The sequence below is a fragment of the Pseudomonas sp. URIL14HWK12:I5 genome (assembly GCF_900176445.1).
GTDB classification, from domain to species: domain Bacteria; phylum Pseudomonadota; class Gammaproteobacteria; order Pseudomonadales; family Pseudomonadaceae; genus Aquipseudomonas; species Aquipseudomonas monteilii.
Genome location: NZ_FWXQ01000016.1, coordinates 1 through 51072 on the forward strand (window position 1 = coordinate 1; position 51072 = coordinate 51072).

Consider the following 51072-nt stretch of genomic DNA (forward strand, 5'->3'; position numbering starts at 1 on the left):
TTGAATTCTTCAGGGTAACGCTGACGACTCATGGCACCTCCTATTTGGGCCTCATTATGAGGCTTGGAGGTGTCTACGAAACCAGGGGCGATTCAGAACGGTTCAGACCGATGATCAGGTCACCCTCCCAATGCCCGGGCACAGCCCGATCTTCTACCTCAGCTGGGCGACTGGAGATCATGACGTCCTCGCTGACGTGTGCCCACACTTTGGCCTGCGCTCTGGCTCTCGGCACGCGCAATGCTCGTCCTGAGCGCAGGCAGCTCACCAGTCCGCGCTTGAGAGCTCCTCTACCCTGAATGTAGAGCGCCTGGTATATCGCTTCATGAGAAATGCGCATGGATTCATCATCCGGAAAATCGAGCTGGAGCCGGTTGGCAATCTGTTCAGGCGACCAGCCATTGACCCATTTACGGTCACTGCGATGCGGTTTATTTCGGCCCTTGAAGGGTGCTTGCCGAGGCCCAGAAATCTCACGACCATCGGCGTCTTGAACCTTGCCCTCAAGGCGGTCGTGTACGTACTGGTGCAGTCGCGGGTTAGTGACCAGTTTCGCTGGTTTCGGCCTCTTGGCCACCAGTTCTGCCTTCCATTGCGCTACTGACGCTCGATATTCAAGCCGACCGCAACGGGTAGCAGCATTGCGTGTCAGCTCCCGTGAAATTGTCGATGGGCTTCTTCCAAGGCGACGGGCGATCTCACGAACGCCAACACTTTGCGCTCGAAGCAGCCCAATCTCTTCTCGCTCTGCAAACGATAAGTATCGTCCTGATATGTGATTCGACATGAATAATGGCATCCCGCCTCGATGACGGAACCAGCGTGTACCTACCGCTGTTGATACGCCAACGGTATGTGCTGCCTTTTCGCTTGTGATGCCTGTTGCAATCTGCACCCCAAATAGCCGTTCGATCTCATTACGAAGTGAGGGTGCACCTGGAGAACGCATCGCTCCCCGCCCAGTCAATTTTTGCATCCATCCTGCGGGTCGCCCCATAAACACCTCGATCAAGGTGTTGCGACGACCGGTTGAATCCGCCCAGTACGCGAGCAGCAAATTTCGTTTCGCTTTGGCCAAGAAGGGCTTCGCGCAGAGCATGAGCCGGAGAGGAAACTGCTGGGATAACGCTGTAGCTGAAAGCTTCTTCGCTACATTGAAGAGGGAGGAAGCCTGCACGGTCTACCCCACCAAGAAACAGGCTCACCTGGCAATTGCCAGCTACTTCCATGGGTTTTACAACAGCAGTCGGCTGCATTCGGCACTGGGCTATCGTTCACCGAAACGAATACGCAAAAGGCGTAAGGCAGTTGGCTCAGTAACCAGCTTCTTGGCGTCCGCTGCCACAGGACAGGCCCAAAGATATCCGGGCGCTACACCCCATGCAGCAGAAACAAGCGGCCACTTTAGCACTGCTGCATCTCGAAAAAGCAGTGGCGCACCTCGAATGTGAGGCTGCTCAAGCAAGAGCGGCCGGCAACATGGCCGCCCTCCTCAAGTCGACCCGCGACATCGCTCTGCTCACCATTGGTTTTTGGAGGGGGTTCCGCGGAGATGAGCTGGCCAGGCTCACGATCGAGAACACGCATGCGGAGCGGTACGTCGGGAACAAGTTCTATCTGGGGTCTTCCAAAGGAGATCGGCAGAACATTGGCCGTGAGTACAAGACACCATCTTTGAGTAAGCTGAGTCCGGTCGAGGCGTACCTGAATTGGGTTTCTGCATGCTGCGCTTGGCCATGGTCCTGCTCCTTGGTTGCCTTAGAAGTTGGCGCCCACGCTGAACGCCACATAATCGCGGTCACCGCGGGTGCCGTAATCGCCGTCGAGGTAATCGGTATAGGCCAGGCTGGCCCAGTACTGGCTGGCCAGGCTGACGTCCACGCCCAGGCTGATCGAGCGAGAGCCTTCGTTGAAGGCCGAGCTGTCCGCCGGTGAGTAACCCTTGACGTCATGGGCCCAGGCCAGGCCTGGGCGAATGTCCATGCCTTGGATCAGGTTGGGGTAGCTCCAGGTCGCGCGCAGGCGGTACCCCCAGGAAAAGGGCGTTACAAAACCTTCGCCGTTGCAGTCACCCGGGCTTTTCGAGATCGCCAGGCACAGGTCGTTGTCGGCCAGTTCGCCGTTGCCATAGGCACCGGAGCGCCCATAACGCGCCCCGAAACGTCCCTCCAGCCCGCCCACATAGGTGGCGCCCACCTCGCCCATCAGCAGCAGCTGGTGGGCGCCCATGACTTGGCTGAACGCCTGCACGACCGATACCTGGGCCTGGCTCACCTCCTTGCGCCGGTAACCATCGAATGGCGTTTCGTCTGTTGCAGGACGCAGGCCATCGACGTTCAGCGGGCTGCGTCCGGGCGCATTGAGCAATGACTGCAACAGATCATTGCCATTGAGCTGCACCGGCATGTTCGGCCGGTAACTCACTTCCCCTTGCACAGCAGCGCCGCTGCGCAGGGTGGTGGCGAAGGTGAGGCCGTACAGGCGGATGTCTTCGGGGTATTGCGCCCGGTACTGCGAAGTGCCCATGCGCAGCGCGCCGGCCAGGGTCTGCCCGTTGCTGGATGCCAGAAAGGCGCCGCAGTTGCCCAGTGCCACACCGACATTGGCGCACAGCTCCCTGGCGAAGCCCGTATTGGCGTAGTACCGGCTGCTGACCGTGCCCAGGTAGGGAGAGCGGCTGTGGTAATTGGCGGCGAACAGGCCGAACTCGGTATCCAGTGGCTCAACATACCAGTGCAGCGAAAAACCCCATTGGCCAGCATTGCGCGCATCCTGGTCGGCGCCGCGAGGCACGCGCACGCCCTCCTCCGTCAGCGTCACACCGAATGGTGCAAGGGCCTGCGAAACGGCGGGGTTGGTCACCATCTGCCCGCCGACATCCAGGCCCTGGCAACCCTCGGGCATGAAGTCGTTGCCGGAGAAGAACGTTGCGCAGTTGTCCAGTCGGGTCTGTTCCCAGTCCAGCTGGTAAAAGGCGTCGAAAGACAGGGCCTGGTTGAGGTTTTGCGTGACATACACCAGGTTGACCGGCGCCAGGGCGTCTTTCACCTCTGAACCGGGCCGGCGCAGCGCGGCTTGGTTGAAGGGGTTGACCACATTCAGCCCGCCCTGGATGAACAGGCTTTCCCCCCAATTGACTACCTGTTTGCCCAGGCGCAGCGAACCGGGCTCACCGTCGATGTCGTAAAGGGCGTATGCAAACGCATCGAGCAGCTCCGCTCCGGCTGTTTTCGCCGAGACCTGGCGGTTGCGGTCGTCGATGTCGACTGCCCGCTGGTTGTGGTCGCGCTGCGCGGTGTCATACCAGTAAGTGCCACGCAGGAATACACCGACATTATCGCGGCGCAATTCCAGATCGTGGGTGCCTTTAAGGAGAGCCGAAAACACATCACCCGCGCGGTAGTTGCGCCGCCCGTCGTTACCGTTGGCAGTCTGTAACTGCTGTTTGTCGGGGTTGGCAGTGCTGACGGCAGTACTGAACGACAAGGCCGTGTCGAAGCGCCCTTGCAGCGAGCCAACGTCGAATTGAACGCCCGCCACCGGGGTAGCGAGCAGGCAGCACAGGGCCGCCAGCGGCGCCCGGCGCCGGCAGAATAGAAAGGTTGCGCTCACTCTTAACCTCTTGTTGTTTTATTAGAGAGCGAAATGATGGGTTCAGCGCGGACGCGCCGGCCGCCCAGGCCGGCGGTGTCGGTGACGAGAAGTATCAGGTAGGGTTGACGACGCCCACAAATAGCGTCTTCGGATCAATGCCATGCCGGTTCGTTATGGCCCGATGGCGGTGGCTCAGAGCACCTCGAACAAGCCCGCCGCGCCCATGCCACCGCCGACGCACATGCTTACCACCACATAGCGCACCTTGCGCCGGCGGCCTTCGAGCAGGGCGTGCCCAACCATGCGCGCACCGCTCATGCCATAGGGGTGGCCGATGGCAATGGCACCACCGTTGACGTTGAGCCGCTCCGGGTCGATGCCCAGGTATTCGGCGCAATAGAGCACCTGGCAGGCGAACGCCTCGTTGATCTCCCACAAGCCGATGTCCTCAACCCGCAGCGCGTGGCGCGCCAACAGGCGTGGTATCGCCAGCACCGGGCCGATGCCCATTTCCTCCGGGGCCAGGCCGACCACCGCCATGCCCCGGTACAGCCCCAGCGGTTGACAACCCACGCGTGCCGCCCTTGCCCCACTCATCAGCACACAGGCGCTGGCGCCATCGGACAACTGACTGGCGTTGCCTGCGGTCACGCAACCGCCCTCGATCACCGGTTGCAATGCCTCGAGGTCCGCCAGCAGGGTATGCGGGCGGTTACCTTCGTCCTGGCTCAGGTGCACGCGTTCGTAGGACTGGATGCCTGTGGCCTTGTCGACGACCTTGCGCTGCGTGGTGACCGGCACGATTTCATCAGCGAACAGGCCGGCCTCCTGCGCGGCCGCCGTTCGCTGCTGCGACGCCAAGGCGTAACGGTCCTGGTTGTGGCGATCGATGCCATAACGTTTGGCGACGTGCTCGGCCGTGTGCAGCATTGGCATGTAGGCGTGCTCGCACAGGCGCCGCACCGTGGCGTCCTGGGCGGCATTGGCGGCCTGCATGTGCGCCTGTTGCACCAGGCTGATCTGCTCCTGCCCGGCCCCGATCACCACCTGCATGCCCTCGCCGCGGATCTGCTGGGCACCGATGGCGATGGCCATCAGCCCCGAGGCGCATTGGCGGTCGATGGTCTGCCCGGCCACCGACAGCGGCAGGCCGGCCGCCAGGGCCGACAAGCGCGCCGGGTTGATGGCGGCGGTCCCGCTCTGCATGGCGGTGCCCAGCACCAGGTCCTCGATTTCGCCAGGCTCCACGCCGGCGCGCTCGACGGCGGCGCGGATGGCAATGGCGCTCATGCTGGGCGTGGTGAGGTCGTTCAACGCGCCGCGCCAGGCCTTGGCGATGGGCGTGCGCGCGGTGGATACGATGACAGCGTCTTGCATGAAACGGCTCTCCTTGGGCAATTACACCGGCAGCAGGCGTTCGTAGGCGCTGCGCAGTTTGGCGGGAATAGTGACCGGGCGGTTGTCCCGGCGATCGACGAACACATGGGTGAAACGGCCGGCCGCGCAGGCCTCGGGCTCGCCCTCGACGAACACGGCCAGGGCGTAGTGCACCGAACTGTTGCCCAACCGCTCGACAGCGATGCCCACCTCGATGCGTTGAGGGAAAGCAATGGCAGCGAAGTAGTCGCAGGCGGACCCGGCCACATAGGCCACCACCGGGTCATGGTGGATATCCAGGTCGGCGTGCTCGATCAGCCAGCTGTTCACGGCACTGTCGAAAAACCCGTAATAGACGACATTGTTCACATGCCCATACACGTCGTTGTCGTGCCAGCGCGTGGTGATCGGTTGGAAGTGACGGTAGGCGCCGCGCAGCGGACGTTCCCTGGCCATGTTCAGAACGCCGCCTGGTAGAGCGCCAGGGCGTCGTCAAGGGTGACCTTGCGCGGGTTGTTGACCAGCAACCGTTGCTGTTGCAGGGCGTCCTCGGCCAACAGCGGCAAGCTGTGCCGCGGTACGCCGACATCACGTAGCCGGCTGGGCAGGCCGCAGCGTGGCGCCAGTTGCGCCAGCTCATCGATGAACTGGTTGCACAGCTCATGGGAATCACCAGGGACCAGCCGCTCGCCCAGCAGTGCCGGGGCCAGCGCCGCATAGTCGGCGAACGCCTCGCGACGGTTGAAGCGCATCACGTGGGGCAACACCAGGGCGTTGGCCAGCCCATGCGGCACGTGATAACGCGCCCCCAACGGGTAGGCCAGCGCATGTACCGCCGCCACCGGTGCGTTGGCAAACGCCTGCCCAGCCAGGCAGGCGCCCAGCAGCATGGCCTGGCGCGCGGCCAGATCGCCGCCGTTGTGCACCGCCTGGTCGAGGTTGCCGGCCAGCAACGCCAGCGCTTCGCGGGCCAACAGGCTGGACAGCGGGTTACGCTTGAACTGGCTGGTGGTGGCTTCGATGGCATGGACCATGGCATCGATACCCGTGGCCGCGGTGATCGCCGGTGGCAGGCCCAGCGTACGCTCCGCATCGAGCAGCGCCAGGTCGGGCAGCAGCAGCGGTGAGATCACCGCCATCTTGGCCGCCTCGCCGGTAGTGATCACGGCGACGGGGGTGACCTCCGACCCGGTCCCGGCGGTGGTCGGCACCTGGATCAGCGGCAGGCGCTGGCCCTTGGCCTGGTCGATGCCATAGACCGCCTCCAGGGTCTGGTCACAGGTGGGGTGTGCCAGCAGCGCCACCAGCTTGGCGACATCCATGGAGCTGCCGCCACCGAAACCGACGATCAGCTCAGCGCCGATATGCCGCGCCCGGCCCACCGCCGCCAGCACGCAGGCGTGGCTGGGGTCGGCGCTGACCTCGCTGAAGATTGCCACGCTCAGGTGCGCTTGGGTGAACCCAGGCAGCAAGTCATCAAGCATACCCAGGTTGACGATACCCGGGTCGGTCACGATCAGCACACGGCGCACGCCGCGTTGCTGGCACAGCTGCGCCAGGCGCCCGGCGGCGCCGGGTTCGCACAGCAGATGGGGGGTGGTGGCAAAACTGAAGGGCTGCATGCTCATGTTCCTCTTGTTCTTGTGGGTGAACAACGGTGCCAGGTCAAAAGGCGAAGTGCGCTTCATCCAGGCTCATCAGGCACTGTGCGCCGCCGCGCAAGGCCTCGCAGTGGGCACTGGCGCGCGGCAACACCCGCCGCCAGTAAAAGGCTGCAGCCTGCAACTTGGCCTGGTAGAAGGCGCTGTCCTGGCTGCCGGCGGCCAATGCGGCGCTAGCGGTTTCAGCCGCCCGAAGCCACAGTGCGGCCAGCAGCACGTAGCCCGAATAGGCGAGAAAATCCACCGACACCGCGCCGATTTCCTGCGGGTCGCAGCGGCAGGCGTCGAGCACCTCGGCGCTCAGGTTGCGCCATTCCTGCAGGCGCTGGGCAACCGCCTGGGCCATCCCGGCCAGCGCGTCTGCGCGGCAGTTGCGTGCCGCTTCAAGCAACTCATCGATCAACAGGCGCAACTGCTCGCCACCATCGCCAAGCAGCTTGCGGCGAATCAGGTCCAATGCCTGAATGCCGTTGGTGCCCTCGTACAGCTGGGTGATGCGGCTGTCGCGCATCAGTTGCTCCATGCCCCATTCGCGGATGTAGCCATGCCCGCCGTACAGCTGCACGCCCAGGCTGGCAGTCTCCTGCCCGACATCGGTGAGGAAGGCCTTGACGATCGGTATCAGCAATGCAGCCCGGCGCCCGGCGGCCGCCTGCACTTCAGGCTGCGCGGCGCCGTGCTCCAGGTCCAGCGCTTGCGCCGCGAAGGCCGCCAGCATGCGGCAGCCCTCGCTGAGGGTCTTCTGGGTCAGCAGCATGCGCCGCACGTCAGGGTGGCAGATTATCGGGTCGGCATTGCGCTCGGGCGCCACCGCGCCTGCCAGGCTGCGCGACTGCAGGCGCTCGCGGGCATAGGCCAGGCCACCCTGGAAAGCCGCCTCGGCGATGCCCAGCCCCTGCAAACCAACCTGGAAGCGCGCATCGTTCATCATGGTGAACATGCAGGCCAACCCCTGATTGGCCTCCCCGATCAGCCAGCCACGGGCGCCATCGAAATTCATCACGCAGGTCGCCGCGCCCTTGATGCCCATCTTGTGCTCGAGCGCGCCGCATTCGACCGCGTTGCGCGCTCCGATCCCACCGCCCTCGGTACATTCGAACTTGGGCACCAGGAACAGGCTGATGCCACGCACACCGGCCGGCGCATCCGGCAGGCGCGCCAGCACCAGGTGGACGATGTTGTCGGTCAGGTCCTGGTCGCCGCCGCTGATGAAGATCTTGCTGCCGCGGATGCGGTAGCTGCCATCGCCCTGCGGCTCGGCACGGGTGCGCAGCAGCGCCAGGTCGGTGCCGGCCTGGGGCTCGGTCAGGCACATGGTGCCGGCCCATTCGCCGCTGACCAGCTTGCCCAGGTAATCGCGCTTGAGCGCAGCGCTGCCATGCCGATGCAAGGCCAGCACGGCACCCTCGGTCAGGCCGGAATAGATACGAAACGACAGCGACGCGCCCATCAGCATCTCGTGAAAACAGGCCGCGACCATTTGTGGCAGGCCCTGGCCATCGTATTCCAGTGGGCCGGTCATCCCCCCCCAGCCCTGCTCCACATACTGCTGGTAAGCGTGGCGGAAGCCATCGGGGGTACGCACGCGGCCTTCCTCCAGGCGGCAACCCTGCTCATCGCCTGGGCGGTTGAGCGGCGCAACCACCTCCCCGGCAAAGCGTGCACCCTGTTCAAGAATGCCATCGAGGGTTTCGCGGTCCAGCTCGTTGCCCAGGCGGGCACAGTGCGCCGTCACATCGAACAGTTCGTGCAGCACGAAGTGCATGTCACGCAGGGGGGCTCGGTAGTTCATGCGCGGCCCTCGCGGACATCGGCCAGCTGCTTGCCTTCGGCCACCAGGCGCATCAGCAGCCCGGTCGGGCGCCAGTGCTCGCCGAACAGGCCCTGCAGCCGTTCCAGCCTCGCCAGCAGCAAGCCCAGCCCCTGCTGGTCGGCCCAGCGCATGGGGCCGCCGACCTCTGCCGGGAAACCATAGCCATACAGGTAGACCCGGTCGATATCAGCGCTGCAGCTGGCCATCGACGCCTCGAGAATCTTCGCCCCTTCGTTGACCAGCGCCAGCAGGCAGCGCTCTCGGATTTCCTCGTCGTCGATGACGCGCCGGTGCACCCCAAGGTCCTGGGCGATCTTCAGCACCAGCGCATCGACCTCGGGGTCGTGCAGCGCTTCGCGGCTGCCGGGCGCATAACGGTAGTAACCCTGGCCCGTTTTCTGCCCGAACCGCCCCAGCGCGCACAGGGCATTGTCGACCTGCACCAGCGGCGCATCCATGCCCTTGCCGGCCAGCTGACGCGCGCGCCATTCCAGGTCGATGCCCACCACGTCATACATGCGCAACGGGCCCATGGCCATGCCGAATGCCTGCAGCGCCTCATCCACTTGCCGCGGCGTGGCACCTTCCAGCAGCAGCTTGCGCGCCTCGGCCACATAGGTGGCGAGCATGCGGTTGCCGATGAAGCCCGGGCAGTTGCCAGCCACCACCACTTGCTTGCCCATGCGCTGCCCGAGGGCCTGGGCTGCATGGAGCACCGCAGGTGAGGTACGAGCGCCCCGCACGACTTCCAACAGCTTCATCACATGGGCCGGGCTGAAGAAATGCAGCCCCAGCACCTGTTCGGGCCGACGGGTCACGGCAGCGATGGCGTCGATGTCCAGGGCCGAGGTGTTGCTGGCCAGGATGGCGTGCGCCTGGAGCGTGCTGTCCAGGGTGCGGAAAATGTCCTGCTTGAGCGCCAGGTTCTCGTACACCGCTTCAATCACCAGGTCGACTTCGGCAAGGTCGGCATAGGCCGTCACCTGGCGCACCCGCGCCAGGCAAGCATCGGCCTCGGCCTTGTCGATGCGGCCCTTGGCCACCTGCTGTGCCCAGGTTTGCGCAATCATCGCCAGGCCGGCTTCGGTGGCGCTGGGATCGTTGTCCAGCCACAGTACCGCAAAACCTGCACGGGCCAGGCTGATGACGATACCGCGGCCCATGGTGCCGGCGCCGATCACCGCCGTCTGCTGAACGTTATAGGGAGTAATCACCGGTGACGCTCCTGATTCGAGGTATGAAGGCATTGCCCTCACCCTAGTCAGGCGCCTACTATTTTTGAAATTCTCATTTTCCATCCCATGTATTTTTTGCATGAATATCGCAAACTTCGACCTCAACCTGCTGCGCGTTCTGGACATGCTGCTGCGTGAACAGAACGTCTCCCGCGCCGCCGAGCGCTTGTCGCTGACCCAGCCGACGGTGAGCAATGCCCTGGCGCGCCTGCGCGACCTGCTGGGCGACCCGTTGCTGGTGCGCGTGGGCCGGCGCATGCGCCCCACCCCGCGTGCCTTGGCCCTGGAAGGCCCGATTCGTGCGGCGCTGCAACAGATCGAGCAGACCCTTGGCGCCGGCGACAGCTTCGATCCGCGCCTGAGCCACCGGCAGCTGCGAATCGCCCTCACCGACTTTGCCGAACAGCTATGCATGCCCAGGTTGCTGAACACACTGCAAACAGAGGCCCCCCATCTGCGCGTGGACGTGCTGCACCTGACGCCCAACCTGCCGGCCGAAGCGCTGGACCGAGGCGAACTCGACCTGGTGCTGGGGCGTTTCGATGACGTACCCGCGCGCTACGAGCGGCGCCACTGGCGCAGCGAAACCCTGCACGTGGCGGTACGCCAGGGCCACCCCGAAGTGGACGGCGCGCTCGACCTGCAGGCCTTCCTCGGCCTTCGCCACTTGTGGGTGCACGGCGGCCAGACCCGCGGCATGGTCGACCAATGGCTGGCCGAACAGGGCCTGGCTCGGCGCATTGCCTACACCACGCCCAACTACCTGCAGGCGGCACACCTGGCGGCTAGCTCCGATCTGTGCGTGGTGCTGCCCACCGCACTGGCCCGCCATTTCGCCACGCTGCTGCCATTGCAGGTATTCGACCTGCCGTTCGCCCTGGAGCCGTTCCAGCTGGAGCTGGTCTACCTTGCCCATCGCCAGCACGACCCGGCACTGGCGTGGCTGGTGGCGCGCATCATGGACATTGGCGCCGGCTAAGCCATCGCGTACCGGCATGGGTAGCCATGCAAGAGTGGTATTGGTTCGGCGGCAAGCTCTGTCCTTAGAGTATTCGCCCTCAGAACAACAAGGACCACCTCCATGCGCCTACGCACACTGCCTTGCCTGCTGGCCCTGGCCCTGCCCTTCGCGGCGCTGGCCGACGGGCCGGCCAAGGATGCCACCGACCTCACCCGCCAGATCAATCAGCAATGGTTGCAGCGCCTGCCCTTCGCTGACCGCAGCGACTTCGACAATGCGCGCCGCGGGCTGCTCGAGGCCGTCGACAAGGCTGTGGTCAATGCCGACGGTAAAACCGTCTGGGACCTGCAGCGCTACGCCTTCCTGAAGGGTGAGGCACCGGCCACGGTCAACCCGAGCCTGTGGCGCATCGCCCAGCTCAACACCCTTGCCGGGTTGTTCAAGGTGACCGACCGCATCTACCAGGTGCGCGGCCTGGACCTGGCCAACATGACCTTGATCGAAGGCGAGCACGGCCTGATCGTGATGGACCCGCTGCTGTCGGTGGAAACCGCCAGAGCCGGATTGGCGATGTATTTCCGTCATCGCCCGCAGCGGCCGGTAGTGGCGGTGATCTATACCCACCCCCACGTCGATCACTTCGGCGGGGTGCGTGGGGTGATTGACGAGGCCGAGGTCAAGGCCGGCAAGGTCCAGGTCATCGCCCCGCAGGGCTTTTTCGAACATGCCATCAGCGAGAACGTGTTGGCCGGGCCGGCAATGAAGCGCCGGGCGCAATACATGTACGGCGCGCCGCTGCCACGCGGCCCACGCGGCCAGGTGGATGCCGGCCTGGGCAAGGGTGTGCCGGCCAATGCCACGGTAAGCCTGATCGCCCCCACCCGGCTGATCGAACAGCCCTTCGAGACCCTGCGCATCGACGGCATCGATATCGAGTTCCAGCTCACCCCTGGCACCGAAGCGCCCGCTGAAATGAACCTGTGGTTCCCCCAGTTCAAGGCCCTGTGCATGGCCGAGAACGCCTCCCACGTGCAGCACAACGTGCTGACCCTGCGCGGCGCCCAGGTGCGCGATGCCAAGGTGTGGGCGCACTACCTGGACCAGTCGCTGTTGCGCTATGGCGAGCAGGCCGAAGTGGTGTCCGCCCAGCATCACTGGCCGACCTGGGGCGGCGCGGCGATCCGTGACTACCTGGCCGATCAGCGCGACATGTACGCGTTCATCGACAGCCAGACCCTGCGCCTGATCAACCGCGGCCTCGGCCCCACCGAGATCGCCGCCGAGCTGACCACGTTGCCGCCAAGACTGGCCAGCAAATGGTACAGCCGCGACTACTACGGCTCGCTCAGCCACAACGTGCGCGCGGTGTATCAGCGCTACATGGGCTTTTACGATGGCAACCCGGCAACTCTCAACCCCTTGCCGCCGAGCGAGGCAGGGGCACATTACGTCAAGGCCATGGGCGGCGCCGAGCGGGTGCTGACACTGGCGCGTGAGGCCTATGCCAGCGGCGACTACCGCTGGGTTGCCGAACTCACCCGGCACCTGGTGTTCGCCCAGCCCGACAACGGCGCGGCACGTGAGCTGCAGGCCGACGCCCTGGAGCAATTGGGCTACCAGAGCGAGAACGCCACCTGGCGCAACGCGTACCTGGCCGGCGCGCAAGAGCTGCGCAATGGTGTGGCGCCGGCCGCCAGCGAAGGCGGCAGCGCGGACGACCTGGTACGCGCCCTGACCCCGACGCTGTTCTTCGATTACCTGGGCGTACGCGTAGATGCCGCCAAGGCCGCCGAGCAGGACCTGACCATCAACTGGCGCTTCACCGACCTGAACGAAGACTACGCCCTGACCCTGCGCAACGGTGTGCTCACTCACCGCGACCACACCCGCCATAGGCAGGCGGATGTCGAGGTGAACATGAGCAAGGCTACCCTGGACCGCATCGCCCTGAAGCAGACAGGCTTTCTCAAGGAAGCGACCGTAGGTGATATCGATATCAGTGGCGAGCGCATGAAGTTCATGCGCTTCATGGCTGGCCTGGACGAGCCGGATGGGCGCTTCAATATCGTCACACCCTGAATCACCAATAGCGCCGCCCTAAAGCGAGCGGCGCAACCACACGCCCAGCACCAGGCCCGCCACCCCGAAGGCACAGAGCAGCACGCTCCAGGCGGCCGCCTGGCCCTGCTCGTGGTGCAGCATGCCCAGGCCACGGCGGTACACACCGCGTTCGCGCGCCCGGCCAAGCAGCGCCAACAGCGCCGCCAGGCCGGCCACAATCCACATTTCGCCACGCCAGGCAAGGCACGCTACCAACAGCAACGACACCTGCGTGCGCCGCCAGGCCAGCACCGTACGTTCGGCCTGCAGCCCGCTGTCGCCGGCGCTATCCGCCATGCCAACGCGCCCATAGCACGCCGACCAGCGCAACGCAGGCAAGCCCGCACGCCACGCTCAGCAGGGGCACCAGGCGCGGCAAGGGCAGCGGCGCCTCGCGGCGCAGCGCACGCTCCACCGCCAACCAGCGCCAGCCGGCGCCCAGGCTCACCAGCAAGCTGGTAGCCAGCAACGCCAGCTCCATTGCCAGGCGCCCGGACGTATCCCAGGCATGGGCGGCGAAGGTCTCGATGGCGATGGCGCCGCCGAGCAAGGCCAGGGCGGTGCGGATCCAGGCCAGAAACGTACGCTCATTGGCCAGGGTGAAACGCGGGTCGGGCGCCTTGCCTTGCCCAAGCAACCAGCGCTCCCAAAGGGTTTGACGGTGATCGGAATTCATAGGAGCCCTGTGTCAACGCAGGCCTTGGCTGCGCAATGCGCCGGGTGAGAAGTAGGAAGCACTGGTACGCACGTCGAAAGCGTACGGCCTTGGCTGCTCGTTGGTCAGGCCCGACAGCTGGTAACGGCCACTGCGCAGGTCGTAGATCGCCTCCATGGCGTTGACCAACGCCTGACCGGTGACGTGGTAGTAGCTGTGGGCCTGGGCGGTGCGCCACAGCTTGCCCTGGTGATCGAAGAAATCCGCCTCGACGATGGCCCAGCTGTCCTCGTCAAGGTAGTAGCGGCGACTGGCGTAGATATGCTTCGCCCCAGGCTTGAGGGTACCCACCACCTCCCACACCCGGTGCAGCTCGTAGCGGGTGGATTGCGGGTTGACGTGGCCGGGCCCGACCAGCGCGGAGTAACCTAGCAGGGGCGACGCCAGGCGATAGCTGTTGTAGGGCACGTGCAAGGCCTTCTTGCCCACCAGGGTCCACTGGTAGAGATCCGGGGCCCCGTTGAACATGTCGCGGCTGTCGGCCGTGCGCAGGCCCGCCGTGCCCGGGGTGATGCTGTCATAGGCCAGCGCCGGGGCACGCCGTACCCGCCGCTGACTGCTGCTGTACAGCCACGAAAGGCGCGGCTGCGCCACCTGATCGAGAGTTTCGTGAAGCACCACGGCATCGCCCGCCAGGCGCGAGGGGGCGGTCATGCGGTAGCTCAGGTAATACAGCACGTTGCCCGTCTGGCCATCTCCCAGTACGTCGGGGCGGGCGAAGTTCTGTTGCAGGCTCATCATCATGAAGCGCCCATCACCACGCGGGGTGATGCTGTCCGAGGCCAGGCTGTAGCTGCCGTTGCGTGGCCGGGTGAGGTGGTTCCACAGCACCTGCAGGCCATTGTCGGGCCTGGGGAATGCGACCACGCCGGCAAATCCCTCCACACCGTTGCCGTCATTGACCAGCCGGGCACTGGTCGCATTGTGCCGGGCCCACTCGCCTACTTGGGCTGGCACCGCGACACTGCGGTGCGAGGGGTATACCGGCAGACGAAACGACTTCGGGTAGCGCTGGAGCAAGGCCACCTGCCCCGCCGTCAGCTGCTCTCGGTACTGGCTGTAGTTGCTGGCAGTGATCACATACAGCGGCTGCTCATCGGCGTACGGGTCCAGGGGTGTGCCATTGATTGCCAGCGACACCTGCCCCGCCTGCAGGCCACCGTTCCATGTCGGAATGCGGCCGTCGCCGCTGGGCCCGCGGTCGGCCCCCACCGGCGTCAGGTCTTGAAGCAGCGGCTTGGCTTCCACGTGTGCTGCCAGCAGGCTGGCGGTGACGAGCAGGATGCTGCGTAGCAGGGCGACAGGTTTCATCGGGCTTGGCCTCTTGTTGTTGTGTTGTCCTGGCCGGGCTTGCCTTGGCCCGCCCTTTCGGGGTGATACTAGGAGCCGCGCTTCGGACCCCACAAATAACGTGTTCGGATACGTGCCATAACAGTTCGGCATACCCTTGGAACCGCTCCAATGACCCTGAAACAGCTCCGCTACCTGATCGCCATCGTCGAAGCCGGCAGCTTCTCTTCGGCGTCTCGCCGCGCCTACATTGCTCAACCGGCACTGAGCAGGCAGATCAGCCTGCTGGAAAGTGAACTGGAAATGCAGTTACTGGACCGCCAGCACGATGGCATTGCCCTGACCGATGCCGGGCGCCAGCTCTACGAGGTGGCCCGGCAGGTGGTGCAGAAACTCGACTCGGTGAAGGACGAGCTGAAATCCAGCCGCGGCGACCCCAAGGGCCACGTGGCCATTTCCATCCCGGCCACCGCGGCCGACCTGCTGCTGCCGGAAATCGTCAGGCGCGCCGAACAGCGTTTCCCGGGCGTGACCCTGACGGTGTGGGACGGCCTCAGCCGCGAAGGAGGCCAGGCCATCGAGCTGGGTAAGGTGGACTTCGGCGTGGTACCCAATGCCGAGGAACTCGACCATGTCGAGGCCGAGCCGATCTTCACCGAGGCGCTGTACTGGGTCGGCGCATCAGCCCCTGGCACCCCCGACACCATCACCCTCGCAGAAGCCGCCGCCACCCGCCTGGTGCTACCGCCCAGGGCGCTGCACCTGCGCCGGCGCATCGAGCAAGCCGCCATGGAAGCCGCCGTCCCACTGACCGCAGCCTACGAACAGCAATCAGCGCCCGGCATCGCCAGCCTGGTGCGCGCCGGCCTGGCGGCGACCATCAGCAACTGGCCGCCGCTGAGCGTACTGCTCGAACCCACGGCGGCGCGGCGCATCGTCGAACCGCGCATCAGCCGCACCATCGCCTTGGCGCACTCCCAGCACAAACCCCTGTCGTTCGCTGCCGGTTGCCTGCGCGACCTGGTGCGCAGCGTGCTGATCGACCTGGTCAACAGCGGCCGCTGGCGGGGCGAGCTGATCGGCAAGGAGGCCGAGCCTCTGGAGTCGGTGCTCGGCGTTCAGCTGGCGGTCTGAGCGCGCGCCTGCCCGCCAGCTGCAGCCGACTCGCGCAGGCGCTGCTGGGTGCGCTGCGGGTTCATGGTGGCCAGGCCCACCAGCCCGGCTACCACCAGCACCGCGCCGCACACCAGGAAGCCCTGGGCATACCCCGCCGGGTGTTCGCTACCCGCACCTTGTACCAGCAAGCCGGTCACCACCGGCGCTGCCAGCCCGGCCAGCGAGGCGATGCCGTTGCCCATGGCGAGGATGCCGCCGCGCTGGGCCGCCGGGGTGAACTCGGCGAGCATTGCCGGGCCCACGGAATACATGACCAAGGCCATGCCACCACTGAAGGTCAGCGCGGTAACCCTTGCGGCCGTGCTCAGGCCAGGCAGCATCAGCGACGCCGACAACAGCCCGCCCAGTATCAAACAGATTGAAACGAATACGCCGCGAGCCACCCGTGACGGCAGGCCACGACGCATCAGGCGCTGGGAGAACCACGCCAGCAGCAAGCTCAGCGGCGTGGTCACGACGACGAACATGACGAAGATCCGCCCGGTCTGCAGCGGGTCGATACCCAGGCCCACTTGCAGGTAACTGGGCACCCAGGTCAGGGTAAGGGCCAGCGACCAGTTGGCGGCGAAGTGGCACAGGTAGTTGCCCAGCACGCTGGGGTCACCCAGCAGCCTGCGATAGGGAATAGCCGGCTCATCGGCCTTGAGCTGGCTGGCACGCAGGCGCTCGAGGGTGCCCTCCTGGCCCAGCCGCCACCACAACAGGCACCAGACCAGGCCGATCAGCGCAAGGATGATGAAATTGGTGCGCCAGCCGTAATGCAGGCTGACCCAGGGGATCATCGCCCCCGCCACCAGCAGGCCCATGGCACTGCCGGCATGCAGCAGGGCCACCGGCAGGTTGCGCCGGTCGTTGGGGAACCACTTGTACAGCGCATGGGTGGCGACCGGCGATGCCGGCCCCTCACCGATGCCCAGCAGAACCCGGCAGGCGACGATGGCCCACAGTGAGGTGGCAAACAACATCGGCAGCTGGATCAGCGCCCAGAACAGGCCCATGCCCAGCAGCAAAGTGCGGGTGGGGCGCCGGTTGGCCATGAATCCACCGACCACGGCGGAGATCGCGAAAAACCAATGCAAGGCGCCGCCGATCAGGCCGAACTCGGTGGCCGTCAGGCCCAGTTCGGCGCTCATCGGCACCGCTACCAGGCCGATCACCACCTTGTCGAGAAAGTTGACCAGCATCAGCAGGGCCAGCAGCGCGGCCACCAGCCAGGCGGTACGGGGGTTGGGCAGGGAAGAATCCGCAGTCATGGCGAGTACTCTTGTTATTGTTGTGGGGTGTTGCAAAAAGGCCGCCGCAAGGGCGGCCCGTCCTTCAGGCAGGCATCAGTACGCCTTTGGCGATGGTGTTGCGCTGGATCTCGCTGGTGCCGGTAAGGATACGCATCATCCGCGTGGCGCGGAAAATCCACTCCACCGGGTGGCCCTGCAGCAACCCGGCGCCGCCGTGCACCTGCACCGCTTTGTCGGCGATGCGGAAGGCAGCCTCGGAGACGAACAGCTTGCACATCGGCGCCTGGGTGCGGATATCGCCCCCTGCGTCGTTCACCTGGGCCGTGGCGTAGACCATGCTGCGCGCAGCGTGCAGCTCGGTGGCCATGTCGGCGATCATGTGGTTGACCGCCTGGAACATGGCGATCGGCTGGCCGAACTGCTTGCGGCTTCGTGCATGCTCGATCGACAGTTTCAGCGCCAGGCCGGCCATCCCCAGCAGGGTCGGGCAATGCAGCAGGCGGTTGAGGGTGATGCGCCCCATGGCCAGTTTGAACCCCTGCCCCTCTTCACCGATCAGGTTGGCTGCGGGCACGCGCACCTGGTCAAGCACGATGTCGCCGTGGGCACCGCCACCGGACATCACCGAATAATCGCTGTCGATTCGCACACCCGGGGCGTTGAGGTCGACGAAGAACGCCGAAATGCCCTGGGCGCCCTTACTCGGCCCGGTCACCGCCAGCAGCACCGCCAGGTCGGCGTAGGTGGCGCCAGAGATGTAACGTTTGCTGCCGCTGAGCACATAGTGGTCGCCGTCGCGGCGGGCCTGGGTAGAAATGGCGGTGGCATCGGAGCCGGCTTCGGCCTCGGTCAAGGCAAAGCACACGGCCTTTTCAGCGCGGCACACTGGCTTGAGAAAAGTCTCGACCTGGTAGGGGCTGGCCACCTTGAACAGGTGGCCAACCCGCGGCGGCCCCGACAGCTCGCCCAACACGTGTGAGGCGAGCATGGAGCCTGTCAGCACCGTAGCCTCCTTCACCGCGCACAAGTCGGCCACGTTCAGGCCGGCCCCGCCCATGCTTTCGGGCAGCATGACGGTGTACAGGCCCTGCTCGCTGGAAAGCTTCCATACCTGCCGCAGCACCGGCTGGGGGTGCGGGCGAGCCCAGTCCAGCTGTGCCTGCTGTTCCAGCGGGCGTACCTGATCGCGGACGAAACCCTCGATCGCTTCGATAATCTGCGCAGCCTTTGCACTGGGTTGATACATGGTGATGCTCCCTGGTCAGATACGACGTTCGCTGTGTTGCCAGTAGGTGTCCCGGACCAGGCGGCGTACCACCTTGCCATTGGGGTTTTTCGGCAGTTCGCTGACAAAGTCGACGCCGCGCGGCTTCTTGAAACCGGCCAGCGCACGGCCGCAACGCTCGATCAGCTCGGCGGCCTCCAGTTGCGCCTCGGGCTTGAGCACGACCACTGCGCGCACCGCTTCGCCCCACTGCGAGTCGGGCACGCCGACCACCGCCACCTCGAACACTTCGGGGAAGCCGTAGATCACCTGCTCCACTTCGCTGGGGTACACGTTGAAACCGCCGGAGATGATCATTTCCTTCTTGCGATCGACGATGAACACGTACCCCTGGGCGTCGACCGTCGCCAGGTCGCCGGTAAGGTAATAACCGTCGCGCATCACTTCTGCGGTGAGCGCCGGGGCGCGCCAGTAGCCCTGCATCACGTCGGGGCCCTTGACCACGATCTCGCCGACTTCACCCGGGGCCACATCCTCGAACGCCTCGTTGACCACTCGCAGGTCGGTCTCGAAGTAGCACCGCCCGCAGGAGGCCAGGCGCCGATAATCGCCGTCTTCCACCAGGTGGTCCTGCTCGGTCAGTACAGTGACCAGCGAACAGGTTTCACCGGCGCCGTAACCTTGCGCGAGAATCGGCCCGAACAGTTCGATGGCCATTTTCACCAGGGCCGGTGCCATGGGCGCGGCGCCGTACATGACCAGCTTCAGGCTGGACAGGTCGAAGCGTTCAACGCCGGGGTAATTGACCAGGCGGTTGATCATCGCCGGCACCAGGAACAGCCGCGTCACCCGTTCGCGTTGGATGGTCTCCAGCAATAGGCGGTCGTCATAACGGTCGAGCAGCAGGTTGCAAGCGCCCACCGCCAGCAGCGGCATGATCTGCATACCGCTGGCATGGGTGATGGGCCCCACGTGGGCCATGACGTCGCCTGGCGCGGAGCGCCGTGTGGGGCTGGCAATGCTCTTGCGCACCAGCGCCTTGCGGTTGCCGAACGACAGCATCGCAGCCTTGAGCACGCCGGAGCTGCCGGACGTGTAATGCAGCACGGCCAGCGCATCGTCGGCCGGGTCCAGGCCCAGCGGTGCCTCACTGCCGCGCTCGAGCAACGCGGCATAACCTAGATCACCGCCCTCGCCTTCCAGCGCGATCAGCTGGCGCAGCAGCGGCAACTCCCTACGCCTCGCTGCCAGCGCCTGGGCAAAACTGGCATCGGTTATTAGTGCAACGCTGCAGGAGTCTTCCAGCACACGCACCACTTCATCCACTGACAGCCGCGCATTGATCGGCACCTTCACCATCGCCGCCTTGTACAGCGCCACTTCCGCTTCGACCAGCTCCACGCGGTTGGCGGCGAGAATCGCCACATGCTCGCCGACACCCACGCCCAGCGTACCCAGCGCTGAGGCCAAGCGGTTGCTGCGGCGCTCCAGCTGGGCGTATGTGACGCGCGTCTGGCTGTCCGCCACGGCGATGTGGTTCGGCCAGTAGCGGGCACTTCGGGTAATGATCGTTCCAAGGTTCACGTTGTTGTTCTCGTCGACAGGAAGACATCGACGATGCTAATCAGCTGTGCGCGTGCAGATGAAATACAAGTTTCAGATGTAGGCCATAACTTTATTGGCTAGCGTAAGGCCTAGACATGCTGGGGCTGGCGATCGGTTGGGATATGGCAGTCATCGTTTGTGGCAGCGTCGTTTCATGAGAGAGCGATTTCGACCAATAACGGATACCCCTCAACGCTCTGTAGTCAGTGCCGGCCTTCAGATGTCCGCTATGGGGCGAAAGCTGACAGTCGCAGAGTGACCGATATCGACCCAAAGCGGTCATGCCGAACGGCATCCTCAGGCCATGAGCAGTCTTCATTCATGGCTGCTTTATATTTAGACGGGTCTAATAATTCGTATAATTTGAATCGCCCCTGGTTTCCTAGATCCCTCCAGGTCTCATTAAAAGGCTTGGAGGTGTCTAGGACACCAGGGGCGATTCAGGGTGCCCAACCGCTCACATCGGGATAATGAGTTCAATCTAAAAAACCAGTACAAGCGCACCAATTAGCAAACACACACTTGCGACTATGGTTAAACGTACTCGCATAGGCCAGTACCACCCAGGCAAAATATTGACCAATTTACGATCTTGCCAAAGATGCCCAATGAAACCACAAGCTAATACCAAGCAGCCCCATGACACAGGTAACAACATGCTAACCCAACCGATGAGGGCTGGAATAACACTCCACACGAGCCTCTCCTGTCGTCCATTTGCAGACAATCCCTGTAACGTCATAGCGAAACCCCAATGCAAGGCCCCGACAAAACTCAGTATCACAGCCCCATAGCCAACCAAAGCAACAGATAGAAAATCTCGGTAATCAGTCGCTAAACAAATCAGCAGTGCCACACCAACGAACGGCAGCAAGCCACTATAACCCAGGACTTTAAAACGATTTGAAGATAACGTATTGAAAACTGCACTCATGGGCACGTTCTTCCTATGCGGCTAGGGATCATATTTCAGGTATGTCGCCCAATGAGGTTGAGGAATTCGTGCCGGGTAGTCGGGGAGTCTCGGAACTCACCCAGCATTACCGATGAAATCATCACTGAGTTCTGCTTTTCTACACCTCGCATCATCATGCACATGTGCTTGGCCTCGATAACGACGCCAACACCTGCCGCATCAGTCACTTCCTGCATGGCACACGCAATCTGTCTAGTCAAATTCTCTTGAATCTGCAAACGGCGGGCAAACATATCGACTACGCGCGCCACTTTGGAAAGCCCTAATACTCGTCCTGTTGGCAGGTAGGCGACATGCGCTTTCCCAATAAACGGCAACATGTGATGCTCGCACAATGAGTACAACTCAATATCGCGAACGACCACCATCTCATCATTCTGACTTTCGAACAAAGCGCCATTGACTAGCTCAGCTAGGCTCTGGGTATAGCCATTGCATAGATATTGCATCGCTTTGGCAGCACGTTGGGGGGTATCCAAGAGCCCTTCTCGCTGCGGGTTTTCACCAACGCCAACAAGGATTTCACGATAATGCTCGGCTAGCGAATGTGACATTTGGATTCCTCACCTTTGCAACGTTGCCTACCCTCGGGATGGGGTAACCAGGCCAAACTTGGCCTCAAACGACAGAACAACCTGTACAGAACTGAAAGCAAAGGACGTAGCGGACGCCAAGCCAGTGGAGCGGCCCACATCCCAACACCGGCAGCACGCCAGCTCCAAAGGGTAGCGTCCAAGCCTGTTACCCAATGATCGTTCGCGAACCTTGCGTGCAAGCACGATCTCATTTGCTCAATCGACAGGCCAAGAGGTATGGGATCGAAGTCATCGCCATCGATATCGATCAGGATGAGCTTTGCTGCAGTTGAACGCCTGCGCAGGAAGGCAACCTCCCTGGCGCACAATGGGCAGGCACCGTCAAAATAAAGGGTCAAAGGCCACTGGCAATACATGTACAACACCTCAATTTTGTACAGGTTTTGTATAAGTTAGCGGAACCCGCGAAATTAGCAATGGCCGTGATGAGGGATCACCTCGTAAAGCGCCCACTCACTGGAGGCTGGTGGGTTCAGTAGCTTCAGGCGGATGACGGGCTCCGGCTAGAGACGTCAAGCCATAGCCGGGATCGAAGGTAGTTAGGTGAATCCGCGACGTGCGGAATCAACAAGACGGTAAAGCAGATGCAGGGCATCGAACTCGCCGACTTCATCAATTTCTACCTGTCCCGCAAGCACCGCGATGAGAAAGGGAAAGGTTGCACCCTAGCGGCACTGGGCGGAGACGCCGCTCGACAGTTCGATGACATCAAAGCAGCTTACGAGGCTGGGATTGAAAAGTTGCTGGAGGTTTTACAGGGCGAGGATGACGAACCGAAAGCAAGTCGTGCGGAAATCATCGACACCTTCGCACACGCCCTCGGTGCCTTGATTCTGTCTCGCGCTTGTCCGGACGACTCACCACTTGCTGATGAAGTGCTCAGCGTGTGCCATGAGCAGATCATGGCCAAATTGACGCCCTGAGGCAGGCCCATCCATTCCCCATGAGCGTCACTGCTCAAGCATGAGTCCTTTCCACTTGAAAGGTGGGCGCCCTGGTATGGAGATCAAGCCCCCCGCATCTGCGGCGTTCTCGGCCACTTCCCTCGGCGCATAGGCGGAAGCATAAACCGGCTGTTTCTGACCGTTGAGCTGGCCTATCCGGGGTTGATGCCACGACCCCATGCAGACACTCGCAGAGCGAAGGCTGCGACAAGACCGGCGTGTCTTGCCGCAGCCCCTGTGTCGATGTCGGCGCTCGCAGTCAGCTTGCTGCATGGGGGAGCGGCGTCAAGCCACTCTCTTTGATCGCTGCGTCGGCTTCTGGCGATGCCAGGTAGTCGAGGAGCGCCTGGGCTGCGGCATGATGCTGACTCTTACTGACAACAGCGCCCGAATACATGGTCATTTTCTGCGCTTCAGCCGGGATCAGACCGACGATGTCGATACCCTTTACTGGCTTAAGCTCACTTAGCTGTTGAAAGCCGATCTGTGCTTGGCCGCGAGCGATCACAGCACCGACAGGCTCGGCAGGTATCATGTGAGCCTTAGACTCGAACTGGTCACCAAGCTGCATGCGAGGGAACAGAGTCTTGGAAAGGTATACCCCGCTTGCGCTGTCGGAGTATGCGACAGAGTTGCTATTTTGCAGCACCGTGCGCAATGTCTGCATGGTGCTTATGTCCGGCTTCGGTTCACCTTTTCGAACGGCCATGGCAATGAAGGATTTTCCGAGATCTATTCGACTGGTTTTGTCGGCTTGACCGCTGGCGACCAAGTTGTCGAGGGCGGAACCTACCATCAGTACGACATCCGCCTGCTCACCACGAGCTAATCTGTTTGGAACGGCCTGCGGGGTTTCCCCCATCGAAGGAGCGGCAAGAACTTTCAGCTTCACACCATATTTCTTCTCATATACTGGCGCCACTTCCCGGATAGCGCCCATGATGCCGCCGGAGCTCAGAACGGTCAGCGTCTGCTCACCGCCGCGTACCGCGTCAGCAGCCGAGCAGACGAATGAAGTGGTTAGGAGGGTGGCACAGAACAGCACGCGCAGCATTGGAGTTTCTCCACATGTAAAGGCGCAGAATCCTACCGGTCCGAAGCAAAACTTCTGATTAATCAACGATTAAGAATATTTTACTTTTTACCCGCAAATGACATCTACGGGTCGACAGCAGTGAATCGTGGGGTCGCCCACGGGCAAGAACAGCCCGCAAAAGAAATCGGAATATCTATGATGCCCGGCAGCTGCCTGCTGCTGCCGTGGATTCCTTCGTTCGGCGGGGTGGCCCTAACCCAGACGGTCTTTGCGATAGCAGGTTCGCTGTTCGCTCCGGCGATTGCCGCTATCTCGCTCGGCATCGCAGGCCCGGAAGCCTTCACTCCGCCTCAGGCCTCTTAGCGAAAACGCTCCGATTATCTGATCGTATCAACAACTGGGACGAAAGTATCAGTTGGGACATCCTGACAGGGCGCGAACTTTGGAAAGTACCGTGCGCTACGTCCAGGACGCCTTGCCCAATCGTCATGTTCACAGTTCTGAAAACCTTGCGGGGAGATAACAAACGGGGTTTGAAAGAACACGTAATTCTGTCGGACATTCCAGCAACTTCGGTGTTATATTATTCCACATGAACCAGTTGGTTACTTCCTGACCGTCTGGTTAGTTAAAGCGTGTCAGCGCTCAACTTGGTCTTTAGGGAAAAAGGCGTGTGAATTGACGTGAAGCGTGACATCCACCTCGTTGTGCTACTCCTATCGGTCATCGGTTGCTCTCTCGCCTCGTTGACGCTGTGGAAAGTCATGGCCTCTCGCGAGCGCGCCCTGGAAGATGCCAACATCCATGGCCTTAACCTGACCCAGGCACTGTCCACCTACTCGGAAGGTATCATCCGCCAGAGCTCGATTCTGTTGCTTGGCCTGGTCGAGCGCCTGGAAACCGAGGGCGTCGCACCTGCGCAGATCGAACGGTTGGATCAACTGGTCAAGCGCCAGCAACCATTAATGCCGCAGATGAGCGGCATTATGATTTACGCCAAGGACGGGCGCTGGCTGATGTCGTCCAACCGGCCGACCCCCGTCGGCGCCAACAGTAGCGACCGAGCCTTTTTCATCCACCACCGTGACGACCCATCCCGCGACCCTTTCATCGGCCTGCCAATCCTTAGCCGCGTCAACCAGGAATGGGTAATCACCATCAGCCGGCGGTTCAACGATGACCACGGCGAATTCGCCGGCGTTGTCGCCATGACGCTTGGCGTGGAGAACTTCCTACAGCTTTTTGGCAAACTGGATGTCGGCCATGACGGTGCCATCGGGCTGGCCTATACCGACGGTTCCATGCTGGTGCGCTATCCGTTTCGGGAACAGGATATGGGGCGCAACTTTTCGAAGTCGCCCATTTTTACCAAGTATCTCGTTGACCATTCAGCGGGCACTGCATCGTTCACCTCCAGCCTGGACGGCGTGGAGCGCCTCTATGCGTTTCGCAAGAGCGACAAGCTACCCCTGGTGACAACGGTCGCGCTGGGCAAGCAGGAAGCACTCTCGGCCTGGCGGCTCGAGGCGCTGCTGTCGTCGCTGGTGGTCGCGGCGCTGCTGGCGCTGACCGGAGCCATTGGCTGGCTACTGATTCGCGCCATGAGCCGGCGAAGCGCGGTCGAAAGCGAGCTTCGACTGACCCAACAGCAGCTGCTTGAGAGCAACCAACAGCTCGAAAGCCTGGCGATGCACGATTCGCTGACGGGGCTTGCCAACAGGCGCTGCTTTGACGAAGCGTTGACCCAGGAGATCCGCATGGCCCATCGAAGCGGGACCCCGCTGGCTTTGCTGATGATCGACATCGACCACTTCAAACGCTACAACGACACCTATGGGCATCCGGCTGGCGACTCCTGCCTGCAGCAGATGGCTTACCTGCTCTCTTCCTGCATCCGCCGCCCTCGCGACCTGCTAGCGCGCTACGGGGGTGAAGAAATGGCCGTTATCCTGCCCGATACCGACATCGACGGAGCGGCCGTCGTCGCCAGGCTGATGCTCGAGCGCTTGGCCTTGCAACCTATCCCTCACGAAGGCAGCCCTTTCGGGCATATGACTGCCAGTATCGGCATCGCCTGCTCCGATGGAACAGCCCTCGACAGCCCGCAATCGCTAATTGAACGCGCCGACCAGGCGCTCTATATCGCCAAGCAAGCTGGCCGCAATCGCCTGCATGTCGATCGGGCGAATGTATTAAACCAATGACAAGGAATGTATTGATGCAATCTCATTTCGGCAAAGGCGTCCTCTTTGCACTCTGCGCCGCAGCACTGAATGCAACGATCGGCGTACTCAGCAAAGTGTTGATGAACAGTGGATTCAGCTCCAGCAGCATCGCCCTGATAAAAACAGTCCTCGGCTGCCTGTTGCTATCGGCATTGCTACTGTTTCTCAAGCGCCCGCTGCATACCGCCAAGTGGATACATGCCGCCGTTTGCGCATTTCTCGGCATTTTTGTGTTGTTCCACTTTGAAACCTCGGCCTATAGCCATTATGCCGCGGCAGGCGTCGTGGTGATTCTGATGGCAAGCGCCTCCATTTCTTCGATTTTGCTGGGACGGATAGTCCTCAAGGACCCGATCACCGCCAACGCGACGGTAGGCGCCGGTTTGACAATAGCCGGCATTGCCGTGATTTTTGGCGCGGACCTGGAACAAGGCTTCACCCTGCAAGGTGCGGTGCTCGCTGCGATCGGAGGCTGCGGTTATGGCGCATTTTCGGTTGCCATGAAGCGCATGGGCGTTTCCGGGGGGCTGCATTTCACTCGCCAACTGTTGTTTTTCGGCAGTCTTTATCTGCTGATGCCGGCTGCAACCGATGGATTCATCATCGGAGAGCTTTCATTGGCGGCAGTCATGGCATTGCTGGCTCTGGCTGCGTTGCCGACCATCCTCGGCTTCTTCTGTACCACCAAGGCCATCGAGTACCTGAAACCCTCGCAAGTCCAGGCGCTGGAGCTAACCGAACCACTGTTTGCCGCACTGCTGGCGTTCGTGGTGCTCAATGAAGTACCGCGGGACACGTTGTACCTGGGGGCCGGGCTGATTCTCTTCGGCCTGTGCTTCTCCAATGAGCTGATCCGACTGGGCAAGAAAGCGCCACAGCCGTCCCAAGCATGAAACGCGTGCGAGCAAGCACCTTAAGACGTGCCTGCTCGCACGGCCGCATTACCAAATCGCGATATCGTAAGTCAGGTAGATCCGGTTGCTGTCGCGCCCTCGGGAAAAGTCAGAGCGGTAGACGTAGTTGCGAAGCTTCACACCCAGACCTTTCACAGGCCCGGATTGCACCACGTAGGCGAGCTCCATGTCACGCTCCCATTCGCTGAGCCCGGCATCAGCCGAGCGACCGTTGTCCCCGCTGAGGTAGCGCGCCATGAAGGTCAGCCCGGGGACACCGGCCGCCGCAAAGTTGTAGGCATAGCTCGCCATCCAGGTTTTTTCTTCCTCCTCGATGAACTTGCCGATGCCAACGTTGCTGAACGAGTAGACCGTTGCGCCGCTGATGTACGGCAACCCAGCCTCGCCGTCGAGTATCTGGTAGCCGGCGCCGAAAGTGTGCCCGGAATGAGCGTACGAAAGCTGCCCACTGAACATGTCGTTGTCGATCTGACCACCATGAGCGGCCCCGCTGTCGCGGCTCTTGAAATAGCGCAAGTCGGTGGTCAACACACCGCCGGCCAACGGCAAGTCGTGGACCAGGCCTAAGTAGTCCTGACGATAGAAGTGTTCGAGCTGGCCGTGGAAATAGCTCACGCGTAGCTGCTTGCTGATGGCATAGTCGGCCCCGCCAAAACTGAAATCGCCAGACTCGCCGCCACTGTAACCATCCAGGAACAGGCCGGTGCTATCGGAGGAGTCGCGCTGCTTGAAGCGGTCCAGATGTCCGGCGGTCAGGGTCAGGCCATCGACATCGGTACTGGTCAGCTGCGTGCCTTGATAGGTCTGCGGCAACAACCGCGCATCGTTGTAGACCAGCACCGGCGTCTTTGGCAGCAAGGTGCCATGCTTGAGCACGGTCTGCCCCAGTCGCGCCTTGGCCGTCACCCCGGCACTGGCGAACTCGTCAGCAGCACGGCCATCGTCATGAACCGGCAGCAAGCCCGTACCGCTGCGGCCGCGGCCCGAATCGAGCCGCACGCCTGCGAGCCCCAGGGCATCGATCCCCAGCCCCAGCGTGCCTTGAGTGAACCCTGACTGATAGTCGAGCAGAAACCCTTGTGCCCATTCCACCCGCTCGCTCTTTGCATTTGCAGCAGCGCGGGCGCTCATGCCTTGTTCGTCGCGGAAGTTTTCGTTGAAGTAAACGTTGCGCAGCTGCAGCTTGAGCTTGCTGTCGTCGATGAATCCCGCGGCACCGGCCACAGGAAGCCAGCCGCACAGCAGGCCACAAGTGGCCCCACGGAAAACAGTTCGGGACATGTTCGATACTCTGTTGTTGTTCTTGGATGAGGTTGGGCGCCAACGGCGCCCTGGACAGATCAGACGAAGAAGGACAAGGCACCCGTGACCAAGGCCAGTGCGGTGATGACCAGCGATGTCAGCACCGCCCATTTCACCGTGGCCTTCTGGAAGTCGCCGATGTCGCGATCGACCATGCCCACCAACAGCAAGGTCGATGCTACCAGCGGGCTCATCAGGTGCACTGGCTGCCCAAGCACCGAGGCGCGGGCGATTTCAACCGGGTCAATGCCATAGGCGGCCGCAGCGTTGGCAAGGATCGGCACCACGCCAAAGTAGTAGGCGTCATTGGACAGTACGAAGGTCAGTGGCATGCTGGTCAGCGCCACAACCAGGGGGAACCAGTGGCTCCAGGCCTCGGGAATCCAGTCGACCAGGGTCTGCGCCAGAGCATCGACCATCTTGGTGCCCGAGAAGATCCCCGCAAAGATGCCGGCGGCGAATACCAGCAGTACCACGGTCATGGCGTTGCCCGAGTGGGCGAGGATGCGCTCCTTCTGCAGCTCCAGCTGCGGGTAGTTGATCATCAGCGCAGCGACGAAACCGATCATGAACAACAGGGCGGAGTGCATGACACCCATCACCAGAGCCGTCATGACGGCAATCACCAGCACAAGGTTCACATAGGCCAAGCGTGGGCGCTTGTGCGGGTTGTCACCGAGGATTTCCTTGATATAGCAGTTGCCGCCCCCTGACTCCAGGGCGATGTTGCCGATGCGTCGCCGCTCGGCACGGCCCAGCAGGAATGCGGTGAACACCACCCATACCGCACCGCCGATAACGGTCGGCAGCATCGGGATGAAATATTCGGTGGCATCCAGCCCGAGCGCGGCAATGGCCCGGGTCGCCGGCCCACCCCAGGGGCTCATGCCACTCATGATGCTCAGCGAGAGCATGGACACCGTTGCCAGGATCATCGGGTTCATGCCAATGCGCTTGTACAGCGGCAGCATGGCTGCGCAGGTAATCATGTAGGTGGTGGTGCCGTCACCATCGAGCGCGACCAGCAGCGACAGCAGCGCGGTACCGATGGCGATCTTGACCGGGTCGCCATTGACACGCTTGAGGATCTTGCGGATTAGCGGGTCGAACAGGCCAGCATCGATCATCAAACCGAAGAACAGGATGGCGAACAGCAACAGGGCCGCTGAAGGCGCCACCATTTTCAAGCCATCGAGCATCATCTTGCCCAGTTCGGGGGCAAATCCACCGATCACTGCGAAGACAATGGGTACTACAGTGAGCGCAACGATTGGCGACAGGCGTTTGCTCATGATCAGGTAGGTGAAGGTCACCACCATGATCAGGCCCAGGAGTGCGAGCATGGTCTTTTCTCTTGTTTTTATTCTGTTACGGCCATCGGCAAGGCAGATGGCCCCTACCCCACTCGGCATCGCTGTGATGCTGAGTGGGATTCTAAGTCAACAATGGGAGGGTAAGAGGCTTTTCAGCCGTGATGCCGGGGCTCCGCAGACCAGTCGGACTGCGTAATATCCGCCTCGTCCGATGTGGCAGGAATGCCGTTCAGGCGGCGTAGCAAGGTTTCCCGTTCACAGGCATTCTCAGACAGTGAGATGACCACGGTGGCCACGGCGTTGCTGGCCAGGCTGGTCAGGGCACGCGCCTCGGACATGAAGCGATCGATGCCGATCAGCAAGGCAAGCCCTGCAAGCGGGATGTCGTGAATGACGGTCAAGGTCGAGGCCAGCGCAACGAAACCGCTACCGGTCACACCCGCGGCGCCTTTTGACGACAACAGCATGATCGCCAGCATCGTCACCGTCTGCCCGAGGCTCAGATCAATGTTGCAGGCTTGGGCGATGAACACCGCCGCCAAAGAAAGGTAGATGGCGGTACCGTCGAGGTTGAAGGAATAGCCGGTTGGCAGCACCAATCCGACCACGCCTTTTTTGCAGCCAAGCTTCTCCAGTTTCTCCAGCATGCGCGGCAGCACAGGCTCGGTGGACGAAGTGCCGAGCACCACCAGGAACTCCTCGCGGAAATAGCGCAGCAGCTTCCACAGGCTGAAACCATGGGCGCGGCAGATGCCGCCAAGCACCACCAGCACGAAAAACGCACAGGCTATGTAGAGCGTACCGACCAGCTTGGCCAATGCGCCAAGGGACGTCACACCGTACTGACCGACGGTGAAGGCCAGCGCACCGAAGGCACCGACCGGGGCGAAGCGCATCAGGTAGCCGAAAATGCGGAACACCATGGTCGAGGCGGACTCCAGCACATCGAGTACCGGCTTGCCCTTCTCGCCCATGGACGACAAGGCAAAACCGCTGAGCACCGCGATGAACAGCACCGGCAACACTTCACCCTTGTTGAACGCACCGATGAATGTGTCGGGAATGATGTGCATGAAGAAGTCGACAACGCTGAGCTTTGCTGCCGACGCGGCGTACTGGCCGAGCCCCGCAGTGCTGAGAGTGGCAGGGTCGATGTTCATGCCGACACCAGGGCGGAACAGGTATACCGCTGCCAGGCCGATCATCAGGCTGATGACGGTCAATACCAGGAACAGCAGCAAGGTTTTGCTCATCAAACGCCCCAGGGAGCGCTTGTCGGTCATCCCGGCAATACCGGTGACGATGGTGCAGAAAACCACCGGCGCGATCATCATCTTGATCAGCTTGATGAACGCATCACCCAGAGGCTTGAGCGCAACGGCCTGTTGCGCCCAGAAGTGACCGACCACCACGCCCAGCAGGACGGCGCAGAGGATCTGGAAGTACAGCGATTTGGCGAGTCTCATGTAGCATCACCCATTGTTGAAATTGTGCGGATGCGCTTGTTGCGAATATACAGGTCTGGGTTACCGCCTGGGCTTACCCCGCCAACCTGCGGAATGTTGGGGCGTAAACGAAGCCTGAGAAAAGCCGGCGGGCAGTTCGCACCACCGAGGCCTGAATCGTCTTGCCATCGACACCGCTGCGTGACAGTGCGACATCGATACCACCACTTGGGTGTTCCAGGCGCACCTCGACCAGTTGCTCGGCGCCCTCGCCCAGCAGTTCGCCGATAACTGTGCCAGGGCTGACGCAGGCAGTCGCCAGCCCTATCGCTCCGGTGATGGCCAGCGCGCGGTGGCAGTTGTGCGGCATGAAGTAGCGAACCTGCACCGTGCCGTCATAGCGGGGCTTGGACACCAGTACCGGCTTCGGGATGACCATACCGCTGACATCACCCAGGCCCATGGCCTTGCCGGCCTTTAGACGCAACGCCTCGAGGCGCTCGAGCAGACCGACGTTGGCATCGAGTTCGGCCGGGGTTTCCGAACCTGTGACACCCAGCTGGCTGGCCTCTACCAACATCATCGGCATGGCCATGTCGATGCAGGTGACCGGTACGCCATCGATCACATCCTTGGCCTTGCCAGTCGGGAAAAGCTTGCCAGTCTTGCTGCCGACCGCATCGAGGAAGGTCAGGTGCACCGGCGCGGCAGTGCCCGGTACGCCATCGATCGCCGTGCGGCCTTCGTAGCGCACGATGCCGCCTGGGGTCTCCACCAGCGAATTGACGAAAGTGCCGGTATTGAGGTTGCGAATACGTACCAGAGTTTTACCGTCCTGGCCTTTGACAAGACCTTGCTCGATGGCGAACGGGCCAACGGCACACAGCATGTTGCCGCAGTTGGGCGCGGTATCGACCCTGCGCTGGGCGACCATGACCTGCACGAACAGGTAGTCGACGTCGGCGTCGGCATGCAGCGAGGGGCTTACAATCGCTACCTTGCTGGTCTGCGGGCTACCGCCACCGATGCCGTCGATTTCCAGTTCATGCCCGGAACCCATCAGGTTGATCAGCAATTCGTCGCGTTCGACCACATTGGCAGGAAGGTCCCATGCATGGAAGAAGGGGCCCTTGGAGGTGCCACCGCGCATGAGTACGCAAGGAATTCGTTGCATGATTTCGCACTCTCGTTGATCAATGGACATCATTGATGCTGTGGACACAAGATTGACAGGGATATATAAATCATTCCAATGCAAATATCGTAGCCATTATTCCGCTTTAAGCATCAATAATGACCAGGGCCAAAGAGCGATTTCGAGATGGAATATGAACTGCAAGACATACGATCTTTCGTGAAAATCGCCGAACTCGGCAGCTTCCATGAAGCTGCGGAAGCATTGCACCTGTCGCAGCCCGCCCTGAGCCGGCGGATTAAAAAGCTCGAGGAAGGGCTGGGCACTTCGCTGCTGGAACGCACTACCCGTCGCGTCAGTCTTACCAGCGTCGGGCGTGACTTCCTGCCCAAGGCCAGGCGCCTGCTGGATGACTTCGAGGACTCGATCCTGAGCATTCGCGAACTCGCCGAACGACAGACCGGCCAGGTCACCCTCGCCTGCATCCCGACCGCGGCGTTCTATTTCCTGCCGTCGGTGATCCGCGATTACAACGAGCAATACCCCAAGATCCGCATTCGTCTGCTGGACCTCAGCGCCAACGACGGGCTTGAGGCCGTACTGCGGGGTGAAGCCGATTTCGGCATCAATATGATGAGCGGCCAGCACCCGGACATCGAGTTCGTCTCCCTGGTACAGGAGCATTTCGTCCTGGCCTGCCGCAGGGACCACAAGCTGGCGAACCGTGAGGCCGTCACCTGGACAGAACTGGCCGACTACCGCCTGATCGGCGTAGGCCGGCTTAGCGGTAATCGGATGCTGCTGGACCATGCCCTGTCCGGTCTCAACCTGCGGCCCAAGTGGTTCTATGAGGTTCAGCACCTGTCCACCTCGCTGGGCATGGTCGAAGCCGGGTTGGGCGTGTCGGCCATGCCCAGCCTGGCCATGCCTAACGCCGACCACCCTACGCTCGTCAGCGTGCCGCTGATCGAACCCCAGGTCACCCGCACCCTGGGATTGGTCTATCGCCGAGGGGCGTCGCTGTCGCCAGCTGCAGAGAAGTTCGTGTCGATCTTGCTGGACAAGTGGCCCAACCGGTGAGCGAAACGCCTTGCGTTTCGCGCGGCGCGGCACAGGGGAAAAAACGGCTGCGTCCATGGTTCACTCCCCTCCCAGGCCCAGTTCGTTGGGCCGGCGTTTCTCGATCGCGAACTTCAAGAGTGCCGCGCTGCGGAACAGGCCATGGGCGAACTTGCCGTAGGGCAGCGTGACGAATAGCGCCATCACAGTGCCCAAATGGATCGCCAGCAGGATCGCCATCGCTGCGGTATCACGCAGGCCAAGCAACGCAAGGCCCGTGATGCTGACCAGCAGCAGAAGCAGGATGAACGCCCGGTCCATGGGCCGCTGGGCAACATCGCCCTGCTCCGGCGCCCTGCGCAGGTTCAGCGCCAACAGCCCGGCCGGCCCGACGATCAAGCCAATACCGCCGAGTGTTCCGAGCAACACCGGTGCACTCAGCAGCGGGTACGGCGCCTGCTGGCCCAGCAGGTAGTGATAGCCGGTGGCGACCACCGTGGCGGCAAAGCACAACATGAAGCCGTAGAAGGTGAAGTGATGGAAGCGCCGGCGCCAGAGCGTGAAGCGATCATCGGCATTGTTGCAACCTTGGCCATGTCCGCCGTCTAGGTATTTCAGGGTCAACGCTGCGCTTGATGCCTCGAACACTGCCCCTTTGGCCGGTTGCGCCAGCGCCTCGGCAGGCGAGACCGAGCGCCAGAAGCGTCGTACAGCCACCGCCAGGGCCAGCGCTGCAGCGGCAAAGACGCTACCGAACATCAGGGCCAGGGTATTGTGTGGGAAGACCGCATAGAAATTACCAGCCAACCGCCCGGGCAGCAGCGTGCCATTGACGAACAAGGTCAGCAGCAGGAACAGCGACAAGGCTACGGCCAATGCACTGGCAACATAGGTGCCGTTGTGCGTGTAGAGCCGCCCGAAGAGAGCCGGCCACGCATACTCGGTGTATGTCTGGCCGCGCACCTTGGCCATCGCCTGGGGCACGTTTACCGCGAATTCGTGGGGCTGCGCGTACTGGCAGGCATGCAGGCAAGCGCCGCAGTTGTGGCACAGGTTGGCCAGGTAATGGATGTCGGCCTTGGCGAACTCCAGCCTGCGGGTCATTGCCGGGAAAACCGCGCAGAAGCCTTCGCAGTAACGACAGGCGTTGCATATCCGCATTTGTCGGTCCACTTCCCGTTCCTCCAGGTTCAACACCGGGATCAGTTCGAAGGCTGACGGGGCGGCTTCAGGCTGGCGTGGTTCAGGCAGTTGCGCAGTCATGGCGTCTCTCTTTTTCTGGATGTTCATAACCCGCCGCCGCAGCGGCGCTGGTGCCGGCGATACGCCCGAAAGCGGTGCCGATGGACATGCCAACACCTGCGGTGTAGCCCTTGCCCAGTACATTGCCCGCCATCATCTCGCCGGCAACAAACAGGTTCGGGCTGGGACGCCCGTCGAAATGGACGGAGGCGGTTTCATCGGTGCGCAGCCCCAGGTAGGTGAAAGTCACGCCGGGGCGCAGCGGGTAGCCGTAGTAAGGAGGCGTATCGATCGGGCGCGCCCAGTGGCTTTTCACCGGTTCCAGGCCTACGGTGTGGCAGTCGTCCAGCTGGGTGTGGTCGAAAGTGCCCACCTGGCAGGCTCGGTTGTAGGCATGCACGGTTTCGATGAAGGCCTGCACAGGCAAACCGAGCAGGCCGGCCAACGCCTCCAGGCTATCGGCGGTGGCGCCCGGGAAAACCGGTGGCATGAAGCGCCCGAGGGCTTTCCGGTCGATGATCGAGAACCCGACCTGCCCTGGCTGATGCGCGACCAGGCGCCCCCAGATGGCATAGCGCTTGGGCCAGAAGTCCTCTCCTTCATCGTAGAAGCGCTGACCGTCGCGGTTGACCACCACGCCCAGCGACACACAATCGATGCGCGTGCAGATGCCGCCGTCGTATAGCGGTGCGCGGGCATCGATCGCCACCATGTGTGCCTGCGTCGGGTCGCCAATCGTGTCGGCGCCCAGTGCAATCATGCGGCGCAACAGCACCCCATCATTGAAGCGCGTGCCACGGATCAGAAAATTGTCCGAAGGCCACTCCCCTCGCTCGTTCTGCCCCCACGCCTCGCGCAACCATTGGCGGTTGGACTCGAAACCACCGGCAGCAAGCACACAGGTACGCGCCTCGATGCGCTCGGCAGGCAGGTGTCGCCCTTGAACCTCACGTGCCGGCACATGGGCAGCGACGAAGCGTCCGTCCTGCAGTTCGATGTCGGCTACTGGCGTGTCGTAGCGTATCTGTACGCCAAGGTTTTCAGCGCTGCGAAAGTAGGCATTGACCAGCGCCTTGCCGCCGCCCATGAAGAAGGCATTGGTCCGTGCGGTGTGCAGCGCACCAGACAATGAGGGCTGGAAATGCACGCCATGCCGGCGCATCCACCCGCGACAGCTGGAGGATGCGCGAATCACCAGGCGCGCAAGCTTTTCGTCGGTCTGGCCACCGGTGACCTTCAACAGGTCTTGCCAGAACTCCTCTTCCGGGTACGCCTCGAGCAGTACGTCCTGGGGGTCATCATGCATGCACCGCAGGTTACGCGTGTGTTGTGAGTTGCCACCACGCCAGGCGCGGGGTGCGGCCTCGAGCAGCAGCACGCTGGCTCCGGCCTCTCGCGCCATCAGCGCGGCACAGAGGGCGGCATTGCCCCCTCCGATGACTAGCACATCGATCATTTCGCCTCCAGATCACGAAGAGCCGAATGTTCGGCTGCTCCTCGTGACCGGGGACTTTAATGAGAGCCCGGGGTGTGCGAAACGCGATCGTCGGGGGGAGGTATTCAGTTTTTCTAAAGGGGCTGGATGAACGCACCCAGAATCCGGGTCAAAGCAGCCGGGCTCCAGGCCATCGGCCCTGTTCCACCAGATCCCGAGCGACCTCCTGCAGTACGATCCGTGTTGCCAACGCTGCCGGCGAGAGCTCGTCATCGGTCAGGCTGACAATTACATTGCGCCGCTGCGCCTGTGCTTCATCGATGGCAAACACGCGCAGGCCCGCCTGATGCGCCCGGGCCACCGTCGCGCCGGGCTGGATGGTGGCGGCATGGCCCGCACACACGCAATCCATCAACAGCGACAAACCATCGACTTCCATGACGATGCTGGCCTCCAGCCCTGCCCGCTCGAAAATCGAACGCAACGTCGTGCGCAGGCCATGTTGGGTGCTGGGCATCACCAAGGGGAGCGTCGAGATCTGTCGCAACGTCAGCGACTCACCCCACCCGACCTCGACCAACGGAGCGGGAACCAGCACGAACAGCCGCTCCGTCAGAAGCGCCCGGACATCCAGCCGCGGCCCCGTCTCCGTCTGGAACAGTACCGCCAGGTCAAGGTGCCTGGCATTAAGTTGGTTCATCAGATAGCCAGACAACATTTCCACCAGGTGCAGGCGGATGTCCGGATAGCGTTTGCGCATCCTGTCGATCAACGCCAAGCCAAGAATCGATGCGGTGGTCGGTGCCAGCCCTACGCTCGCATAGCCGCTCATGCGGCCACTTTGTGCCGCCAGGACAGCGTGCTCCGCCTGACGAAGCGCCAGGCGCGCATGGTATTCGAAGGCCAGGCCGGCCGCCGTCGGCGAGACGCCGGTACTCGAACGTGTCAAAAGCCGGGTACTCACCTCGCTCTCCAGCTTCGACAGTTGCTGGCTCAGGGCGGAGGCGCCGACCCCGAGCTCGACCGCCGCCCTGCCAAGACTGCCGTAATCCAGAACACTCAGGAAATAGCGAAGCTGACGTAACTCCATGCGAATCTCTTTCAACGATGGGGGTGGTCCTTGAGCATGTTAAACGTATTTGCACAACGTGTGCGGTCAAGCCTTGATCGACATGACCCTGATGCAAAATGCTCGTGCAGCTTGGCTTCCAAAGCAGGCGCATTGTTCGAGAAAACCATGGCGTGAACGTCGAACCAAAACGGCACCCCTGCGAAAAGCGCGAGGCGTGCTCTTACTCGCTCGAGTAGGTTAGATTTCTGACGAGAAACGGTCACGGGGAACCAGACTTACGCAGGATTCGTGCATAGTGGTTTTTTTTAGATTGAATACGCCCACTTAATGCGGCGGTTCGCGATTAGCATATTTACCGTTAGAACCCAACTGTTCAGACGGAGCACAACCGTGACCACAATCGACCTTTCCTTTATCCGTAGCCAGTTCCCCGCATTCTCTGAGCCTTCCCTCGAAGGCCAAGCATTTTTCGACAACGCGGGGGGCTCTTATGCCTGCCGGGACGTCATCGAAAATCTGAATCGGTTTTATCGTCAGAACAAGATGCAGCCATATGGTGCACACCCGGCCTCTCGTCGTGGTGGTGAAGAGATGGATCACTCTCATGCAGAAATTGCTGCGTATCTGGGAGTAGAGGCTGAAGAGGTGCACCTTGGCCCATCCTCGTCCCAGAACATCTACGTCCTTGCGGAAGCCTTCGCAAACCGTCTTGATGCCGGTGACGAAATCATCGTTACCAACCAGGATCACGAGGCGAACAATGGCGTGTGGCGTCGCCTTGCAAAACGCGGCATTGCTATCAAAGAATGGCAGGTGAACCCTACCACCGGTTCCCTGGAGCGAAGCGGTCTTGAGGCTTTGCTTTCGCCACGAACCAAAGTGGTCGCTTTCGCGCACTGTTCGAATATTTTAGGTGAGATCAACCCGGTACGCGAAATCTGCGAAATCGTCCATTCCGCCGGTGCAGTTGCTGTTGTGGATGGTGTTTCTTACGCTGGGCATGGGTTCCCGGATGTACGCGAACTAGGGGCCGATATTTACCTGTTCTCCCTCTACAAAACCTTCGGCCCTCACCTTGGCGCCATGGTCATCCGTCGACCAGTGATGGACTTTTTGGGCAACCAGGCACACTACTTTAACGCGGCGCATCTCGCCAAATGGTTTGTGCCTGCCGGCCCTGATCATGCGCAAGTCGCCGCAGCAAGCGGTGTGACTTCGTACTTCGACAACGTCCATGCTCATCACTTTCCAAACGCTAGCGTAAGTGATCGAGCAGCGAACGTACGAAATCTCTTCAAAGATGCAGAGGCCGCGCTCCTGCCGCAGCTGCTGGATTTCTGTGCGAATGATTCACGGGTACGCTTGCTCGGCCCTACTGACGCCAAAAACAAAGCCGCGACTTTGTCAATTCAAACGATGAAATCATCCCCTCGCGAGGTTTCTGAGCGACTGGCTAAAAAGGGCATCATCGCAGGTGCCAGTCATTTCTATGCAGTCCGCCTGCTTGAAGCGCTCGGCGTTAACCCAGAGGAAGGTGTTCTGCGTCTCTCGTTCGTCCACTACACAACTCCAGAGGAAATTCATCAACTGATTCAAGCTCTGGATCAGTCGCTCTAAGCCTATCTGAACTAGGGCATTGCCACGTACAATGCCCTTAGTTCACAGTCAGACCAAACTTCCTACCAAGTCATCCAGACATATGAACGATTGAGTGCTACTGATATCAGGGTGTGAGCTCAGCTCATCAACCAAGATTTTTGTAAAATCTGCCATGCGTGGCGCGACCACGCGAATCATAAAGTCAACATCACCCGTTATGCCAGTCGCCAATCTGACCCATGGTCTGTTCTGAAGGAGCAAGGCCACTCGCTCTCGTGCTCCAGGCTTGTTTCTGTGTAAAGTCACAATGATCCAGGCACTTACATCGTTACCCAGCTTACCTTCATCTATTACCGCTGTGTATCCCTTGATCACCCCAACTTCTTCAAGCCTTTTCACTCGGCGCAAGCACTGTGACGGCGACAGTCCGACTTGAGTTGACATCTGCTGATGGCTGATCCGACCATCTTTCCGAAGCACCGAGATAATTCGCGTATCCATTCTATCAAGCTGAATATCAGTCATTATCCACCCTCTCCATGCAGGATTCCTGCGCATCATAACGCTCGGCACTTACGAATTGCAAACCTCATGCACGCAAGCAGAGATAGACTTAATTTCGTTAACGCGCTTGAGGCAAAGTTCCTCTCCAACCCAGCAACCGGAACTTCAATCGATCTTTGGGAAGCCTTCACAGCGAGGAGCGGCGGCCTTTCCATACTTAGCCCCAGCGTTAACTAGCACCTGAAAGTATTTTTTGTAGTCAGGACTGACCAGACTTTGCATGCAAGTCTGTCTGTAGGATGCAGATAAAGAAATACCAATAACAAATACTACTAAGCCTGTGCGCTTTAGGTGAATTTATGGCGATGACACAAAAAAATGAGCAGAGTCAAGCCGACTCAGCCAAAAAGAATAAATCCGACTGGCTAGATTCTCATGAGTCCGGATACTCTAAGAATCTGAAGCGACGACATATCCAGATGATCGCTCTAGGAGGAGCAATCGGGACTGGCCTCTTCCTCGGCGCTGGCAGTAGGCTACAATCAGCCGGGCCGTCGCTAGGTATAGTGTATCTTGTGTGTGGCATCTTTGCGTTTTTCATCCTCCGAGCGTTGGGCGAACTTATCATGCACCGCCCGACCACAGGTAGTTTCGTTTCCTACACACGGGAGTTCATGGGCGAACGCGCGGCATTTGTCGCAGGCTGGATGTACTTCCTGATTTGGGCAACTACTGGCATTGTAGATATTACAGCTGTTGCCATCTACATGAAGTACTGGGGTGTTTTTGCTGACTTCCCTCAATGGGGGTTCGCCCTAATTGCCCTCACCGTTGTAACCGTCATGAACCTGATCGGCGTCAAGTGGTTCGGTGAAATGGAGTTCTGGTTCGCCATTATCAAGGTCGGTGCAATCGTAGCATTCCTTATTGTAGGTACCGTGGTTCTCGGCACCGGTCACCCTATTGGTGGACATGCACCAGGTCTTAGCCTGATAAGCGACAATGGAGGTATCTTCCCTCATGGAATTCTGCCTGCCGTCCTGATCATTCAAGGCGTACTGTTCGCTTATTCAAGTATTGAGCTTGTGGGGACTGCAGCTGGCGAGACCGAAAATCCTAAGGATATTCTGCCGAAGGCAATCAATGGCGTGATTTGGCGGATCGTTTTGTTCTACATCGGCTCCGTTGTGCTTTTGATCTCGGTACTTCCGTGGACAGCTTACAGCGCCAATGAGAGCCCGTTTGTTACTTTCTTCTCTGCCTTGGGTATCCCTAGCATGGGGTCAGTGATGAACATTGTCGTACTCACTGCAGCACTTTCAAGTCTCAACGCGGGCCTGTATTCCACAGGGCGGATTCTTCGCTCGCTGTCAATGGGCGGCTCAGCACCCAAATCGCTTTCCGCAATGAATGCTCAGGGTGTACCGTATAAAGGTATCTTGATTACCGTAGTCATCAACGCGTTTGGTGTTCTCTTGAACTACCTGATCCCCGCCCAGATCTTCGAACTGCTGCTTAACATGGCCGCTCTTGGGATCATTACCACTTGGGCATTCATCGTGCTGTCTCAAATCAATTACCGCCGCGCCGTTATACGCGGTGAGGTTCAGATGGTCAGTTTTAGAATGCCTGGTGCACCATTCACTTCATGGATGACCCTCGGCTTTCTTGCTTTTGTATTGATTCTGATGGCATTCGACTACCCGAGCGGTACCTACACGGTGTCCACTATTCCGCTGATCGTTGTCGCCTTGATGATCGGCTGGTCTAGAACATCACACGCAAAAAAGGCAAAAGGGTTTAGCGCAGAAAAGGCCCCCGCTCAGTAATAAAATGCCTGGTCGGTACTCCCCGATCAGGCATGCCCACCTCCCATGACCGGACAATTGGCGAACGAGAGAGCGTTTCTAGCCATATCCATCCTCCTGAGTGAAGGTGCCGCCCCTCTCAGGATGAGCAACGGGGGCATGTATGGGCACTGCCATCCGAATGAAAGAACGCATGATAATCTGAGTGACGAGTTGGGTTCACGGATCACGTCACCATAAGTAATCAAACACTTGGTGCCGTGACCGCTTCGATCACATTGAATATCAGCATACCCAGCAACATCGCTGCCACAAACAGCCACGCCGGCCAGTAGCCACCCGACAAAAGCACCAACGCCGGGCCCGGACACACCCCGGCCAGGCCCCAACCAACACCGAACAACAGGCTTCCGCCAACTAGACGACGGTCAATGTCACGCCGGGCGGGTAAATGCATCGTCTCACCTAGCAGCGTCACCGAGTGTCGACGTGCCCAGGCCATTGGCAAGAACGCCGCTCCGATGGCTCCGACCATGACCAACGCCAGCGAGGGGTCCCATTGCCCGGCTAGGTCGAGGAAGCCAATCACCTTGGCAGGGTTTGCCATTCCGGACAGCAATAAACCTATCCCGAACAGCACCCCTGCGATAAAGCCACTGATCCGAGTCATGTTACGTTCCTGTAAAAAGATGCCGAGCGCCGAACACAGTGACAAAACCGGTCGCCATGAAACACAGCGTCGCCACTGCCGAACGAGGAGACAGCCGCGACAGGCCGCACACCCCATGACCGCTGGTGCAGCCGCCACCGTAGCGAGTACCCAGGCCGACCAGCAGCCCTGCGGCCATCAGCACCCAAGGTGCGCTGGTGAACTGCACAGTAGGAAGCGACGCGAACGCCTGCCACAACAACGGTGCAGCGAAGATTCCCAGCAAGAACGCCGCTTTGTCACCACGCCCCTCCCCTGCACGCTGCAACATCGAAGCGAGCAACCCACTAATACCGGCTACCCGTCCGTTGCCCATGGCGAACAGACCTGCTGCCAGACCAATCAGCGCCCCCCCTCCGAGTGCCGACCAGGGTGTGAAAGCATTCACATCAATAAACATTGCAGTGCTCCAACTCTTGATGTCCTGATGACAGCAAACTTTATCTTAGCGCTGGGCCAGCGCGTTTGAAATCCAGCACGGAGGCAGCTCATCGTGTCTTTGGACACTGTCGATGACTTCATCGAAAAATACAACGACCACATGGAGTCTGAGGAAAACATCTTCTTTCCAGCGCCAGAACAATAGCTTTCAAACAGTCAATGGCTGGAAATAAAACAACAATGGCACTAACTGGATGGCGATCGACCAGAACTGAACTGCGAATCAAGGCACCGTCGCCCGGGCTTCTTCAGGCGCTAGTTCGAACTGTTCGAGGCAACGCTGCTCGTCGTCCGCCATCAAGGCGGCGAGGCAATAGCACCCAAGGACCTCCCGAAGGTGCCGTGCTCGACAAAGTGAATATTGGTAGTCAAGCAGATGCTTTCTCAGGGAAGCCTGGGGGCGTTCTTGAACGGACTTCTCAGAATCTCACTGGGTGCACCTCACTTCAGCGCCGCAATGAAGCTGTCTTGCAGCACTTCCAGAAGGAAGTCCGCATTGGCCCGGCTGAAAATCATGGAAGGACGCATTTTCAGCACGTTGTCATGCGGGCCTTCGGTACCGATCAACACACCGCGTTCTCTGGCGCCATCGGCAACTTTCCTGGCCAAGGCCGTGGCCGGAGCCTTCGACGTGCGGTCCGTGACCAACACGATGCCGAGGAACAGGCCCAACCCGCGTACATCACCAATCACATCGAATCGCTGCTGAAGTTTGCGCAAACCCTCAAGCAGGTAATTGCCGATGCTCAAGGCATTCTCTTTCAGCTGGTCGCGCTCGATTGCATCGAGCACCGCCAGGCCCACCGCACACGACACGGGGTTGCCGGCGAACGTATTGAAGTACTCCATGCCGTTGTTGAAAGCATCGGCAACCTCGCGCGTGGTCACCACCGCCGACATCGGGTGGCCGTTACCAATCGGTTTGCCCATAGTGACAGCATCCGGCACTACGCCTTGGGTCTCGAACGCCCACCAGTGGCTACCGACGCGGCCAAACCCGACCTGCACCTCATCGGCCAGGCACAGCCCACCTTCGGCGCGAACCATGGCGTATACCTCCTTGAGGTAATGCTCGGGCAGGAACACCTGCCCCGCCACGCTGGGGATCGACTCGGCAAGGAAGAACCCCGGGCCCTTGCCGGCTTTGCGCATGGCGTCCAGCTGCTCTGCCACCGACTCGGCAAACCGCTTGCCGTGCTCTTCCAATGGCCAGTGCTCGGGCGCGTAGTAGCTGTCTGGAACCACCGCCTCGTATACGTGCGCCGCCCTGCCCTTGCCGGCTTTGCGCTTGTACTTGTAAGGGCTTAGGTCGATGAGTTCTTGCGTGGTGCCATGGTAAGCCCAGTCCAGCACGATCGCCTGGTCGCTACCGGTGTAGTTGCGCGCCATGCGCAGCATGAGGCTGTTGGCTTCACTGCCCGAGCAGCCGAATGACGCCACACAAAGGCCCTCTGGCAACGTGCCGGTCAGCCGCTCGGCGTACTCGACGATGTTGTCGTGCAGGTAACGGGTGTTGGTGTTAAGTCGTGCAGCCTGGCGGGTCAAGGCGTCGACCACGTCGGGATGGCTATGGCCCAAGTGGCACACGTTGTTGAAGCAATCCAGGTAGGCCCGCCCGAAGTTGTCGATCAGCCATACGCCATCGCCGCGCACGAACTTGATCGGGTCGGTGTACGAAATTGACAAGTTCGGTAGCAGCAGCTCTTTACGCTTGGCAATGATCTGGGCCTTGGTCATTCCCTGCTGGTTGTAGGTTTCTGGCGGGATGCCGGCCAAGGTCGACGCATCAGGGAACAGGTCAGCCCACACTTCGCGGTACTCGGGCTCTCCAACGCCAATGACCTCACTCGCGCTCAGCTGGGTATCGGTGGTCATCTGCAGGTGCAGGTGGGGAATCCAGCCGCCGTTTTCAGTATCGGTGCCCATGTAGCCCACCAGGTCGCCGGCTTCGAGCTTGTCACCGGCCTTCAAGCGGCTGAGCGCCTCGTGGGCCAGGTGCCCCCACAGGGTCAGGAATGGCGGGCAACCTGACGGGCTGTGCTTGATCATCACCAGCCCACCATAGCCCAGCGGGTCTGGTTCAACCTCAACGCTTTTGACGGTGCCAGCGACCGGCGCGTACAACGGCGTACCGGCGGGCATCACCAGATCGACCCCCACATGCAAGGTGCGGCGCTGCCCCTTGATGAAGCGCGACTCGAATGCGCTGTCCGTATAAATGGTACGTAACTCACCCCATGGCCCGATGGCCAGAGGCACATTGTGCGCGGCAGAGAACGCATTCCACCAGCGCGTCGCATCGGCAGGCCGCTGCTCGGCTGAGGCGATGGTCATCTCGTGGCTGGCGTCGCCAAATGGCGCGATCACCTTGTTGAGGACGGCGGCTGACGGGCGCACCAGGTCGGCAAATGATGTGTGGTTATCGGCGATCCAGCGGCGCACTGCACCCGCCCCCTCGATGGCATCGAAACCGCAGGCTTTGCGCAGGATGCCGGTGGCCAGCCGTGGATTCATCGAATCAAGCTGTTCCAGCAGGCGCCAGGCTGGCGCTTCACTGATCGCCAGGTAAGGGTTGTCTTCTGTCTGATCTTGCCGGGAAGCGGAGAAAGTTACGCTGATAACCAGGCGCATGGCAATCAGGTTGAACAGCACGTCAAGCTCTTGCGCTTGCAATGGGTACTTTTCATGGAATCCGGCCACCAGCGCTGCGGCAGCGCCGATCGGGTCGTCCATGTCGAGAATGGCGTAAGCACAGGCGATCGCGACCTCGGCAATCAGCACGGTATGCACGGCATCGCCAAAGTCGATGAAGCCGGTCACATGGCGGGTGGTTTCGGCATCGACCAGGATGTTCCAGTCGTTGGCGTCATTGTGGATCACCTGCGCCCTGAGTGATGCCAGCCGGGGCTGTACAGTGTGTTCGAACCGGGTGATAAAACGCTCGACAATGGCCCGACGCTCGGGGCTTTTGATGTAGTGCAAGCGCGAACGGGAGCGTGCGGCATGGCGCAAGTCCCAGTCCAGGTCACGGACGGCACCAAGGTGCATGAACCCCTGCAGGGCGCGGTCAAGTTCACCGAGTGCCCGGCCAAAGTTGCTCATCAGCGCGACAGAGCGCTTGGCCTCGGCAAGCGGCGTGCCGGCCAACCAACTGACCAGGCGCATGGCATGCTGTTCACCTGTGGCGCTGGCCACGGATGGCAGATAGTCACCCGCCACACTGGCGCGAAGGTGAGGCACACCCAGGTGCGCGCCATGCACGGCCAGATGATCGAGCAGCGCGGTTTGAAACTCGCTTTCTACCCGGGGTTCGCTGGAATTGACGATTTTCAGTATCCAGCCCGCATCGACGCCCGTATCCAACCGGTAATTGCGGTCCCGCTCCCCGTCCAGGGGGGTTGCTGTAGCGGTGACATTGAAAAAATCTTTTGCGAGGCCCTCTGCATCGCTTGCCGAAAACCGAGGTGCCGGGTGGGAAAGGTCTGTCATATCATCACGTTCCGAGCGAGCAAATTGTTTTTCAATAGCTTGTCACGCACTGCCGAAACCGACACCCTGCATACGGTCGGGATCGACAGGCATTATGCCGGTACCGACCGGCATAATGACGGCGAGCTTATCAGGTGGTGCAATGCGTGAACTTGACGCAAAAGATCGTGAGATTCTTGAAGTACTTTCGAAGGACGCGCGCATTGCGCTGAAGGCATTAGCCGGCCGCATAGGCCTTTCCAGAAGCGCCACTACCGAGCGTGTGGCCAACCTTGAACGCAGCGGGATCATTCGAGGATACCGTGCGGATATCGGCGAAATAGACGCCAATGTCATACGCGCGATACTGCTGGTGACCTTGCACCGCACACCTGCCATGGGGCTGCTCGACCAGTTGGCAACGGACGCACGCGTGCGGCGGGTTTCCTCGGTGAGTGGGCAGCTTGACCTGGTGGTTGAGGTGGAAACCCGAACAATCGACGACCTCAATCAGGTGCGCGACAACGTGGCACGTCACGAATCGGTTGATGACATTACCACGTCGGTTGTCCTGCGCCGTGATATCGACCGCCAGAGCGCCTGATCATCCACGCATGGTTGCCCAAGCCGGCCTTTGCGCCGGCAAGCCAGCTTGCACAGAGGCGCACGAGCGCTCAACGCGATAGCAGTACGCGGTCAATCTCGCCAACCACCTGCCGCGTCGCGTCTTCGATGGCCCCTTCATTACGGCACAACACCCAGCCGTGCTTTACGAGCGCCCGCTCGAAAGCCTCGGTGCAGGCAACCTGTTCATCCAGGTTGTATATCACCGTACTGCCCAGGCCACGCGTGCGTGCCGCAGCCCTTGCCCACGAGGTTTCAGGGGCAGTGACAACCCCGACATGCAAATCTGGCACTTGCACGCTTAGGTCGAGGTTCAATCGCAAGATCTGGTCAAACGGCACCGTGCGGCGAAACGCGGCGTCAGAGGGGTACCAGCGATCAATCAGGACGATGCTGTCGGCTGGCTGCTTGGGCAGTACGTGCCGGGAAATCCAGGCGCGGCTTTCAGCGAAGCGCTCGCACACCCTTAATTCCAGATCTCGGCAAGGGTTTCTGGCGAGCTTGTTGACCAGCGCCATGGTTTCGCCCCGGTAGGGATCGCTCTTTTTTTCGCAAAGGCGGATCACCTTTTTCCCGTCCACTCTCAGGGCTTGGGTGACGGCCTCCAGCAGCGTGGTCTTGCCGGTGCCTTTAGGCCCATCGATGGAAACAAACAGCGGGCGAATCATCGTTCAATACCAGTTGGCTCAGGTGCGGATGAGACCATTGATCGCCGTTTGCCTTCAAGGCATATCGACAAGAGCACATCTGTACTCCACAGGTAAAAGGCGGCACATGCGGCCTTCTCGTCCTTTCCTCCTGCGCGGCTATTCGTCGAAGGCGATGGCGCAACGGCTGGGCATCTCGCCAGAAACCATCAAGGTGCACCGGCGCCACCTGTACGCGAAATTGAATATCTCGTCTCACCCTGAACTGTTTTCGATGTTCATCCGTGAGCTGGGGTTCGCTGATGATCGAGGGGAACACCCGTCATGAGCCAGCACGGCCCTTTTCGCCTCGCTATGCCAAAGGCGGGCATGCCTGCTAGGCTGACGTTGGCGGCCCTGCTGGCAGCCTCCTCATCCTCCACAGGCACGGCCCATGACATTCAACCCCCAAGTAAACCTGACCAACTGCGACCGCGAGCCTATTCAGATACCTGGCAGCATCCAGCCCCATGGCTGCCTGCTGGCGTGCGATGCCTCGGCCACCGTCGTTTTGCGTCATTCGGCCAATGCCCCACAAATGCTGGGCGTAGCAAGCGACATCAACGGCCAGAAGCTGCATGCGGTGCTCGGGGATGAGGTGGCGCATACCCTGCGCAACGCGCTGGCCCGCACGCGGGAGGCCTCGCGGCCGGCGCACAGCTTCGGTGTGAAGCTGCCCAGCGGCGAGGCTGTCGACGTTGCCGCCCACGTGTTCAAAGGCACGGCTATCCTCGAGTTCGAGCCCGCTGGCGCGAGCATTGCCGAGCCAATCGAGCTGGCCCGCACGCTGATCGCCCAACTGCGCGACATCGACCAGACCAGCAAGCTGTTCCGCGATGCTGCCCGCTTTGTCCGGGCCGTGCTCGGTTACGACCGGGTGATGATCTACCAATTGGGTGCCGACGGCGCCGGCAAGGTGGTTGCAGAGGCCAGGCGCAGCGACCTTGAAAGCTTCATGGGCCAGTATTTCCCGGCCTCCGACATCCCCAAGCAGGCCCGCGCACTTTACCTGCGCAACCCGATCCGGGTGATCTCGGATGCCCAGTTCAAGACAGTCGCCATCGACCCGGTGCTCGACCCCTCGGGCGAGCCGCTCGACCTTTCCTATGCGCACTTGCGCAGCGTCTCGCCGATCCACTGCGAATACCTGTGCAACATGGGCGTGGGGGCCTCCATGTCGATTTCGGTCATCGTCAATGGAGAGCTGTGGGGGATGATCGCCTGCCATCACTATGCACCACGCACGCTGGCCATGGGGCAACGTGTGGCGGCGGAAATGTTCGGCGAATTCTTCTCGCTGCATATCGAGACCCTGCGCAGCCGGCAAAAGCTTGAAGCCGCCGTGCACGTTCACAAAGCGCTGGACAGTATGCTGCTTGACGCCAACCGGGCTGCAGACATCGATGGGTTCTTCCGTGCGCGCCTGCCCCGGCTTATGTCGCTGATCCCCTGCGACGGCATCGGCATGTCGCTGCAAGGCCGCTGGTCATCCGCCGGGCTGACGCCGCCCACATCGGCGGTGCCCGACCTGCTGCGCCTGGCAGACATTGTCAGCGCTGGCCGTACCTGGGCGTCCAACCGCCTGTCGATGGTGCTGCCTGCGGCCCAGGCGTACTTTACCGATGTGTCTGGCGTACTGATCATACCGATGTCGCAGCAGCCTAGGGATTACCTGATTTTCTTCCGCAAGGAAGTGGTCGAGACACTCGACTGGGCCGGGGACCCGAACAAGACCTATGACAGCGGCGCACTGGGCGACCGCCTGACACCACGCAAAAGCTTTGCGATCTGGAAAGAAACCGTTCACCAGCAGTCACTGCCCTGGACCGAGCAAGACCGCCAGTTTGGCGACGCCATCCGTACCGCTATCGTCGAGGTGGTGCTGTATAACAGCGAGTTGCTGGCCAGCGAGCGTTCGAAGGCAGAAGTGCGCCAGCGCATCCTCAATGAAGAGCTCAACCACAGGGTCAAGAACATCCTGTCGTTGATTGGCGCGCTGGTTGCCCACCCGACCTCGGAGAGCCAGACACTGCAGGACTACGTGGCGACATTGAAGGGGCGCATCCATGCGCTGTCCCTCGCTCACGACCAGGTGGTACGCGGTGACGGTGGCGGGCGACTGGCCAAGCTGCTGGAGGCAGAGCTTTCACCCTACCGCACCGCCGCCGGATTGATTGAACTGCAAGGCCCGAACGTTATCCTGGATGCCCGCGCCTACTCGGTCATGGCCTTGGTGCTGCACGAACTGGCAACCAATGCTGCCAAATACGGCGCGTTGTCGCGGGCGAGCGGCAAACTTGCCGTAAGCTGGGCCATCGACGCCACCCACAGCTGCAGCATTACCTGGCGCGAAAGCGGCGGGCCAACGGTTCGCCCGCCCAGCCGCAATGGCTTTGGCTCGGTGCTGATAGAACGCAGTATCCCATTCGACCTGGGTGGCACCAGCACAGTGGAATATCACGCCGAAGGCGTGCAAGGGTTGTTCAGAATCCCTGCAAAACACCTGTCCGTGGCCGAAGCGGCCGACCCTGTGAATACATCCGCGCCGGTTACCCGTGCAGCCGATGCCTTTGCCGCCCGGTCAGGCTTGTGCGTGCTGATCCTTGAAGACCAGTTGGTGATCGCGGTTGGCCTTGAGCAGATTCTCAACGATGCACAGATCAAGAACGTGATGACCGCCGGTTCCGAGGATGAGGCCATGCGCTTGATTAGCAGCCGCACACCGGACGCCGCGATACTGGATGTGAACCTGGGAACAGGGACGTCGATTTCCGTCGCCGATGAACTGCAGCGCCGGCAAATTCCGTTTCTGTTCGCTACCGGCTATGGCGACGGCATCAGCATTCCCTCGCATCTGAAAGACGTGCCCGTAACCCGCAAGCCATATGACGCCAACAGCATCCTGACCAGTCTGCAGGCCCTGGTTGATCGCTGAGAGAAGGGATTCCTGAACGAAAGGAGGGAGCGCAAGCCGCTCCAGGGAACGGCGCCAGCCTTGAGGTGGCGCCGTTCCTGTCAAGCGTTACACCGCCAGCGCGCGCTCACGCAGCTCGCTGTTGAGGATGCGGTCGTTTTCGCTGTAATCGACCGGGCAGTCGATCACATGCACGCCCGGGGTCTTGATGCAGTGCTCCAGCAGCGGCAGCAGGCCTTCGGCGCTTTCCACGCGGTGGCCGTTGGCACCGTAGGCTTCGGCGTACTTGACGAAGTCCGGGTTGCCGTAGTCCAGGCCGAAATCGGTGAAGCCCATGTTGGCCTGCTTCCAGCGGATCATGCCGTAGCCGTCGTCACGCAGGATCACCACGGTGATGTGCATGCCCAGACGGACTGCAGTTTCCAGCTCCTGGCTGTTCATCATGAAGCCGCCGTCGCCGCATACCGAGATCACCGGACGGTCAGGGTGCACCAGGTGTGCCGCCATGGCCGAAGGCAGGCCGGCGCCCATGGTCGCCAGGGCGTTGTCCAGCAGCACGGTGTTTGGCTTGTGCGCCTTGTAGTTGCGGGCGAACCAGATCTTGTAGATGCCGTTGTCCAGGGCAACGATGCCTTCGGACGGCAGCACGCGACGGATGTCGGCAACCAGGCGCTGCGGGTAGACCGGGAAGCGGTTGTCGTCAGCGCCTTCGGCGATTTGCGCTTCGTTGGCTTCACGGATGGCCATCAGGCGAGTGAAGTCCCAGTGCGAGGTGTCGTTCAGCGCTTCGCTGATCTGCCACACGGCGTTGGCGATGTCGCCGATCACTTCGACCTGCGGGAAGTACACGGCATCGACTTCGGCAGAGCGGAAGTTGATGTGGATGACCTCAGTACCGCCACGCACCATGAAGAATGGCGGCTTCTCGATCACGTCGTGGCCGATGTTGATGATCAGATCGGCGGCTTCGACGGCGCGGTGCACGAAGTCACCGGACGACAGGGCGGCGTTGCCCAGGAAGCGTGGGTGGCGCTCGTCGACCACACCCTTACCCATCTGGGTGGTGATGAACGGGATGCCGGTCTTGTCGATCAGTTGCTTGAGGACCTTGGCGGTCATCTTGCGGTTGGCGCCAGCACCGATCACCAGGATCGGGCTACGGGCGTTCTGCAGCTTCTCGACGGCGGCTTCGATGGCCACATGCTCGGCCAGCGGGCGGCGGTGCAGGCTGCGCGGGATCGGCAGTGCATCGGTCTGCTCGGCGGCGATGTCTTCCGGCAGCTCCAGGTGTACCGCACCCGGCTTTTCTTCTTCGGCCAGGCGGAAGGCTTCGCGCATGCGCGACGGGATGTTGTCGGCCGAGGCGAACTGGTGGGTGTACTTGGTGATGGGGTCCATCATGCCGCACACGTCGATGATCTGGAAGCGGCCCTGCTTGGACTTCTTGATCGGCTTCTGGCCGGTGATCATCATCATCGGCATGCCGCCCAGGTAGGCGTAGGCGCTGGCAGTAACCAGGTTGGTGGCGCCAGGGCCGAGGGTCGACAGGCTGACGCCGGTCTTGCCGGTCAGACGGCCATAGGTGGCGGCCATAAAGCCTGCAGACTGCTCGTGACGGGTCAGTACCAGCTTGATCTT

The 51072-nt window shown here is 61.2% G+C and carries 41 protein-coding genes and 3 pseudogenes; 14 read left to right on the top strand and 30 right to left on the bottom strand.

Annotated elements, in window-relative coordinates:
• Window positions 1-94: 94 nt before the first annotated feature.
• Window positions 95-976 (bottom strand): annotated as a pseudogene (locus tag B9A31_RS26335) (transposase); the annotation flags it as partial.
• Window positions 977-1097: 121 nt separating this feature from the next.
• Between B9A31_RS26335 and B9A31_RS27160 the strand changes: the two are divergent.
• A complete protein-coding gene (locus B9A31_RS27160) occupies window positions 1098-1451 on the top strand; it encodes an integrase core domain-containing protein (RefSeq protein ID WP_371851100.1) in 354 nt (117 codons plus the stop codon).
• A 307-nt stretch (window positions 1452-1758) separates the two neighbouring features.
• Here the strand turns inward: B9A31_RS27160 and B9A31_RS26345 are convergent, their stop codons facing one another.
• From B9A31_RS26345 to B9A31_RS26370, 6 genes are all read right to left on the bottom strand, one after another.
• Window positions 1759-3612, bottom strand: coding sequence for a DUF1302 domain-containing protein (locus B9A31_RS26345; protein ID WP_019099831.1), 1854 nt, complete (start codon window positions 3610-3612; stop codon window positions 1759-1761).
• Between the two features lie 174 nt (window positions 3613-3786).
• Window positions 3787-4971 (bottom strand): acetyl-CoA C-acyltransferase, encoded by a 1185-nt coding sequence (locus B9A31_RS26350; RefSeq protein ID WP_084297544.1) that lies wholly within the window; start codon window positions 4969-4971, stop codon window positions 3787-3789.
• 21 nt (window positions 4972-4992) lie between these two features.
• Window positions 4993-5427 carry an acyl-CoA thioesterase gene (locus B9A31_RS26355; protein WP_019099161.1) on the bottom strand — a complete coding sequence of 145 codons (435 nt, stop codon included), beginning with the start codon at window positions 5425-5427 and terminating at the stop codon, window positions 4993-4995.
• A 2-nt stretch (window positions 5428-5429) separates the two neighbouring features.
• Window positions 5430-6593 carry an iron-containing alcohol dehydrogenase gene (locus tag B9A31_RS26360; RefSeq protein ID WP_025754101.1) on the bottom strand — a complete coding sequence of 388 codons (1164 nt, stop codon included), beginning with the start codon at window positions 6591-6593 and terminating at the stop codon, window positions 5430-5432.
• Window positions 6594-6636: 43 nt separating this feature from the next.
• Complete coding sequence (locus B9A31_RS26365) at window positions 6637-8424, bottom strand: acyl-CoA dehydrogenase C-terminal domain-containing protein (RefSeq protein WP_025754100.1); 1788 nt, start codon at window positions 8422-8424, stop codon at window positions 6637-6639.
• On the bottom strand, window positions 8421-9659 hold the full coding sequence (locus tag B9A31_RS26370) for a 3-hydroxyacyl-CoA dehydrogenase (RefSeq protein ID WP_019098556.1): 1239 nt from the start codon (window positions 9657-9659) through the stop codon (window positions 8421-8423). The genes B9A31_RS26365 and B9A31_RS26370 overlap by 4 nt, the downstream gene beginning before the upstream one ends.
• A gap of 100 nt (window positions 9660-9759) precedes the next feature.
• Between B9A31_RS26370 and B9A31_RS26375 the strand changes: the two genes are divergently transcribed.
• Both B9A31_RS26375 and B9A31_RS26380 read left to right on the top strand, forming a co-directional pair.
• A complete protein-coding gene (locus tag B9A31_RS26375) occupies window positions 9760-10659 on the top strand; it encodes a LysR family transcriptional regulator (RefSeq protein WP_027609901.1) in 900 nt (299 codons plus the stop codon).
• Between the two features lie 102 nt (window positions 10660-10761).
• Complete coding sequence (locus B9A31_RS26380; protein ID WP_084297545.1) at window positions 10762-12720, top strand: alkyl/aryl-sulfatase; 1959 nt, start codon at window positions 10762-10764, stop codon at window positions 12718-12720.
• Window positions 12721-12738: 18 nt separating this feature from the next.
• On the opposite strand, the gene B9A31_RS26385 is transcribed toward B9A31_RS26380, so the two are convergent.
• From B9A31_RS26385 to B9A31_RS26395, 3 genes are read right to left on the bottom strand one after another with little or no spacing between them, the layout of a single operon-like run.
• Entirely contained in the window at window positions 12739-13038 is a 300-nt protein-coding gene (locus tag B9A31_RS26385; RefSeq protein WP_025754097.1) for a DUF202 domain-containing protein, read from the bottom strand.
• On the bottom strand, window positions 13028-13417 hold the full coding sequence (locus tag B9A31_RS26390) for a YidH family protein (RefSeq protein ID WP_025754096.1): 390 nt from the start codon (window positions 13415-13417) through the stop codon (window positions 13028-13030). The genes B9A31_RS26385 and B9A31_RS26390 overlap by 11 nt, the downstream gene beginning before the upstream one ends.
• Window positions 13418-13429: 12 nt before the next feature.
• Window positions 13430-14767 (bottom strand): DUF1329 domain-containing protein, encoded by a 1338-nt coding sequence (locus B9A31_RS26395; RefSeq protein WP_084297546.1) that lies wholly within the window; start codon window positions 14765-14767, stop codon window positions 13430-13432.
• Window positions 14768-14917: 150 nt separating this feature from the next.
• On the opposite strand from B9A31_RS26395, the gene B9A31_RS26400 reads away from it, so the two are divergent.
• Window positions 14918-15880, top strand: coding sequence for a LysR family transcriptional regulator (locus B9A31_RS26400; protein ID WP_025754094.1), 963 nt, complete (start codon window positions 14918-14920; stop codon window positions 15878-15880).
• On the opposite strand, the gene B9A31_RS26405 is transcribed toward B9A31_RS26400, so the two are convergent.
• The 6 genes from B9A31_RS26405 to B9A31_RS26430 all read right to left on the bottom strand — a co-directional run bounded on the left by B9A31_RS26405 (window position 15865) and on the right by B9A31_RS26430 (window position 21915).
• Window positions 15865-17175, bottom strand: coding sequence for an MFS transporter (locus B9A31_RS26405; protein WP_033693705.1), 1311 nt, complete (start codon window positions 17173-17175; stop codon window positions 15865-15867). The genes B9A31_RS26400 and B9A31_RS26405 overlap by 16 nt on opposite strands.
• Window positions 17176-17239: 64 nt before the next feature.
• The gene (locus tag B9A31_RS26410) at window positions 17240-18403 is read right to left on the bottom strand and encodes an acyl-CoA dehydrogenase family protein (RefSeq protein ID WP_084297547.1); all 1164 of its coding nucleotides are present in this window, start codon (window positions 18401-18403) and stop codon (window positions 17240-17242) included.
• A 15-nt stretch (window positions 18404-18418) separates the two neighbouring features.
• Window positions 18419-19966, bottom strand: a complete 1548-nt coding sequence (locus tag B9A31_RS26415) for an AMP-binding protein (protein ID WP_027615634.1) — start codon at window positions 19964-19966, stop codon at window positions 18419-18421.
• A 502-nt stretch (window positions 19967-20468) separates the two neighbouring features.
• Window positions 20469-20921, bottom strand: coding sequence for a DUF3429 domain-containing protein (locus B9A31_RS26420; protein ID WP_080587332.1), 453 nt, complete (start codon window positions 20919-20921; stop codon window positions 20469-20471).
• Window positions 20922-20956: 35 nt separating this feature from the next.
• A complete protein-coding gene (gene folE, locus B9A31_RS26425; protein ID WP_019096391.1) occupies window positions 20957-21517 on the bottom strand; it encodes a GTP cyclohydrolase I FolE in 561 nt (186 codons plus the stop codon).
• Complete coding sequence (locus B9A31_RS26430) at window positions 21502-21915, bottom strand: thiol-disulfide oxidoreductase DCC family protein (protein WP_081741878.1); 414 nt, start codon at window positions 21913-21915, stop codon at window positions 21502-21504. The genes folE and B9A31_RS26430 overlap by 16 nt, the downstream gene beginning before the upstream one ends.
• Before the next feature lie 228 nt (window positions 21916-22143).
• Between B9A31_RS26430 and B9A31_RS26435 the strand changes: the two genes are divergently transcribed.
• The gene (locus B9A31_RS26435; RefSeq protein WP_081741879.1) at window positions 22144-22482 is read left to right on the top strand and encodes a hypothetical protein; all 339 of its coding nucleotides are present in this window, start codon (window positions 22144-22146) and stop codon (window positions 22480-22482) included.
• A gap of 280 nt (window positions 22483-22762) precedes the next feature.
• Here the strand turns inward: B9A31_RS26435 and B9A31_RS26440 are convergent, their stop codons facing one another.
• On the bottom strand, window positions 22763-23557 hold the full coding sequence (locus tag B9A31_RS26440; protein ID WP_027615635.1) for a substrate-binding domain-containing protein: 795 nt from the start codon (window positions 23555-23557) through the stop codon (window positions 22763-22765).
• 183 nt (window positions 23558-23740) lie between these two features.
• On the opposite strand from B9A31_RS26440, the pseudogene B9A31_RS27620 reads away from it, so the two are divergent.
• The 3 genes and pseudogenes from B9A31_RS27620 to B9A31_RS26450 form a co-directional block, all read left to right on the top strand.
• A pseudogene (locus B9A31_RS27620) lies at window positions 23741-23884 on the top strand (MFS transporter); the annotation flags it as partial.
• A gap of 338 nt (window positions 23885-24222) precedes the next feature.
• Window positions 24223-25743 carry a sensor domain-containing diguanylate cyclase gene (locus B9A31_RS26445; protein WP_025754978.1) on the top strand — a complete coding sequence of 507 codons (1521 nt, stop codon included), beginning with the start codon at window positions 24223-24225 and terminating at the stop codon, window positions 25741-25743.
• Window positions 25744-25757: 14 nt separating this feature from the next.
• Complete coding sequence (locus tag B9A31_RS26450; protein ID WP_019096386.1) at window positions 25758-26657, top strand: DMT family transporter; 900 nt, start codon at window positions 25758-25760, stop codon at window positions 26655-26657.
• Between the two features lie 48 nt (window positions 26658-26705).
• Here the strand turns inward: B9A31_RS26450 and B9A31_RS26455 are convergent, their stop codons facing one another.
• The 4 genes from B9A31_RS26455 to B9A31_RS26470 form a co-directional block, all read right to left on the bottom strand.
• Entirely contained in the window at window positions 26706-27959 is a 1254-nt protein-coding gene (locus B9A31_RS26455) for an OprD family porin (RefSeq protein WP_027615637.1), read from the bottom strand.
• Window positions 27960-28018: 59 nt separating this feature from the next.
• Window positions 28019-29323 carry a CitMHS family transporter gene (locus B9A31_RS26460; RefSeq protein WP_016714085.1) on the bottom strand — a complete coding sequence of 435 codons (1305 nt, stop codon included), beginning with the start codon at window positions 29321-29323 and terminating at the stop codon, window positions 28019-28021.
• A gap of 122 nt (window positions 29324-29445) precedes the next feature.
• Window positions 29446-30759: a C4-dicarboxylate transporter DctA gene (gene dctA, locus B9A31_RS26465; protein WP_025754976.1), complete on the bottom strand. Its 1314-nt coding sequence runs from the start codon at window positions 30757-30759 to the stop codon at window positions 29446-29448.
• A 73-nt stretch (window positions 30760-30832) separates the two neighbouring features.
• The gene (locus B9A31_RS26470; protein ID WP_019096383.1) at window positions 30833-31912 is read right to left on the bottom strand and encodes a 4-oxalomesaconate tautomerase; all 1080 of its coding nucleotides are present in this window, start codon (window positions 31910-31912) and stop codon (window positions 30833-30835) included.
• Between the two features lie 147 nt (window positions 31913-32059).
• Between B9A31_RS26470 and B9A31_RS26475 the strand changes: the two genes are divergently transcribed.
• The gene (locus B9A31_RS26475; RefSeq protein ID WP_016714082.1) at window positions 32060-32953 is read left to right on the top strand and encodes a LysR family transcriptional regulator; all 894 of its coding nucleotides are present in this window, start codon (window positions 32060-32062) and stop codon (window positions 32951-32953) included.
• 60 nt (window positions 32954-33013) lie between these two features.
• On the opposite strand, the gene tcuB is transcribed toward B9A31_RS26475, so the two are convergent.
• The 3 genes from tcuB to B9A31_RS26490 all read right to left on the bottom strand — a co-directional run bounded on the left by tcuB (window position 33014) and on the right by B9A31_RS26490 (window position 36699).
• Window positions 33014-34195 (bottom strand): tricarballylate utilization 4Fe-4S protein TcuB, encoded by a 1182-nt coding sequence (tcuB, locus tag B9A31_RS26480; protein WP_019096382.1) that lies wholly within the window; start codon window positions 34193-34195, stop codon window positions 33014-33016.
• Window positions 34176-35630: an FAD-dependent tricarballylate dehydrogenase TcuA gene (gene tcuA / locus B9A31_RS26485; RefSeq protein ID WP_084297548.1), complete on the bottom strand. Its 1455-nt coding sequence runs from the start codon at window positions 35628-35630 to the stop codon at window positions 34176-34178. The genes tcuB and tcuA overlap by 20 nt, the downstream gene beginning before the upstream one ends.
• A gap of 148 nt (window positions 35631-35778) precedes the next feature.
• Window positions 35779-36699: a LysR substrate-binding domain-containing protein gene (locus tag B9A31_RS26490; RefSeq protein WP_019096380.1), complete on the bottom strand. Its 921-nt coding sequence runs from the start codon at window positions 36697-36699 to the stop codon at window positions 35779-35781.
• 372 nt (window positions 36700-37071) lie between these two features.
• On the opposite strand from B9A31_RS26490, the gene B9A31_RS26500 reads away from it, so the two are divergent.
• Window positions 37072-38298, top strand: coding sequence for an aminotransferase class V-fold PLP-dependent enzyme (locus tag B9A31_RS26500; protein WP_025754974.1), 1227 nt, complete (start codon window positions 37072-37074; stop codon window positions 38296-38298).
• A gap of 48 nt (window positions 38299-38346) precedes the next feature.
• Here the strand turns inward: B9A31_RS26500 and B9A31_RS26505 are convergent, their stop codons facing one another.
• Window positions 38347-38805, bottom strand: a complete 459-nt coding sequence (locus tag B9A31_RS26505) for an Lrp/AsnC family transcriptional regulator (RefSeq protein WP_019096378.1) — start codon at window positions 38803-38805, stop codon at window positions 38347-38349.
• 338 nt (window positions 38806-39143) lie between these two features.
• Here B9A31_RS26505 and B9A31_RS26510 point away from each other — a divergent pair, with 338 nt between their 5' ends.
• On the top strand, window positions 39144-40613 hold the full coding sequence (locus B9A31_RS26510) for an amino acid permease (RefSeq protein ID WP_143512107.1): 1470 nt from the start codon (window positions 39144-39146) through the stop codon (window positions 40611-40613).
• Between the two features lie 223 nt (window positions 40614-40836).
• Here the strand turns inward: B9A31_RS26510 and B9A31_RS26515 are convergent, their stop codons facing one another.
• The 3 genes from B9A31_RS26515 to B9A31_RS26530 all read right to left on the bottom strand — a co-directional run bounded on the left by B9A31_RS26515 (window position 40837) and on the right by B9A31_RS26530 (window position 45231).
• A complete protein-coding gene (locus tag B9A31_RS26515; RefSeq protein WP_016714078.1) occupies window positions 40837-41262 on the bottom strand; it encodes a DUF6691 family protein in 426 nt (141 codons plus the stop codon).
• A 1-nt stretch (window position 41263) separates the two neighbouring features.
• Window positions 41264-41701, bottom strand: coding sequence for a YeeE/YedE family protein (locus B9A31_RS26520; protein WP_019096376.1), 438 nt, complete (start codon window positions 41699-41701; stop codon window positions 41264-41266).
• 482 nt (window positions 41702-42183) lie between these two features.
• Complete coding sequence (locus tag B9A31_RS26530) at window positions 42184-45231, bottom strand: aminotransferase class III-fold pyridoxal phosphate-dependent enzyme (protein ID WP_084297549.1); 3048 nt, start codon at window positions 45229-45231, stop codon at window positions 42184-42186.
• 142 nt (window positions 45232-45373) lie between these two features.
• Between B9A31_RS26530 and B9A31_RS26535 the strand changes: the two genes are divergently transcribed.
• Complete coding sequence (locus B9A31_RS26535) at window positions 45374-45814, top strand: Lrp/AsnC family transcriptional regulator (protein ID WP_084297550.1); 441 nt, start codon at window positions 45374-45376, stop codon at window positions 45812-45814.
• A gap of 70 nt (window positions 45815-45884) precedes the next feature.
• Here B9A31_RS26535 and B9A31_RS26540 read toward each other — a convergent pair whose 3' ends face one another.
• A complete protein-coding gene (locus B9A31_RS26540) occupies window positions 45885-46502 on the bottom strand; it encodes a dTMP kinase (protein ID WP_025754970.1) in 618 nt (205 codons plus the stop codon).
• 127 nt (window positions 46503-46629) lie between these two features.
• Here B9A31_RS26540 and B9A31_RS26545 point away from each other — a divergent pair.
• Together B9A31_RS26545 and B9A31_RS26550 are read left to right on the top strand one after the other, a co-directional pair.
• Window positions 46630-46809 (top strand): annotated as a pseudogene (locus tag B9A31_RS26545) (response regulator transcription factor); the annotation flags it as partial.
• A 105-nt stretch (window positions 46810-46914) separates the two neighbouring features.
• Window positions 46915-49455, top strand: coding sequence for an HWE histidine kinase domain-containing protein (locus tag B9A31_RS26550; protein WP_019096371.1), 2541 nt, complete (start codon window positions 46915-46917; stop codon window positions 49453-49455).
• Window positions 49456-49542: 87 nt separating this feature from the next.
• Here B9A31_RS26550 and B9A31_RS26555 read toward each other — a convergent pair.
• A partial coding sequence (locus tag B9A31_RS26555) for an acetolactate synthase large subunit (protein ID WP_084297551.1) occupies window positions 49543-51072 on the bottom strand: 1530 nt, incomplete at its 5' end.

Coding starts and splice junctions, on each gene's coding strand:
- B9A31_RS27160 (WP_371851100.1), top strand. CDS start 1,098: ATGAGCCGGAGAGGAAACTGCTGGGATAACGCTGTAGCTGAAAGCTTC.
- B9A31_RS26350 (WP_084297544.1), bottom strand. CDS start 4,971: ATGCAAGACGCTGTCATCGTATCCACCGCGCGCACGCCCATCGCCAAG.
- B9A31_RS26355 (WP_019099161.1), bottom strand. CDS start 5,427: ATGGCCAGGGAACGTCCGCTGCGCGGCGCCTACCGTCACTTCCAACCG.
- B9A31_RS26360 (WP_025754101.1), bottom strand. CDS start 6,593: ATGCAGCCCTTCAGTTTTGCCACCACCCCCCATCTGCTGTGCGAACCC.
- B9A31_RS26365 (WP_025754100.1), bottom strand. CDS start 8,424: ATGAACTACCGAGCCCCCCTGCGTGACATGCACTTCGTGCTGCACGAA.
- B9A31_RS26375 (WP_027609901.1), top strand. CDS start 9,760: ATGAATATCGCAAACTTCGACCTCAACCTGCTGCGCGTTCTGGACATG.
- B9A31_RS26380 (WP_084297545.1), top strand. CDS start 10,762: ATGCGCCTACGCACACTGCCTTGCCTGCTGGCCCTGGCCCTGCCCTTC.
- B9A31_RS26385 (WP_025754097.1), bottom strand. CDS start 13,038: ATGGCGGATAGCGCCGGCGACAGCGGGCTGCAGGCCGAACGTACGGTG.
- B9A31_RS26390 (WP_025754096.1), bottom strand. CDS start 13,417: ATGAATTCCGATCACCGTCAAACCCTTTGGGAGCGCTGGTTGCTTGGG.
- B9A31_RS26395 (WP_084297546.1), bottom strand. CDS start 14,767: ATGAAACCTGTCGCCCTGCTACGCAGCATCCTGCTCGTCACCGCCAGC.
- B9A31_RS26400 (WP_025754094.1), top strand. CDS start 14,918: ATGACCCTGAAACAGCTCCGCTACCTGATCGCCATCGTCGAAGCCGGC.
- B9A31_RS26405 (WP_033693705.1), bottom strand. CDS start 17,175: ATGACTGCGGATTCTTCCCTGCCCAACCCCCGTACCGCCTGGCTGGTG.
- B9A31_RS26410 (WP_084297547.1), bottom strand. CDS start 18,403: ATGTATCAACCCAGTGCAAAGGCTGCGCAGATTATCGAAGCGATCGAG.
- B9A31_RS26420 (WP_080587332.1), bottom strand. CDS start 20,921: ATGAGTGCAGTTTTCAATACGTTATCTTCAAATCGTTTTAAAGTCCTG.
- folE (WP_019096391.1), bottom strand. CDS start 21,517: ATGTCACATTCGCTAGCCGAGCATTATCGTGAAATCCTTGTTGGCGTT.
- B9A31_RS26430 (WP_081741878.1), bottom strand. CDS start 21,915: ATGTATTGCCAGTGGCCTTTGACCCTTTATTTTGACGGTGCCTGCCCA.
- B9A31_RS26435 (WP_081741879.1), top strand. CDS start 22,144: ATGCAGGGCATCGAACTCGCCGACTTCATCAATTTCTACCTGTCCCGC.
- B9A31_RS26440 (WP_027615635.1), bottom strand. CDS start 23,557: ATGCTGCGCGTGCTGTTCTGTGCCACCCTCCTAACCACTTCATTCGTC.
- B9A31_RS26450 (WP_019096386.1), top strand. CDS start 25,758: ATGCAATCTCATTTCGGCAAAGGCGTCCTCTTTGCACTCTGCGCCGCA.
- B9A31_RS26455 (WP_027615637.1), bottom strand. CDS start 27,959: ATGTCCCGAACTGTTTTCCGTGGGGCCACTTGTGGCCTGCTGTGCGGC.
- B9A31_RS26460 (WP_016714085.1), bottom strand. CDS start 29,323: ATGCTCGCACTCCTGGGCCTGATCATGGTGGTGACCTTCACCTACCTG.
- dctA (WP_025754976.1), bottom strand. CDS start 30,759: ATGAGACTCGCCAAATCGCTGTACTTCCAGATCCTCTGCGCCGTCCTG.
- B9A31_RS26470 (WP_019096383.1), bottom strand. CDS start 31,912: ATGCAACGAATTCCTTGCGTACTCATGCGCGGTGGCACCTCCAAGGGC.
- B9A31_RS26475 (WP_016714082.1), top strand. CDS start 32,060: ATGGAATATGAACTGCAAGACATACGATCTTTCGTGAAAATCGCCGAA.
- tcuB (WP_019096382.1), bottom strand. CDS start 34,195: ATGACTGCGCAACTGCCTGAACCACGCCAGCCTGAAGCCGCCCCGTCA.
- tcuA (WP_084297548.1), bottom strand. CDS start 35,630: ATGATCGATGTGCTAGTCATCGGAGGGGGCAATGCCGCCCTCTGTGCC.
- B9A31_RS26490 (WP_019096380.1), bottom strand. CDS start 36,699: ATGGAGTTACGTCAGCTTCGCTATTTCCTGAGTGTTCTGGATTACGGC.
- B9A31_RS26505 (WP_019096378.1), bottom strand. CDS start 38,805: ATGACTGATATTCAGCTTGATAGAATGGATACGCGAATTATCTCGGTG.
- B9A31_RS26510 (WP_143512107.1), top strand. CDS start 39,144: ATGGCGATGACACAAAAAAATGAGCAGAGTCAAGCCGACTCAGCCAAA.
- B9A31_RS26515 (WP_016714078.1), bottom strand. CDS start 41,262: ATGACTCGGATCAGTGGCTTTATCGCAGGGGTGCTGTTCGGGATAGGT.
- B9A31_RS26520 (WP_019096376.1), bottom strand. CDS start 41,701: ATGTTTATTGATGTGAATGCTTTCACACCCTGGTCGGCACTCGGAGGG.
- B9A31_RS26530 (WP_084297549.1), bottom strand. CDS start 45,231: ATGACAGACCTTTCCCACCCGGCACCTCGGTTTTCGGCAAGCGATGCA.
- B9A31_RS26535 (WP_084297550.1), top strand. CDS start 45,374: ATGCGTGAACTTGACGCAAAAGATCGTGAGATTCTTGAAGTACTTTCG.
- B9A31_RS26540 (WP_025754970.1), bottom strand. CDS start 46,502: ATGATTCGCCCGCTGTTTGTTTCCATCGATGGGCCTAAAGGCACCGGC.
- B9A31_RS26550 (WP_019096371.1), top strand. CDS start 46,915: ATGACATTCAACCCCCAAGTAAACCTGACCAACTGCGACCGCGAGCCT.